Source organism: Pseudomonas sp. BB438 (assembly GCF_057180225.1).
Genome location: NZ_CM170001.1, coordinates 6,456,626 through 6,512,513, shown reverse-complemented (window position 1 = coordinate 6,512,513; position 55,888 = coordinate 6,456,626). Strand labels below are relative to the sequence as shown.

Annotated in this window: 50 protein-coding genes and 1 pseudogene (2 of these 51 cut by a window edge); 31 read left to right on the top strand and 20 right to left on the bottom strand. The window is 66.0% G+C overall.

All coding sequences use genetic code 11. The features are described from left to right. Together choW and choV are read left to right on the top strand one after the other, a co-directional pair. A protein-coding gene (choW, locus tag AC1ZV1_RS29910; protein ID WP_015479715.1) for a choline ABC transporter permease subunit crosses the window boundary here: on the top strand, positions 1 to 662 show its 3' portion. Its footprint begins 178 nt before the window's first position; only the last 662 of its 840 coding nucleotides appear in the window; its start codon lies beyond the left edge, outside the window; the stop codon is at positions 660 to 662. A 5-nt stretch (positions 663 to 667) separates the two neighbouring features. Further along, positions 668 to 1,846 (top strand): choline ABC transporter ATP-binding protein, encoded by a 1,179-nt coding sequence (gene choV, locus AC1ZV1_RS29905; protein ID WP_484294911.1) that lies wholly within the window; start codon positions 668 to 670, stop codon positions 1,844 to 1,846. Between the two features lie 127 nt (positions 1,847 to 1,973). On the opposite strand, the gene AC1ZV1_RS29900 is transcribed toward choV, so the two are convergent. From AC1ZV1_RS29900 to AC1ZV1_RS29885, 4 genes are all read right to left on the bottom strand, one after another. Next, complete coding sequence (locus AC1ZV1_RS29900; RefSeq protein WP_484294910.1) at positions 1,974 to 2,984, bottom strand: alpha/beta fold hydrolase; 1,011 nt, start codon at positions 2,982 to 2,984, stop codon at positions 1,974 to 1,976. Between the two features lie 134 nt (positions 2,985 to 3,118). Beyond that, positions 3,119 to 3,988: a helix-turn-helix transcriptional regulator gene (locus AC1ZV1_RS29895; protein WP_484294909.1), complete on the bottom strand. Its 870-nt coding sequence runs from the start codon at positions 3,986 to 3,988 to the stop codon at positions 3,119 to 3,121. A gap of 53 nt (positions 3,989 to 4,041) precedes the next feature. After that, positions 4,042 to 5,460 (bottom strand): aminotransferase, encoded by a 1,419-nt coding sequence (locus tag AC1ZV1_RS29890; protein ID WP_484294908.1) that lies wholly within the window; start codon positions 5,458 to 5,460, stop codon positions 4,042 to 4,044. A 236-nt stretch (positions 5,461 to 5,696) separates the two neighbouring features. Further along, on the bottom strand, positions 5,697 to 6,800 hold the full coding sequence (locus AC1ZV1_RS29885) for a polyamine ABC transporter substrate-binding protein (RefSeq protein WP_484294907.1): 1,104 nt from the start codon (positions 6,798 to 6,800) through the stop codon (positions 5,697 to 5,699). Between the two features lie 160 nt (positions 6,801 to 6,960). On the opposite strand from AC1ZV1_RS29885, the gene AC1ZV1_RS29880 reads away from it, so the two are divergent. The 16 genes and pseudogenes from AC1ZV1_RS29880 (at position 6,961) to AC1ZV1_RS29805 (ending at position 26,337) form a co-directional block, all read left to right on the top strand. Continuing rightward, positions 6,961 to 7,608: a TetR family transcriptional regulator C-terminal domain-containing protein gene (locus tag AC1ZV1_RS29880; RefSeq protein ID WP_484294906.1), complete on the top strand. Its 648-nt coding sequence runs from the start codon at positions 6,961 to 6,963 to the stop codon at positions 7,606 to 7,608. A 110-nt stretch (positions 7,609 to 7,718) separates the two neighbouring features. Continuing rightward, the gene (locus AC1ZV1_RS29875; protein ID WP_484297674.1) at positions 7,719 to 8,465 is read left to right on the top strand and encodes a response regulator; all 747 of its coding nucleotides are present in this window, start codon (positions 7,719 to 7,721) and stop codon (positions 8,463 to 8,465) included. 90 nt (positions 8,466 to 8,555) lie between these two features. Then, positions 8,556 to 9,329, top strand: coding sequence for a substrate-binding periplasmic protein (locus AC1ZV1_RS29870; RefSeq protein ID WP_484297673.1), 774 nt, complete (start codon positions 8,556 to 8,558; stop codon positions 9,327 to 9,329). Continuing rightward, positions 9,326 to 11,569 (top strand): ATP-binding protein, encoded by a 2,244-nt coding sequence (locus AC1ZV1_RS29865; RefSeq protein ID WP_484294905.1) that lies wholly within the window; start codon positions 9,326 to 9,328, stop codon positions 11,567 to 11,569. Before AC1ZV1_RS29870 ends, AC1ZV1_RS29865 begins: the two co-directional genes overlap by 4 nt. Before the next feature lie 287 nt (positions 11,570 to 11,856). Continuing rightward, on the top strand, positions 11,857 to 13,284 hold the full coding sequence (locus tag AC1ZV1_RS29860; RefSeq protein WP_484294904.1) for an amino acid permease: 1,428 nt from the start codon (positions 11,857 to 11,859) through the stop codon (positions 13,282 to 13,284). A 76-nt stretch (positions 13,285 to 13,360) separates the two neighbouring features. Continuing rightward, positions 13,361 to 13,567 carry a hypothetical protein gene (locus tag AC1ZV1_RS29855; protein ID WP_484294903.1) on the top strand — a complete coding sequence of 69 codons (207 nt, stop codon included), beginning with the start codon at positions 13,361 to 13,363 and terminating at the stop codon, positions 13,565 to 13,567. Between the two features lie 67 nt (positions 13,568 to 13,634). After that, positions 13,635 to 14,423 (top strand): enoyl-CoA hydratase/isomerase family protein, encoded by a 789-nt coding sequence (locus tag AC1ZV1_RS29850; RefSeq protein WP_484294902.1) that lies wholly within the window; start codon positions 13,635 to 13,637, stop codon positions 14,421 to 14,423. A 17-nt stretch (positions 14,424 to 14,440) separates the two neighbouring features. Continuing rightward, entirely contained in the window at positions 14,441 to 15,601 is a 1,161-nt protein-coding gene (locus AC1ZV1_RS29845) for an acyl-CoA dehydrogenase family protein (protein WP_484294901.1), read from the top strand. 10 nt (positions 15,602 to 15,611) lie between these two features. Next, positions 15,612 to 17,699 carry an acetate--CoA ligase family protein gene (locus AC1ZV1_RS29840; RefSeq protein ID WP_484294900.1) on the top strand — a complete coding sequence of 696 codons (2,088 nt, stop codon included), beginning with the start codon at positions 15,612 to 15,614 and terminating at the stop codon, positions 17,697 to 17,699. A gap of 242 nt (positions 17,700 to 17,941) precedes the next feature. Continuing rightward, positions 17,942 to 19,552, top strand: coding sequence for a 5-guanidino-2-oxopentanoate decarboxylase (locus tag AC1ZV1_RS29835; RefSeq protein WP_484294899.1), 1,611 nt, complete (start codon positions 17,942 to 17,944; stop codon positions 19,550 to 19,552). Between the two features lie 52 nt (positions 19,553 to 19,604). Next, positions 19,605 to 20,774 (top strand): annotated as a pseudogene (locus AC1ZV1_RS29830) (pyridoxal phosphate-dependent aminotransferase); the annotation flags it as partial. A gap of 156 nt (positions 20,775 to 20,930) precedes the next feature. Then, complete coding sequence (locus AC1ZV1_RS29825) at positions 20,931 to 22,349, top strand: aldehyde dehydrogenase family protein (RefSeq protein ID WP_484294898.1); 1,419 nt, start codon at positions 20,931 to 20,933, stop codon at positions 22,347 to 22,349. A gap of 196 nt (positions 22,350 to 22,545) precedes the next feature. Beyond that, positions 22,546 to 23,250 (top strand): NAD(P)H-dependent oxidoreductase, encoded by a 705-nt coding sequence (locus AC1ZV1_RS29820; RefSeq protein ID WP_484294897.1) that lies wholly within the window; start codon positions 22,546 to 22,548, stop codon positions 23,248 to 23,250. A 384-nt stretch (positions 23,251 to 23,634) separates the two neighbouring features. Continuing rightward, positions 23,635 to 24,570, top strand: coding sequence for a LysR family transcriptional regulator (locus AC1ZV1_RS29815; RefSeq protein ID WP_484294896.1), 936 nt, complete (start codon positions 23,635 to 23,637; stop codon positions 24,568 to 24,570). Positions 24,571 to 24,751: 181 nt separating this feature from the next. Next, entirely contained in the window at positions 24,752 to 24,946 is a 195-nt protein-coding gene (locus AC1ZV1_RS29810; protein ID WP_484294895.1) for a hypothetical protein, read from the top strand. Positions 24,947 to 25,332: 386 nt separating this feature from the next. Beyond that, positions 25,333 to 26,337 carry a hypothetical protein gene (locus tag AC1ZV1_RS29805; RefSeq protein ID WP_484294894.1) on the top strand — a complete coding sequence of 335 codons (1,005 nt, stop codon included), beginning with the start codon at positions 25,333 to 25,335 and terminating at the stop codon, positions 26,335 to 26,337. Here the strand turns inward: AC1ZV1_RS29805 and AC1ZV1_RS29800 are convergent. Beyond that, positions 26,319 to 27,653, bottom strand: coding sequence for a sigma-54-dependent transcriptional regulator (locus AC1ZV1_RS29800; protein ID WP_484294893.1), 1,335 nt, complete (start codon positions 27,651 to 27,653; stop codon positions 26,319 to 26,321). The two genes, AC1ZV1_RS29805 and AC1ZV1_RS29800, sit on opposite strands and share 19 nt — an antisense overlap. Then, positions 27,650 to 29,413 carry a sensor histidine kinase gene (locus AC1ZV1_RS29795; RefSeq protein WP_484294892.1) on the bottom strand — a complete coding sequence of 588 codons (1,764 nt, stop codon included), beginning with the start codon at positions 29,411 to 29,413 and terminating at the stop codon, positions 27,650 to 27,652. Before AC1ZV1_RS29795 ends, AC1ZV1_RS29800 begins: the two co-directional genes overlap by 4 nt. A gap of 103 nt (positions 29,414 to 29,516) precedes the next feature. Here AC1ZV1_RS29795 and AC1ZV1_RS29790 point away from each other — a divergent pair, with 103 nt between their 5' ends. Both AC1ZV1_RS29790 and AC1ZV1_RS29785 read left to right on the top strand, forming a co-directional pair. Beyond that, complete coding sequence (locus AC1ZV1_RS29790; protein ID WP_484294891.1) at positions 29,517 to 30,395, top strand: alpha/beta fold hydrolase; 879 nt, start codon at positions 29,517 to 29,519, stop codon at positions 30,393 to 30,395. Then, positions 30,392 to 30,784 (top strand): DUF7079 family protein, encoded by a 393-nt coding sequence (locus AC1ZV1_RS29785; protein WP_484294890.1) that lies wholly within the window; start codon positions 30,392 to 30,394, stop codon positions 30,782 to 30,784. The genes AC1ZV1_RS29790 and AC1ZV1_RS29785 overlap by 4 nt, the downstream gene beginning before the upstream one ends. Here AC1ZV1_RS29785 and AC1ZV1_RS29780 read toward each other — a convergent pair. Further along, entirely contained in the window at positions 30,781 to 31,245 is a 465-nt protein-coding gene (locus tag AC1ZV1_RS29780) for a DUF3301 domain-containing protein (protein WP_484297672.1), read from the bottom strand. The genes AC1ZV1_RS29785 and AC1ZV1_RS29780 overlap by 4 nt on opposite strands. Positions 31,246 to 31,392: 147 nt before the next feature. Between AC1ZV1_RS29780 and pdxY the strand changes: the two genes are divergently transcribed. Continuing rightward, complete coding sequence (pdxY, locus tag AC1ZV1_RS29775; protein WP_484294889.1) at positions 31,393 to 32,262, top strand: pyridoxal kinase PdxY; 870 nt, start codon at positions 31,393 to 31,395, stop codon at positions 32,260 to 32,262. Positions 32,263 to 32,301: 39 nt separating this feature from the next. On the opposite strand, the gene AC1ZV1_RS29770 is transcribed toward pdxY, so the two are convergent. The 6 genes from AC1ZV1_RS29770 to AC1ZV1_RS29745 all read right to left on the bottom strand — a co-directional run bounded on the left by AC1ZV1_RS29770 (position 32,302) and on the right by AC1ZV1_RS29745 (position 39,382). Beyond that, on the bottom strand, positions 32,302 to 32,886 hold the full coding sequence (locus AC1ZV1_RS29770; protein WP_484294888.1) for a YqaA family protein: 585 nt from the start codon (positions 32,884 to 32,886) through the stop codon (positions 32,302 to 32,304). Positions 32,887 to 32,890: 4 nt separating this feature from the next. Beyond that, on the bottom strand, positions 32,891 to 34,594 hold the full coding sequence (gene ybaL / locus AC1ZV1_RS29765) for a YbaL family putative K(+) efflux transporter (protein WP_484294887.1): 1,704 nt from the start codon (positions 34,592 to 34,594) through the stop codon (positions 32,891 to 32,893). A gap of 209 nt (positions 34,595 to 34,803) precedes the next feature. Beyond that, complete coding sequence (locus AC1ZV1_RS29760; RefSeq protein WP_484294886.1) at positions 34,804 to 35,283, bottom strand: acyl-CoA thioesterase; 480 nt, start codon at positions 35,281 to 35,283, stop codon at positions 34,804 to 34,806. Between the two features lie 204 nt (positions 35,284 to 35,487). Next, on the bottom strand, positions 35,488 to 36,246 hold the full coding sequence (locus AC1ZV1_RS29755; protein WP_484294885.1) for an SDR family NAD(P)-dependent oxidoreductase: 759 nt from the start codon (positions 36,244 to 36,246) through the stop codon (positions 35,488 to 35,490). Between the two features lie 241 nt (positions 36,247 to 36,487). Then, positions 36,488 to 37,855 carry a glutamine synthetase family protein gene (locus AC1ZV1_RS29750; RefSeq protein ID WP_484294884.1) on the bottom strand — a complete coding sequence of 456 codons (1,368 nt, stop codon included), beginning with the start codon at positions 37,853 to 37,855 and terminating at the stop codon, positions 36,488 to 36,490. A 132-nt stretch (positions 37,856 to 37,987) separates the two neighbouring features. Beyond that, complete coding sequence (locus AC1ZV1_RS29745; protein WP_484294883.1) at positions 37,988 to 39,382, bottom strand: aspartate aminotransferase family protein; 1,395 nt, start codon at positions 39,380 to 39,382, stop codon at positions 37,988 to 37,990. Between the two features lie 128 nt (positions 39,383 to 39,510). Here AC1ZV1_RS29745 and AC1ZV1_RS29740 point away from each other — a divergent pair, with 128 nt between their 5' ends. Further along, on the top strand, positions 39,511 to 40,299 hold the full coding sequence (locus tag AC1ZV1_RS29740; protein WP_484294882.1) for an SDR family NAD(P)-dependent oxidoreductase: 789 nt from the start codon (positions 39,511 to 39,513) through the stop codon (positions 40,297 to 40,299). A gap of 74 nt (positions 40,300 to 40,373) precedes the next feature. Beyond that, the gene (locus AC1ZV1_RS29735) at positions 40,374 to 41,039 is read left to right on the top strand and encodes a GntR family transcriptional regulator (RefSeq protein WP_484294881.1); all 666 of its coding nucleotides are present in this window, start codon (positions 40,374 to 40,376) and stop codon (positions 41,037 to 41,039) included. 8 nt (positions 41,040 to 41,047) lie between these two features. Here the strand turns inward: AC1ZV1_RS29735 and AC1ZV1_RS29730 are convergent, their stop codons facing one another. The 3 genes from AC1ZV1_RS29730 to AC1ZV1_RS29720 form a co-directional block, all read right to left on the bottom strand. Beyond that, a complete protein-coding gene (locus tag AC1ZV1_RS29730; protein ID WP_017521498.1) occupies positions 41,048 to 41,260 on the bottom strand; it encodes a YgdI/YgdR family lipoprotein in 213 nt (70 codons plus the stop codon). A 103-nt stretch (positions 41,261 to 41,363) separates the two neighbouring features. Continuing rightward, the gene (locus AC1ZV1_RS29725; protein WP_484294880.1) at positions 41,364 to 41,765 is read right to left on the bottom strand and encodes an SMI1/KNR4 family protein; all 402 of its coding nucleotides are present in this window, start codon (positions 41,763 to 41,765) and stop codon (positions 41,364 to 41,366) included. Between the two features lie 177 nt (positions 41,766 to 41,942). Continuing rightward, complete coding sequence (locus AC1ZV1_RS29720) at positions 41,943 to 42,827, bottom strand: Tim44 domain-containing protein (RefSeq protein ID WP_484294879.1); 885 nt, start codon at positions 42,825 to 42,827, stop codon at positions 41,943 to 41,945. Between the two features lie 259 nt (positions 42,828 to 43,086). Here AC1ZV1_RS29720 and AC1ZV1_RS29715 point away from each other — a divergent pair, with 259 nt between their 5' ends. Next, a complete protein-coding gene (locus AC1ZV1_RS29715) occupies positions 43,087 to 44,847 on the top strand; it encodes a cation:proton antiporter (protein WP_484294878.1) in 1,761 nt (586 codons plus the stop codon). 12 nt (positions 44,848 to 44,859) lie between these two features. Here the strand turns inward: AC1ZV1_RS29715 and AC1ZV1_RS29710 are convergent, their stop codons facing one another. Beyond that, the gene (locus AC1ZV1_RS29710; protein ID WP_484294877.1) at positions 44,860 to 45,630 is read right to left on the bottom strand and encodes an ABC transporter ATP-binding protein; all 771 of its coding nucleotides are present in this window, start codon (positions 45,628 to 45,630) and stop codon (positions 44,860 to 44,862) included. An 8-nt stretch (positions 45,631 to 45,638) separates the two neighbouring features. Next, complete coding sequence (locus AC1ZV1_RS29705) at positions 45,639 to 46,394, bottom strand: ABC transporter permease (protein ID WP_484294876.1); 756 nt, start codon at positions 46,392 to 46,394, stop codon at positions 45,639 to 45,641. Positions 46,395 to 46,596: 202 nt separating this feature from the next. Between AC1ZV1_RS29705 and AC1ZV1_RS29700 the strand changes: the two genes are divergently transcribed. From AC1ZV1_RS29700 to AC1ZV1_RS29675, 6 genes are read left to right on the top strand one after another with little or no spacing between them, the layout of a single operon-like run. Further along, positions 46,597 to 47,253: a sulfotransferase family protein gene (locus AC1ZV1_RS29700; RefSeq protein ID WP_484294875.1), complete on the top strand. Its 657-nt coding sequence runs from the start codon at positions 46,597 to 46,599 to the stop codon at positions 47,251 to 47,253. Between the two features lie 16 nt (positions 47,254 to 47,269). Continuing rightward, on the top strand, positions 47,270 to 48,193 hold the full coding sequence (locus tag AC1ZV1_RS29695; protein WP_484294874.1) for a glycosyltransferase family 2 protein: 924 nt from the start codon (positions 47,270 to 47,272) through the stop codon (positions 48,191 to 48,193). Continuing rightward, a complete protein-coding gene (locus AC1ZV1_RS29690; protein ID WP_484294873.1) occupies positions 48,190 to 49,185 on the top strand; it encodes a glycosyltransferase in 996 nt (331 codons plus the stop codon). The genes AC1ZV1_RS29695 and AC1ZV1_RS29690 overlap by 4 nt, the downstream gene beginning before the upstream one ends. Positions 49,186 to 49,190: 5 nt before the next feature. After that, positions 49,191 to 50,276 carry an acyltransferase family protein gene (locus AC1ZV1_RS29685; RefSeq protein WP_484294872.1) on the top strand — a complete coding sequence of 362 codons (1,086 nt, stop codon included), beginning with the start codon at positions 49,191 to 49,193 and terminating at the stop codon, positions 50,274 to 50,276. Then, positions 50,273 to 51,028, top strand: coding sequence for a class I SAM-dependent methyltransferase (locus AC1ZV1_RS29680; RefSeq protein WP_484294871.1), 756 nt, complete (start codon positions 50,273 to 50,275; stop codon positions 51,026 to 51,028). Before AC1ZV1_RS29685 ends, AC1ZV1_RS29680 begins: the two co-directional genes overlap by 4 nt. 3 nt (positions 51,029 to 51,031) lie before the next feature. Continuing rightward, positions 51,032 to 52,189 (top strand): acyltransferase family protein, encoded by a 1,158-nt coding sequence (locus AC1ZV1_RS29675; RefSeq protein ID WP_484294870.1) that lies wholly within the window; start codon positions 51,032 to 51,034, stop codon positions 52,187 to 52,189. Positions 52,190 to 52,195: 6 nt separating this feature from the next. On the opposite strand, the gene AC1ZV1_RS29670 is transcribed toward AC1ZV1_RS29675, so the two are convergent. Then, on the bottom strand, positions 52,196 to 52,987 hold the full coding sequence (locus AC1ZV1_RS29670) for a 2OG-Fe(II) oxygenase (protein WP_484294869.1): 792 nt from the start codon (positions 52,985 to 52,987) through the stop codon (positions 52,196 to 52,198). Positions 52,988 to 53,005: 18 nt separating this feature from the next. Here AC1ZV1_RS29670 and AC1ZV1_RS29665 point away from each other — a divergent pair, with 18 nt between their 5' ends. Next, positions 53,006 to 54,898, top strand: a complete 1,893-nt coding sequence (locus AC1ZV1_RS29665; RefSeq protein WP_484294868.1) for a sulfatase family protein — start codon at positions 53,006 to 53,008, stop codon at positions 54,896 to 54,898. Between the two features lie 113 nt (positions 54,899 to 55,011). Here the strand turns inward: AC1ZV1_RS29665 and uvrD are convergent, their stop codons facing one another. Then, on the bottom strand, positions 55,012 to 55,888 hold the 3' end of the coding sequence (gene uvrD, locus AC1ZV1_RS29660) for a DNA helicase II (RefSeq protein ID WP_484294867.1). The gene runs 1,304 nt beyond the window's last position; only the last 877 of its 2,181 coding nucleotides appear in the window; its start codon lies beyond the right edge, outside the window; it ends in the stop codon at positions 55,012 to 55,014.

The window sequence follows — 55,888 nt, the reverse complement described above, 5'->3', positions numbered from 1 at the left end:
TCTTCCTGGTGTTCTACATCCAGCGCAGCTGGGGACTTGCCGTATTCGCCCTGGCCTCGCTGCTGCTGATCCTGAACCTGGGGTACTGGCAGGAAACCATGGAGACCCTGGCGCAGGTGATCTTCGCCACGGTGGTGTGTATCGCCATCGGGGTGCCGCTGGGCATCCTGGCGGCGCACAAGCCCTGGTTCTACACCGCACTCCGGCCGCTATTGGACCTGATGCAGACGGTGCCCACCTTCGTCTACCTGATCCCCACCCTGACCCTGTTCGGCCTGGGTGTGGTGCCGGGTCTGATCTCCACGGTGATCTTCGCCATCGCCGCGCCCATCCGCCTGACCTGCCTGGGTATCCAGGACGTGCCGGCGGAACTGATGGACGCCGGCAAGGCCTTCGGCTGCTCGCGCTGGCAATTGCTGACGCGCATCGAGCTGCCGCACGCCATGCCGAGCATCGGCGCGGGGATCACCCAATGCATCATGTTGTCGCTGTCGATGGTGGTTATCGCCGCGCTGGTGGGTGCTGATGGCCTCGGCAAGCCGGTGGTCAACGCGCTCAACACGGCGGACATTTCCCTCGGCTTCGAGGCCGGTCTGGCCATCGTCCTGCTCGCCATCCTGCTCGACCGGGTGTGCAAGCAACGTTCGCTGCGGGGGAGGTAAGTACTATGTCGGCGATTCGATTCGAACATGTGGATGTGATTTTCGGCACCCACACCAAGGAAGCGCTCAAGCTGCTGGACCAGGGCCTGGGACGCGAGGAGATCCTCAAGCGCACCGGCCAGGTGCTGGGTGTCGAGGATGCCTGCCTGGACGTCAATCGCGGCGAGATCTGCGTGATGATGGGGCTGTCGGGCTCGGGCAAGTCCAGCCTGCTGCGCTGCATCAACGGCCTCAACCGGGTCAGCCGCGGCAAGCTGCTGATCGAGCACGAGGGCCAGCAGGTGGATATCGCCAGCTGCTCGCCGGCGACGCTCAAGACCATGCGCACCAAGCGCATCGCCATGGTGTTCCAGAAGTTCGCGCTGATGCCCTGGCTGACCGTCGCCGAGAACATCGGTTTCGGCCTGGAGATGCAGGGCCGCCCGGCGAACGAGCGGAAAAAGGTAATCGACGAGAAGCTCGAGCTGGTCGGCCTGTCGCAATGGCGCGACAAGCGCCCGGACTCACTCTCCGGCGGCATGCAGCAGCGCGTCGGCCTGGCCCGCGCGCTGGCCATGGATGGCGACATCCTGCTGATGGACGAACCCTTCTCCGCGCTGGACCCGCTGATCCGCCAGCAGCTGCAGGATGAACTGCTGGTGCTGCAGCGCCAGCTGCACAAGACCATCGTCTTCGTCAGCCACGACCTGGACGAGGCGCTGAAGATCGGTACGCGCATCGCGATCATGAAGGACGGCCGCATCATCCAGCACGGCAAGCCCGAGGAAATCGTGCTCAGCCCGGCGGACGACTACGTGCGCACCTTCGTCGCCCACACCAATCCGCTCAACGTGCTGTGTGGCTCCAGCCTGATGCGTGGGCTGGACCAGTGCCGCCGCCAGGCCGACGAGGTGTGCTTCGACCAGGGCCGCGACTGCTGGCTGGGCCTGACCGAGACCAATCAGATCAAGACCGCGCGCCAGGGCAGCAACATCATCGACCTGCAGCAATGGCGCCCGGGCGACCCGGTGGAGAAGCTCAAGCACGAGCCGACCCTGGTGGACGTCAGCATCCGTATGCGCGACGCGCTGCAGATCCGCTACCAGACCGGCCACAAGCTGGTCCTGCAGGAGCAGAGCCGCGTCGTCGGCGTGCTCGGCGACAGCGAGCTGTACCACGCGCTGCTGGGCAAGAACCTGGGCTGATTCTTCGCCCGAATGAAAAACGCCGGCTCCCTGCGAGGGGAGCCGGCGTTTTTGTTGGCGAGCGTCCTGTAGGAGCGGGCCATGCCCGCGATCGCGCCCTTGGGGCGCTTCTACAGGGCCATGCAGGTCAGTGCTTGAGATCCGCCAGCCCTTTGAGCAGCGCCTCATGGAAGCGCTTCGGGTCCTGGATCTGCGGCGCGTGGCCCATGTCGTCGAATTCCACCAGGGTCGCGTTGGGGATGGCCTTGGCGGTCGCCTTGCCCAGTTCGGCGTAGTTGCCCAGCTTGGGTTTCAGGTCGTCCGGGGCCAGGTCCTTGCCGATGGCGGTGTTGTCCCTGGTGCCGATCAGCAGCAGGGTCGGCATCTTCAGTTGGCCGAATTCATAGACCACCGGCTGGGTGAAGATCATGTCGTAGAGCAGCGCCGAGTTCCACGCCACGCGCTCGTGGCCGGCGCCGTTGAACAGGCCGGCAAGCATGTTCACCCACTTGTCGTATTCGGGCTTCCACTGGCCGGCGTAGTAGGTCGCCTGCTCGTACTGGCGGATGCTCTCGGCGCTGGTCTTCAGCTCGCGCTCGTACCACTGGTCCGGGGTGCGGTAGGGCACGCCCAACGCCTTCCAGTCTTCCAGGCCGATGGGGTTGACCATCGCCAGCTGCTCCACCTGCTGTGGGTACATCAGCGCGTAGCGGGTGGCGAGCATGCCGCCGGTGGAATGGCCCAGCAGGGTGATCTTGCCGATTTTCAGGTGATCGAGCAGGGCGTGGGTGTTGGTCGCCAACTGCTGGAAGCTGTACTGGTAGCGCTCGGGCTTGGTGGACTTGCAGAAGCCGATCTGGTCCGGCGCTACCACGCGGTAACCGGCATCGCTCAGGGCGGCAATGGTGGTTTCCCAGGTGCCCGCGCAGAAGTTCTTGCCGTGCAGCAGCACCACGGTGCGGCCGTTGGGCTGCTTCTTGGGCTTCACGTCAATGTAGGCCATGTGCATGTGATGGCCCTGGGACGCGAAACTGTAGTGACCGACCGGGTAGGCGTAATTGAAACGCTCCAGTTCCGGACCGTAGGTGGGTTTGGATTCGGCGGCGTGCAGCGGCAGGGCGGCGGCCAACAGCAAGGCGGGTAGCCAGCGGCGGGGCATCGGGTAGCTCTCCTGGTGGTGGGGCACGGGTCAGACAGCGGGAATTGCCATAGGTTGGCAGATTTCCGGGTGCTTCGCCGCATCGGTTGGTATCGAAAACCGTACCGTCGTGCGCGCCGCGGGAGCGGCGGGTGTCAGGCCGCGCTCACGCCTCCGGTCAGCCAGTCGATGAACAGCGAGAACAGCTCGGCCTGGGAATTGATCGCCAGCTTGGTGTAGAGGTGTTTGCGGTGCATGCGCACGGTTTCCGGCGAGATATCCAGCACCCGCGCACTGGATTTCACCGAGTGACCGCGCAGCAGCAGGTGGGCGATCTCCCGTTCGCGCTCGGTGAGCCGGTCGGCGCCGAAATTCATGAAGGCGGCGCGGATGTGCCGGTTCAGCGGGGCCTGGTCGTCCGGCGCACTGACTTTCACGCCACGTCCGGCCAGTAGCAGGTCCAGCCCGCCATTGCGTTCGAACTGGCGGAACAGCTCTCGCACCAGCGGCAGGGCGGTGGCCAGCAGGTCCAGCTGGGTTTCGCTGAAGCGCGCGCCGCTCTCGCCCTGGTACAGGCACAGCGAGACCTTGCGCGCCTCGCCCAGGTCGATGATGAAGTGACAGTCCTCGGTGCAGCCGAACTTGAGGTAGTAGGTCTTGTAGTACTCGCTGGCGAAGAAGTCGTCCGGCGCGATGTCGGCCAGCGGGTAGAAGCCTTCGGTGAGGCCGTCTTCCATGGCCAGGCAGAAGGGGTCGAGCAGGTAGCCGCGGGCGTAGTAGCGATCGACCAGCGCCTCGTGATGTTCCGGGTGGACGCCGCGATGGTAGAGCGGCTGCGGTGGCTGGCCGCGCTGTTCCAGGCCGAGCATCACCGATTCCACCGGCACCAGGCAGCCGAGGGCATCGGCCAGGCGTTCGACGAAGACGACTTCGCCCACGCTGGCCAGGGCGCGTGCCAGCCCCGCATGCCAGGCATGCAGGGCCGGTGCGTCGGAGGTTTCGCTCAGCGCCTGGGATTCGCTCATGTCCGGCAGTCTAAAGGGCTGCCGGGGTGTAGGCAAAATCCTCGGATCGATCATCAGTGCCCCGCGTAATCACCGCTGCGCTTGAGGTCTTCGGCGGCCTCGAGGATCGACTCACGCAGGGTGTCGACGATCTCGTCGACCTGCGCACGGGTGATGGTCAGCGGCGGCGACATCACGTTCAGGTGCACGATCGGCCGCACCAGCAGCCCCTTGGCCTGGGCGCGCAGGTGGATCTTCTCGCCGATGTTCAGCGCCTCGGGGAAGAGCACCTTGCTGCGCTTGTCGGCGACGAACTCGACGCAGGCCATCAGTTTCTGGCAACGCACGCTGCCCACCAGCGGCAGGTCGGCCAGCTCCTGCAGACGTTGCTCCAGATAGCCGCCGACGTCCTTCACGTGCTCCAGCAGGTTCTCACGCTCGATGATCTCGATGTTCTTCAGCGCCGAGACGCAGCTCACCGGGTGCCCGCTGTAGGTGAAGCCGTGGGCGAAGCAGCGGCCCTTGTCGGCTTCGCCGATCACCTTCCAGATACGGTCGGAGAAGATGCACGCGCCCAGCGGCAGGTAGCCGGAGGTCAGGCCCTTGGCGGTGGTGATGATGTCCGGCTGCATGCCGAACACGTCCTCGGAAGCGAAGAAGGCGCCGAGGCGGCCGAAGGAGGTCACCACCTCGTCGGCGACGTAGAGCACGTCGTACTTCTGGCACACCTGCCACATGCGCTGGTGGTAGCCCTTGGGCGGGATGATCACGCCGCCCGAGCCCATGATCGGCTCGGCGAAGAAGGCGGCGACCTTGTCCTGGCCCAGTTCGAGAATCTTGTCTTCGAATTCCTTCACCAGGAATTCGAGGAAGTCGCCTTCGGTCATCCCTTCCGGCGCGCGGTAGGGATTGGGGCAGGAGATGTGGTGGATGACGTCCTTGAGGAAGTCGAACTCCGCCGGGTGGTCGGCGACCTTGCCGCCCAGCGACATGGTGAGGAAGGTCGAGCCGTGATAGGCGTTGATCCGGCTGATGATGTGCTTCTTCTCATGCTTGCCGCGGCAGTTCTGGTAGTACTGGATCAGCCTGTAGGCGGTGTCCACGGCGGTGGAGCCGCCGGTGGTGAGGAACACGTGGTCCAGATCGCCCGGTGCGAGTTCGGCGAGCTTCTCGCAGAGCTGGATGGCGGTGACGTTGGCCATGTCGCAGAAGGGATTGGAGTAGGCCAGCTGGCGTACCTGGTCGGCGATGGCGTCGGCCATTTCCGCGCGGCCCAGGCCGATGTTGGTGCACCACATGCCGCCCACGGCATCCAGGTAGCGATTGCCCCTGGTGTCGTAGATGTAGGCGCCCTCGCCGGCAGCGATGTTCAGCGCACCGTTGACCCGGTGATCGTCGAACACGTGGTAGCCGTGCATGTAGTGGGCTTTGTCGGCGGCGACCAGCTGCTCGTCGTTGAACTGGGCGAAGAAGGCTGGGGTTGGGGTGGTCATCTGCTTTACCTCGGACTTTCGTTATTCGGCTGGGCGTTCTGCCCTCTCCCTAACTCTCCCTTCAGGGAGAGGGGACTGTTCGGAGTGCGTGGGGACTCCGAACCTCCTTGTGGATCGTGTTGCTCGTTACGTTCAGGATGCCGCCGTGATTTGCGGCGACTCCGCTTGGCCCCCTCTCCCTTCGGAGCGGGGCGCGCAGCCAGGGCTGGGGAGAGGGGGCTTTGGGTCTTGCGCCATCAGGTCCCGGTCTTCACCGCGTTCCAGGTACGGGTGATCAGGCGGGTGGCCTTGGGGTTCTGCACTTTCTGGGTGAACAGCCGGGCGCGGGTCTCGGCGTCGGGATAGATCGCCGGGTCGTTGCGCACTTCGGCGGCCAGCAGCGGAGTGGCGGCGGCGTTGCTGGAGGCGTAGCGGATGTAGTCGGCGACACCGGCGGCCACCTTGGGCTGCAGCATGTACTCGATGAACTTGTGGGCGTTTTCCACGTGCGGCGCGTCGGCCGGGATGTAGAAGTCGTCGAACCAGATCAGCGAGCCCTCCTTGGGCACGAAGTAGCCCAGCTTGACCTTGGCGCCGGCTTCGTCGGCGCGGGCCTGGGCGGTGGCGTAGTCGCCGGACCAGGTCATCGCCATGCACTGGTCGCCGTTGGCCAGGCCGTTCAGGTAGCTGGTGGAGTCGAACTTGCGGATGTACGGGCGGATCGCTTGCAGCAGGTCCTGGGCAGCCTTGAGGTCCTCGGGCAGCGCGCTGTTGGGGTCGCGCTTGAGGTAGGCCAGGGCCAGCGGAATCACGTCGGTGGGCGAATCGATGATGGTCACGCCGCAATCGGCGAATTTCGACACGATCTTCGGATCGAACAGCATCGCCAGCGAGCCGATGGGCGCGTCGGGCATGCGCTGCTTGATCTTGTCGATGTTGTAGGTGATGCCGTTGCTGCCCCAGGTGTAGGGCGCCGAGTACTTCACGCCCGGATCGTAGTGGTCCAGGTGCTTGAGCACGTCCGCATCGAGGTTGTTCCAGCTGGGCAGCCTGGACTTGTCCAGCGGCTGGAAGACACCCGCCTTGAGCAGCGGCGGTACCAGGGCGGCGTTGAGCACCACCAGGTCATAGCCCGAGCGGCCGGGCAGCAGTTTGCCCTGCACGGTCTCATACGAGTCGAAGGTGTCGTAGACCACCTTGATCCCGGTTTCCTTCTCGAAATCGGCGACGGTGTGTTCGCCGATGTAGTCGGTCCAGTTGTACAGCCGCAGCGTTTTCGCGCCGGCGGCATCCTCCCCGTGACCCAGTGCCGGCAAGGTCGCCAGCGCCGCGCTGAGTACTGCTGCGAGCGTTTTCTGCATGTCAGTCCCACCTTTGATTTTGTTATGGATTGGAGATGTCGCGGATGAAGCCACTCTCGGCCAGGGCCGGTTTGCCGGCCATTCCCCGAACGGGTAGGTAAGGCTGGCGTCCTGTCGAACAATCGTTCAGATTGGCCACCTGAAACCTGAGGAGCCAGGCATGAACGAGGAAGTCCGCTTTACCCGACTGGAGCCGGAGCAGCGCAAGGCGCTGCTGATCGAGGCCACCCTCGCGTGCCTGAAACGCCACGGCTTCCAGGGCGCGTCCATACGCAAGATCTGCGCCGAGGCCGGGGTCTCGGTGGGGCTGATCAACCACCACTATTCGGGCAAGGACGAACTGGTGGCCGAGGCCTACCTGACCGTCACCGGGCGGGTCATGCAGCTGCTGCGCGAAGCCATCGCCGAGGCGGCGCCGGATGCCCGGGCGCGGCTGTCGGCCTTCTTCCGCGCGTCGTTCTCCTCCGAGTTGCTCGACCCCCAGCTGCTGGATGCCTGGCTGGCGTTCTGGGGCGCGGTGAAGACTGCCGAGGAAATCAACAAGGCCCACGACCACTCCTACGGCGAGTACCGCGCGCTGCTGACGCAGGCATTGAACGAGCTGGCGACGGAGCAGGAATGGGCTGAATTCGATGCCGAACTGGCCGCCATTGCCCTCAGCGCCCTGCTCGATGGCCTGTGGCTGGAGTCTGGCCTGAATCCCAACACCTTCACCCCGGAGCAGGGCATGCAGATCTGCGAGGCCTGGGTGGATGGCCTCCAGTACGGCGGCCGACAGCGCTTCAGTCGGGCGTCGGGAGTCTGTTGATCGATTGTTCAGCGGACGGTAACCTGCCGCCATCTGCAGGACAGTTCCTACAGCTCTACCTCCACGCATAACAAGAATGGCCCCGTCACGAGCGGCGGCTTCAGCAGGGTATTGCGATGACTTCCCGTGTACTGATCGTCGACGACGATCCGGTGATTCGCGAGCTCCTCCAGGCCTACCTCGGTGAGGAAGGCTATGACGTGCTTTGCGCCGGCACCGCCGAACAGGCCGAGGCGACCCTCGTCGAAGCCGAGCAGGCCGACCAGCCCATCGACCTGGTGATGCTCGACATCCGCCTGCCCGGCAAGGACGGCCTGACCCTGACCCGCGAGCTGCGCGTGCGGTCGGAAGTCGGCATCATCCTGATCACCGGGCGCAACGACGACATCGACCGCATCGTCGGCCTCGAATGCGGCGCCGACGACTATGTGATCAAGCCGCTGAACCCCCGCGAGCTGGTGTCCCGCGCGAAGAACCTGATCCGCCGCGTACGCCATGCCCGCCAACCTGTCGCCGCGCCCGCCCACGGCAGCCGGCAGAACCACAAGCGCTTTTCCCACTGGACGCTGGACCCGGACCGCCGCCGCCTGGTCGACCGCGATGGCAGCGAAACCCCGCTGACCCACGGCGAGTTCCAGTTGCTCTGCGTGTTCCTGCGCAACACTGGTCACACTCTGAGCCGCGACCAGCTGATGGACCAGATCCGCAACCGCGAGTGGCTGCCCAACGACCGCTCCATCGACGTGCTGGTCGGCCGCCTGCGCCGCAAGCTGCGCGACGACCCGGCCGAGCCCGAGCTGATCATCACCATCCACGGCGCCGGCTACCTGTTCACCGCCACGCCCGCCGACGCCTGAGTCAGCACAGTGATTGCGGGGGGCGCAGGACAGTCCCCTCTCCCTTCAGGGAGAGGGCTAGGGAAAGGGCAGCTTCCGCTCCGATACCTTCTGCCTCTTTTTTTCGTCCTGCTGTCCCTGCTCTTCTGCACCGCCACCCAGGCCGCCCAATCCGTCCGCTACTGCGACTACCCCGTCTACCCACCCATTTCCTGGAGCGACGGCCATGAAGTGCGCGGGCTGGCGCCGCAGACCGTGCGCAGCGTGCTCGGCGAGCTGGGCTACGAGGTGAAGACCGTGGTGCTGGGCAACTGGAAGCGCTGCCTGCTGGACGCGGCCGAGGGGCGGGTCGACGTGGTACTCGCCTACCAGACGCCGCAGCGCGACGACGGCCTGCTGTTCTCCCGCGTGCCGGTGCTGCGCGAGGACGTGGCGATCTTCTACAACCGGCGCAAGCCGGTGCGTTTCGACCAGCTCGGCGACCTTGCCCATTACCGTGGCGGCCTGCTGTTCGGCGAGAGCTACGGGCCGGAGTTCGACCGCTTCATCGCCGAGCACGGCAACGTCGAATGGGTCTCCGACAGCCGCCAGAACTTCGGCAAGCTGATCCGCCAGCGCATCGACTTCATCGCCCACGAGCGGCGCACCGGCACCCTGTTCGCCGAGCAGTTGGCCGGTGGCCAGGACATCGTCGCGCTGCCCCGGCCACTGACCGTGGACTACCTGCGCATCGCCGTCTCGCGGCATTCACCGCTGGCCGCGCGGATGGACGAGATCGACGCCGTGCTGAAGAAGCGTGTGGAGGACGGCAGCGTCGCCCGCTGGCTGGAACAGAGCGAGCACGACTACCGCGCCACGCTCGCCGGCGACGGAGTACCGCGTTGAGGTTGCCCGGCGGCCTGGCCCGGCGCCTGCTGCTGCGGGTGCTGCTGTTCAGCCTGTGCTTCACCGTGCTGGCCAGCGCCGTGCAGTTGTACTTCGAATACCGCCGCGAGATGCGCGACATCGATGCGCGCCTGGAGCTGATCCGCGTCGGCTATCTGGCCAGCTTCGAGCGCAGCCTGTGGGACCTCAACCAGGAACAGCTCAACGTGCAGCTGCACGGCCTGGCCGACTTCCCGGACATCGCTCAGGTGCGCCTGCGCAGCGCCGATTTCAATCTGGTGCAGGATGCAGACGACAAGCGCGGACCGTTCCGGGTCGAGCGCTATGCCCTGGCCTTCCAGCCACCGGACGGCGAGCGCCGCGACCTGGGCGAGCTGGAGATCAGCATCGACCTGGGCGCCGTGTATTGGCGCCTGCTCCACGGCGGGCTCGCCAGCCTGCTGTGGATGAGCGTATTCCTCTGCGGCCTGGCGGTGGCGCTGAGCTGGATGTTCCACAGCCTGGTCACCCGCCACCTGCGCGCGATGGCTGACTTCGTCCGGGGGCTCACCGGCGGCGACCTGGGCACCGAGCTGGCGCTGGCTAAAAAACGCTCAGGCGAAGAGGACGAGATCGACACCGTTGCCGATGCCCTCGATGGTTTGCGCCGCGCCCTGCGTGCCGAACTGCGCCGGCGCGAAGCCGACCGCGAAGCCCTGCAGAGCAAGCGCGACGAGCTGCAGCGCCGGGTCGAGCGGCGCACCGCCAGCCTGCGTCGCGCCAAGGAGGAAGCCGAGGCCGCCAACCGCGCCAAGAGTCGCTTTCTCGCCACCATGAGCCACGAGATCCGTACCCCGCTCAACGGCATCCTCGGCATGGCCGAGCTGCTGCGCGCGGCGCCCTTGGGCGAGCAGGACCGCCGCCGCCTGCACGCGTTATCCACAGCCGGTGAAGGGCTGCTGGCGATCCTCAATGAAGTCCTGCACTTCGCCAAGCTGGAAGACGGCGCCAGCCAGCCGGAGCCGGTGGACTTCTCCCTGCGCCACCTGCTCGATGATGTGGTGACCCTGCTGGAGCCGCGTGCCGAGGACAACGGCACCTGCCTGCGCCTGCGCGTCGAGCCTCAGGTGCAGGACGGCTGCCGCGGCGCCGAGCAGTTCCTGCGCCAGGTGCTGAGCAACCTGCTGGCCAACGCGGTGAAGTTCACCGAGGAGGGCGAGGTGCTGCTCGCAGTCGTCGTGCTGCAGGACAGCGCCGCCGGCCAGCGCCTGCGTTTCAGCGTGACCGACGACGGCATCGGCATCTCCGCCGAGCAGCAGGAGAAGATCTTCCAGCGCTTCACCCAGGCCAGCGACGAAGTCGCGCGGCGCTACGGCGGCACCGGGCTGGGGCTGGCGATCAGCAAGCGGCTGGTGGAAGCCATGGGTGGCGAGATCGGCGTGGAGAGCCGGGAGGGCGAGGGCAGCACCTTCTGGTTCGAGGTCGAGCTGGCGCCGGGCGTGGTGCCGCGCGGCAGCGTGGCCGTCGAACAGGCGCCGGCATTGGACGTGCTGGTGGTGGAAGACGTTGCCCTCAACCGCGAGGTCGCCCAGGCATTGATCGAGCGCGACGGCCATCGCGTGCAACTCGCCGACGACGCCGAGCCGGCGCTGGTGCTCACCGCCGCGCGTCGCTTCGACCTGATCCTGCTGGACATGCACCTGCCGGGGATGACCGGCCTCGACCTGTGCCGGGCGATCCGCGCGCAGTCCGATGGTCTCAACGCGACCACGCCGATCCATGCCTTCACCGCCAGCGTGCAGCCGGGCATGGTCCGCCGCTATTTCGAGGCCGGCATGCAGGGCGTGCTGGGCAAGCCGCTGCGCCTGGACGACCTGCGCCGCGCGCTGTCCGGCGTGGCCTGGGAACTGCTGCCCGAGGCTGTGGATAACGGCCCGGTGGATCGCCAGGTGCTCGATACCCACCGTCGCCTGCTGGGCGAACACAAGCTGAACGAACTGCTTGCCAGCCTGTGGAAGCTGCTGGATGAGCAATGGCCGCTGTTGCTGGACGCGTTGCGCCAGGACGATGCGGTGGAGGCCGCGAGCCTTGCGCACCGGCTGGCGGGGAGTTGCCGGTCGATGGGCTTGCGTGGCCTGGGCGATTGCCTGGGCGCGCTGGAGGCGGCGGCGCTGGCGGGTTCGTTATCCAGCGATTGGGTTGAGCGGCTGGAGCGAGAGAGAGCGGTTGCTTCTGATCGTTTGACGAACGCCCGGACGTAGTTTCGGCAAGCCCACGCGCAACGCCCGCGTCGGCGGTTAGTCCTGTTCGCGAGCACGCTCGCTCCTACCAAATCAAAAGCCTTGAAATTCGCGCCCCACGCGGCCTGCACAAATTCCTTACATCTTTCTACAACTTCGATCCTGGCGAACAACCCCGCCTTACATCGTCTTCCAATAATCCGCTGGCATCCGTGCCCGAGCCACGGCCTCTGATTGATTGGAGATAACAATAATGATCCAACGTAGAGTTCAGCTCAGCCGCGCCCGCCGTTTCCCGGAGGTGCGCCATGTCTGAGTCCCGTCACGCCGGTAGCGGCGAGAAGATCCAGCTCACCCGCGCGCTCAAGAGCCGCCACATCTTCATGCTGTCCCTGGGCGGCGTCATCGGCACCGGCCTGTTCATGGGCTCGGGTGTCACCATCAGTTCCGGCGGCCCGATGGGCGCCATCCTCGCCTACCTGGTCGCGGGCCTGCTGATGTACCTGGTGATGGTCTGCCTGGGCGAACTGTCGGTGCAGATGCCCGTCTCCGGTTCCTTCCAGGCGCATGCCACGCGCTTCATCGGCCCGGCCACCGGGTTCATGATCGGCTGGGTCTACTGGATGAGCTGGGCCTCGACCGTCGGCCTGGAGTTCACCGCCGCCGGCATGCTGATGACCCGCTGGTTTCCCGAGGTGCCGATCTGGCTCTGGTCGGGTTTCTTCGTGGTCGTGCTGTTCTCCCTCAACGCCCTGGCCACCCGCGCCTTCGGCGAGGCCGAATACTGGTTCTCCGGGATCAAGGTCGCGGCCATCCTCGGCTTCATCGTGGTCGGCCTGCTGGTGATCTTCGGCGCCATCCCGCTGAACAGCGGCGCGACCGCGCCGGGACTGTCCAACCTGGTCGGCGACGGCCTGTTCCCCAACGGTCTGTCTGCGGTGTTCGCGGTGATGATGACGGTGGTCTACGCCTTCCAGGGCTGCGAGATCATGGGCGTCGCCGCCGGCGAAACCGACCAGCCGGAAAAGAGCATCCCGCGCGCCGTGCGCAACGTGGTGTTCCGCGTGCTGATCTTCTATGTGCTGGCGATTGCCGTGCTGTCCTGCATCGTGCCGTGGAAGCAGGCCGGGCTGATGGAAAGCCCCTTCGTGCAGGTGTTCGACATGGTCGGCATCCCCTACGCCGCCGACCTGATGAACTTCGTGATCCTGACCGCGATTCTCTCGGTGGGTAACTCCGGCCTGTACGCCTCCACGCGCATCCTCTGGGCCATGTCCAAGACCGGCATGGCGCCGCGCAAGCTGTCCAAGCTCAGCGCCCGCGGCGTGCCGCTCTACGCGCTGCTGATCAGCCTGGCCTTCGCCCTGCTGTCGTTGCTGACCAGCGTGGTCGCCGCCGACACCCTGTTCATGGTGCTGATGGCGGTGAGCGGCATGGCCGGCACCGTCACCTGGATCGTCATCGCCTACGCCCAGTACCGCTTCCGCCGCGAGCACATGGCCAAGGGTGGCACCGTGGCCGACCTGAAGTACGCAGCACCGTTGTTCCCGCTGATCCCGCTGGCGTGCATCGCGATCTGCTGCTCGCTGTTCGTGTTCCTCGCCATGGACCCGACCCAGCGTCCGTCGCTGTACTGGGGCTTCGGCTTCATGGCGGCGTGCTACCTCGCCTACTACCTGCTCAAGCGCAAGCGCGGGCGGGTGCTGGGTGAAGAGGTGGTGCCCAGCCTCGGTTGAGTCTTTCCGCACTGGAGAAGCCCCGCGTCGCGGGGCTTCTGTGCTTCTGGAGCCAGGGCATTTGCAGGAGCGGGCCATGCCCGCGAACCACATCGGCGCGGGCTGGGTCGTGGATATCCCCTCGCTCCTGCAGGGCGGCTTCGCTGCTGAACGATTGTTCGAAGTTGTAACAAACCTGCCCGCGATTCCCCTCAAAACCCCTCAGCCCCCGCGCCGCGCGGCCTTCCCGTCGATTGACCGGGCGTTACAAGCCACCCATTCGGGTGGATTGCCGGCTTGCTGAACAAGTGTTTAGTATTGGCTCCAACGCTTCATCCGCCTCAGCAAACGACTACAAGAACGAGGGCAGCATGACTCAGCCATCCCCGCTCAGCCGGGTCCAGGACGGTATCGCCTGGATCACCCTGAACCGCCCCGAGCAGCGCAACGCGCTCGACGTCCCCACGCTCAAGAACCTGCTGGCCCTGCTCGACGCCTACGAGGCCGACGAGGCCGTGCGCGTCATCGTGCTCAGCGGCGAAGGCCGCAGCTTCTGCGCTGGCGCCGACCTTGCCGAATGGGCCGAGGCCGAAGCCCGTGGCGAGCTGGAAACCTACGGCTGGACCGAAACCGCCCACGCCCTGATGCGCCGCCTGCACGGCCTGGACAAGCCGACCATCGCCGCCGTCAACGGCACCGCCGTCGGCGCCGGGATGGACCTGACCCTGTGCTGCGACTTCCGAGTCGCCGGCGCCTCCGCACGCTTCAAGGCTGGCTACACCGGCATGGCCTACTGCCCGGACGCCGGTGCCAGCTGGCACCTGCCGCGCCTGATCGGCAGCGAGGCGGCCAAGCGCCTGCTGTTCCTCGACGAACTGTGGAACGCCGAGCGCGCGCTGAAGGCCGGCCTGGTCGGCGACGTGGTCGCGGACGATCAGCTGCAGGCCCAGGTCGGCGAATTCGCCGCGCGCCTGGCCGCCGGCCCGACCTTCGCCTTCGCCCAGACCAAGCGTCTGATGCGCGACGGCGCCGCCCGCACCCTGGCCCAGCAACTGGAGGCCGAGCAGGCCGCCGGGCTGCTCTGCGGCCGCAGTGAAGATGCCGCCGAGGCGCTGCGCGCCGTGGCCGAGAAACGCTCCCCCCAATTCAAAGGCCGCTGACGGCTGCAGGTGATGTGATGGATTTCCAACTGACCCAGGAACAGGAAATGCTCGTCGAGGCGGTCAAGGCTTTCGTCGAGAAAGAGCTGCTGCCCTACGAAGAAGAAGTGGACCGCGCCGACGCGGTGTCCCCGGAGCTGGCGGCGAAGATTCGTGGCAAGGCCCTGGCGGCCGGCTTCTATGCCTTCAACATGCCCGAGGAAGTCGGCGGCGGCGGCCTGGACTACCTGTCCCAGGCGCTGGTCGAGCGCGAGCTGTCCAAGGTGTCCTGGGCGCTGCATGTGTTCGTCGCGCGTCCCTCGAAGATCCTCATGGCCTGCAAGGGCGAGCAGATCCAGGACTACCTGCTGCCGGTGGTGCAGGGCGAGAAGATCGACTGCTTCGCCCTCACCGAACCGGGCGCCGGTTCCGACGCCAACTCGATCAAGACCCGCGCCGTGCGTGACGGTGACGACTTCGTGATCAACGGCTCCAAGCACTTCATCAGCCACGCCGGCCACGCCGACTTCGCCATCGTCTTCGCGGTGACTGACACCTTCGAGCGCAATGGCAAGAAGCGCAACGCCGTCACCGCCTTCCTGGTGGACAAGGGCACCGCCGGCATGACCGTGCGCCGTGGCCCGAAATGTGTGAGCAACAAGGGCTACCACACCTACGAGATCTTCTTCGACGACTGCCGCGTACCGGCCTCCAAGGTCCTCGGTGAAGTCGACAAGGGTTGGGAAGTGGCCAACGCCTGGCTCACCGCTGGCCGCGTGATGGTGGCTGCCAACTGCGTCGGCCAGGCCCAGCGCGCGCTGGACCTGGCACTGCAGTGGTCGGCCGACCGCAAGCAGTTCGGCGCGGCCATCGGCAGCTACCAGGGCATCTCCTTCAAGCTCGCCGACATGGCCACGCAGATCCGTGCCGCCGAGCTGATGACCCTGCACACCGCCTGGAAGATGGATCGCGGCAGCATGACCGACGGCGAAGCCGGCATGGCCAAGCTGTTCGCCAGCGAAGTGCTGGGCAAGGTCGCCGACGAGACCGTGCAGATCTTCGGCGGCATGGGCCTGATGGACGAAGGTCCGGTTGAACGTATCTGGCGCAACGCGCGCATCGAGCGCATCTGGGAAGGTACCTCGGAAATCCAGCGCCACATCATTTCCCGCGAACTGCTGCGTCCGCTGCTGCGTTGAGGCCCGTGCGATGAAACGCGAAAACCTCCAGCGCCTGCTGGCGCCCCGGCACCTGGCCTTCATCGGCGGCCGCAGCATGGCGCGTGCGCTCAAGCGCTGCGCCGAAGGCGGCTTTGCCGGCCAGATGTGGCTCGTCAACCCGCAATACGACGAACTCGAAGGCGTGCCCTGCGTGCGCAGCATCGCCGATCTGCCCGAAGGGCCGGACGCGGTGTTCGTCGCCACCAACCGCGACCTGACCCTGCAGGCCGTTGCCGAACTGGCCGCCAAGGACGCCGGCGGTGCCATCTGCTACGCCTCCGGTTTCGCCGAGACCGGCGCCGAGGGCGAAGCCCTGCAGCGCCGTCTGCTCGCCAGCGCCGGCGACATGGCCCTGCTCGGCCCCAACTGCTACGGCCTGCTTGACTACCTGCACGGCTCCGCGCTGTGGCCAGTGGCCCACGGCGGGCACCTGGTGGAGAAGGGCGTGGCGGTGCTGACCCAGAGCGGCAACTTCGCCTACAACCTGTCCATGAGCGACCGCTCGCTGCCCATCGCCTACATGGCATCGGTGGGCAACCAGGCGCAGCTGGGCGTGGCCGAGCTGATGGACGTGCTGCTCGACGAACCGCGCGTCACCGCCATCGGCCTGCACCTGGAAGGCCTGAAGAACGTCCCCGGCTTCGCCCGTGCCGCCTTCAAGGCGCTGAACAAAGGCATCCCGGTGATTGCCCTGAAGACCGGTGTTTCCGAGATCGGCGCCGAGCTCGCGCTCAGCCACACCAGTTCCCTGGCCGGCTCCGACGCGCTGTATGACGCGCTGTTCGACCGTCTCGGGGTGATCCGCGTCAGCGGCCCCGTGAGCTTCATCGAAACCCTCAAGGCGGCCGCTTGCGGCAATCTGCCGGCCGGACCGAGCCTGGCCGCGCTGGCCTGCTCCGGTGGCGACGCCGGGCTGATCGCCGACTACGCCGAACGCAACGGCCTGAGCCTGCCCAAGCTGGTCGACGCGCAGCGCGTCGAACTGGCCCAGGTGCTGCCGGACTACGCCAACATCGCCAACCCGCTGGACTTCACCACCGCTATCTGGGGCGACGGCCCGGCGCTCGACCGCATGCTCGACAGCGCCCTGCAGACCGACGCCGATGCCGCCCTGCTGGTGCTCGACTACCCCGGCGAGGAAACCGGCGAGCGACCGCAATGCGACCTGCTGCTGGAGCTGTACTGCGCCGCGCTGAAGCGTCACGACAAGGTCGGCTTCATCGCCTCCGCGCTGCCGGAACTGCTGCCCAAACATGCTCGCGAGCTGCTGCATTCCCACGGCGTCGCCGCGCTGCAAGGCGTGGAAGACGGCCTTGCCGCCTGGGCCCGCATTGCCCACTACCGTCAGCACCGCGACGTGCTGCTGGCCCGTGGCGAAGCCGCACTGGTGCCGCTCTGCCCGCAGGCGCTGGACGGCGAAGGCCGGTTGCTGGACGAGTGGCAATCCAAGCAGGCACTTAAGCCCTTCGGCCTGCCGCTGCCGCGCGCCGCCCTGAGCACGCCGACCCAGGCCCGCGAAGCGGCCGCCGATGTCGGCTTCCCGCTGGCGCTGAAAGTGGTCAGCGCGCAGCTGCCGCACAAGACCGAAGCCGGCGGCGTGGCGCTCAACCTGCGCAACGAGGCAGCGCTGGAAGCCGCGCTGTTCGACATGCGCGAGAACATCGCCCGTCACGCACCGGGCGTGCCCTTCGACCAGGTGCTGCTGGAACGCATGGCGAACCCGCCGCTGGCCGAGCTGATCGTTGGCATCAAGCGCGAGAACGGCTTCGGCCTGGCGCTGGTGCTGGGCGCCGGCGGCATCCTCGTCGAGCTGCTCAAGGACAGCCGCAGCCTGCTGCTGCCGACCACCGACGCGGCGATCCGCGACGCTCTGCTGAGCCTGCGCAGTGCGCCGTTGCTCACTGGCTTCCGCGGTCGCCCGGCGGTGAACCTGGAGGCGCTGGTGGAGGCCATCCGCGCCGTCGCCGACTACGCCTGCGAGCACGTGGACAACCTGCTGGAACTGGACGTGAACCCGCTGCTGGCGGACGCCGAGGGCGCCGTGGCGGTGGATGCGCTTATCCGCACCGCTGAATGATCGGCAGCGGACCTGAGGCAATAGCACGAACGCTCCCCTCTCCCGCTTGCGGGCGAGGGGCTGGGGGAGAGGGTGGTAGGCCCGGAACTCGGTGTCACCGACAAGAGCCCCTCTCCCCAGCCCTCTCCCTGAAGGGAGAGGGAGCAAAAGTGGCGCACGCCGGACACTCGGCGTAGGCCCCAACGATTAGGACGAATAGCCGTTCGCGGTTATTCGCCGAAGAACAGTTCGGGAGATCGTTCATGCAAAACGACAAGAAACTCACCGGCGGCCAGGCCCTGGTACGCCTGCTGGCCAACTACGGCGTCGACACCGTGTTCGGCATTCCCGGTGTGCACACCCTGGAGCTGTACCGCGGTCTGCCTGGCAGCGGCATCCGCCACGTGCTGACCCGTCACGAACAGGGCGCCGGCTTCATGGCCGACGGCTATGCGCGCGTCAGCGGCAAGCCCGGCGTGGCCTTCATCATCACCGGGCCAGGGGTGACCAACGCCGCCACCGCCATTGGCCAGGCCTATGCCGATTCGATCCCGATGCTGGTGATCTCCAGCGTCAACCACACCGCCAGCCTGGGCAAGGGCTGGGGCTGCCTGCACGAGACCCAGGATCAGCGCGCGATGACCGCGCCGATCACCGCGTTTTCCGCCGTCGCCCTGAGCGCCGAAGACCTGCCCGAGCTGATCGCCCGCGCCTACGCCGTGTTCGACAGCGAGCGCCCGCGCCCGGTGCATATCTCCGTGCCGCTGGACGTGCTGGCCAATCCGGTCGCCCGCGACTGGACCCACGAAGTCGTGCGCCGCGCCGGCCGCGGCCAGCCGAGCGCCGACGCGCTCCAGCAGGCTGTGGATAAACTCCAGGCCGCCCAGCGCCCGATGATCATCGCCGGCGGTGGCGCGGTGCATGCCGCCGATGCCCTGGCTGCGCTGAGCGAGCGCCTGGCCGCACCGCTGTTCACCAGTGTCGCCGGCAAGGGCCTGCTGGCGCCGGAAGCGCCGCTGTCCGCCGGCGCCACCCTGTGCACCCAGGCCGGTTGGGACATGATCGCCGAGGCCGACGTGGTCCTGGCCATCGGCACCGAAATGGCCGACACCGACTTCTGGCGCGACCGCCTGCCGCTGACCGGCGAGGTGATCCGCGTCGACGTCGACTCGCGCAAGTTCAACGACTGCTACCCGAGCGCCGTGGCGCTGCTGGGCGACTCGAAGGCTACCGCCCAGGCGCTGCTCGCCGCGCTGCCGAGTGCGACCCGCGACGCCGGGAAAGCGCAGTCGCGCATTGCCGAACTGCGCGCGCAGATCGACGCCGGCCATGCGCCGCTGCAACGCATCCACCAGTCGATCCTGCAGCGCATCGCCAAGGTCCTGCCGGACAACGCCTTCATCGCGAGCGACATGACCCAGCTGGCCTACACCGCCAACTACCTCTACCCGAGCAAGGCCCCGCGCGGCTGGCTGCACCCCACCGGCTACGGCACCCTCGGCTACGGCGTGCCCGCCGGCATTGGCGCCAAGTTCGGTGCGCCGGAGCGTCCCGGCCTGGTGCTGGTCGGTGACGGCGGCTTCCTCTACACCGCGCAGGAGCTGGCCACCGCCACCGAGGAGCTGGACAGCCCGCTGGTGGTGCTGCTGTGGAACAACGATGCGCTGGGGCAGATCCGCGACGACATGATCGGCCTGGACATCGAGCCCATCGGCGTCCTGCCGCGCAACCCGGACTTCGCCCTGCTCGGCCGCGCCTACGGCTGCGAGATGCGCCAGCCGCAGAGCCTGGACGAACTGGAGCGCGACCTGCGCGAAGGTTTCGCCCACCCCGGCGTGACCCTGATCGAGCTGAAACACGCCTGCGCGAAGTAGGCCCGTCGCACTCGCCGGGCCGTACAGGCGCTGGCGCCGCAAGGAGATTCCCATGCGCTACTCGAACTTCACCCAACGCATCGCCGGCGACGGCGCTGCCGCCTGGGACATCCACTACCGCGCCCTGGCGCGCATGGAGCAGGGCGACGACATCCTGCTGCTGTCGGTGGGCGACCCGGACTTCGACACCCCGGTGCCCATCGTGCAGTCGGCCATCGACAGCCTGCTGGCCGGCAACACCCATTACGCCGACGTGCGCGGCAAGCGCTCGTTGCGCGATGCCATCGCTCGCCGTCATACCCAGCGCAGCGGCCAGGCCGTCAGCGCCGATGAAGTGGTGGTGCTGGCCGGCGCCCAGTGCGCGCTGTACGCCGTGGCGCAGTGCGTGCTCAACCCGGGCGACGAGGTGATCGTCGCCGAGCCGATGTACGTCACCTACGAAGCAGTGTTCGGTGCCTGCGGCGCCAAGGTCATCCCGGTATCGGTGCGTTCCGAGCACGGCTTCCGCGTGCAGGCCGAGGACGTCGCCGCGCTGATCACCCCGCGCACCCGCGCCCTGGCCATCAACAGCCCGCACAACCCCTCCGGCGCCAGCCTGCCGCGCGCCACCTGGGAGAAGTTGGCCGAGCTGTGCGTGAAAAATGACCTGTGGATGATCTCCGACGAGGTCTACAGCGAACTGCTGTTCGACGGCGAGCACATCAGCCCCGCCAGCCTGCCGGGCATGGCCGAGCGCACCGCGACCCTCAACAGCCTGTCGAAATCCCACGCCATGACCGGCTGGCGCGTGGGCTGGGTGGTTGGCCCACGCGAGCTCTGCGCGCACCTGGAAAATCTCGCCCTGTGCATGCTCTACGGCTCGCCCGACTTCATCCAGGACGCCGCCTGCACTGCGCTGGACGCCAAGCTGCCGGAACTGCAAGCCATGCGCGAGGCCTACCGCCAGCGTCGCGACCTGGTGCTCGACTGCCTCGCCGATTGCGTCGGCGTGCGCGCCCTGCGCCCGGACGGTGGCATGTTCGTGATGGTGGATATTCGCGCCACTGGATTGTCGGCCCAGGACTTCGCCGATGTGCTGCTGGACCGCCACGGCGTCTCCGTGCTCGCCGGCGAAGCCTTCGGCCCCAGCGCCGCCGGGCACATCCGCCTGGGCCTGGTGCTCGGCGCCGAACCGCTGCGCGAAGCCTGCCGTCGCATCGCCCTGTGCGCTGCCGAACTGCTGAGAGTCCCTTCGGAAGCTGGCGAGCTAGCGACACGCAAGGCGAAAGCGGCTGAGGCAGCGGAGTTTACGAGCTGTAAATGAGCATGCCGAAGGCGCTTTCAACGCTGCGTGGCCGACGCGCAGCCGATTCCGAACAGACTCTCAAGGAAAGACGCTATGCGTGACCGCACACAGCTCTACATCGACGGCGCCTGGGTGGCGCCGCAAGGGCAGGGCCTGGCCGAGGTGCAGAACCCGGCCACCGAGGAATGCGTCGGCCGCGTGCCGCTGGGCGGCGAGGGCGACGTGAACCGCGCGGTGGACGCCGCGCGCCGTGCCTTCCCGGCCTGGTCGCAGGCCCCGTCCCACGTGCGCGCCGGCTATATCCGCGCCCTCGCCGAACAACTGAAGACTCGTGCCGACGAGATGGCCGTGCTGATCACCGCCGAGTTGGGCATGCCCGTGCAGTGGTGCCGCATGGTGCAGGTCGACGGGCCGATCGAGGGACTGGAAAGCTACGCCGCGATGGCTGCGCACATGGACGAGGTGCGCGAGGTCGGCAACTCGCTGGTGGTGAAGGAAGCGGTGGGCGTCTGCGCCTTCATCAACCCCTGGAACTACCCGCTGCACCAGCTGATCGGCAAGCTCGCCCCGGCACTCGCCGCCGGTTGCACCGTGGTGGTCAAGCCAAGCCAGGACACCCCGCTGCACGCCTTCCTGCTCGCCGACATGGTCCACGCCATTGGCCTGCCGGCCGGCGTGTTCAACCTGGTCAGCGGCCCCGGCTCCAAGGTCGGCGAAGCCCTGGCGCGGCATCCGGACGTGGACATGGTGTCCTTCACCGGGTCCACTGGCGCGGGCGTCAAGGTCTCCGAAGCCGCGGCGCCGACGGTCAAGCGCGTGTGCCTGGAGCTGGGCGGCAAGTCGCCGTTCCTGATCACCGCCGATGCCGACCTGGCCGCCGCCGTGCGCCACGGCGTGCAGGACGTGATGATCAATTCCGGGCAGACCTGCACCGCACTGACCCGCATGCTGCTGCCGGCCCATCGCTATGCCGAGGCCGTGGAAATCGCCCGTGCAGAAACCCTCGCGCTGAAGATGGGCGATCCGCAGGATGCGGACAGCTTCCTCGGCCCGATGTGCTCGGGCGGCCAGTGCCGTACGGTGCTCGACTACATCCACGTCGGCCAGGAAGAGGGCGCGCAACTGGTCTGCGGTGGCGCCGAGCGCCCGGCGCATCTGGAACGCGGTCACTATGTGCAGCCGACGATCTTTGCCGGGGTGAACAACCAGATGCGCATCGCCCGCGAGGAAATCTTCGGCCCGGTGCTGTGCCTGATTCCCTACGCCGACGAGGCCGAGGCCATTGCCATCGCCAACGACTCGCCGTTCGGCCTGTCCAGCGCCGTCTGGGCGGGTGACCGCGAGGATGGCCTGCGCCTCGCCCGGCAGATGCGCGCCGGCCAATGCTTCGTCAACGGCGGTGCCTTCAACTACCGGGCGCCGTTCGGCGGCTACAAGCAGTCCGGCAACGGCCGCGAATGGGGCGAGCAGGGCCTGCACGAGTTCGTCGAACTCAAGGCCATTCAGCTCTGAGCGCCTGAAGAGCACCCTCTCCCCACCCCTCTCCCGCAAGCGGGAGGGGGGCAAAAGCGCTTCGGTGCTACCGGCGGGAGACGGTGCTGAAGGATGAACATGAATACGCCCTCTCCCTTCAGGGAGAGGGCTGGGGAAAGGGTGCCGAGCCAGCACGCCGATCCGCCAGGTACCGCCTTTCTGGCCAGGAATCCACATGAACGTACTGATCGTCCACGCCCACAACGAACCGCAATCCTTCAGCACTGCGCTGTACCAGCTCGCCGAGGAAACCCTGCGCGGCCAGGGCCATGACGTGCAGGTCTCCGACCTCTACGCGATGAACTGGAACCCGGTGGCCAGCGCCGCCGACTTCGGCGCCCGCGCCAACCCCGAGTATCTGGTCTATGCCCTGGAGCAACGTGAAGGCGCCAAGGCCAAGACCATCGCCGCCGACATCCAGGCTGAGCTGGACAAGCTACTCTGGGCGGACCTGGTGATCTTCAACTTCCCGATCTACTGGTTCTCCGCGCCGGCCATCCTCAAGGGCTGGTTCGACCGCGTGCTGGTCTCGGGCATCTGCTACGGCGGCAAGCGCTTCTACGACCAGGGCGGCCTCGCCGGCAAGAAGGCGTTGGTCAGCGTGACGCTTGGCGGGCGCGACCACATGTTCGGTGACGGCGCCATCCACGGCCCGCTGGAAGACATGCTGCGGCCGATCCTGCGCGGCACCCTGGCCTACACCGGCATGACCGTGCTGCCGCCCTTCGTGGCCTGGCACGTGCCTTACATCAGCAACGAGGCGCGCCAGGACTTCCTGCGCCAGTACCAGGACCGCCTGCAGCACCTGGAGAGCGACCAGCCACTGGAGTTCGTGCGCCTGGAGCAGTTCGACGAGCGCCTGTACCCGCTGCCGCGCTGAGTGCTTCCTCGGCTGGGCTGCGGACTCACCTTGCAGGAGCGCGCCATGCGCGCGATCGCGGGCATGGCCCGCTCCTGCAGGGATAACTCGGTGCTCAAACTGCGGACATGAAAAAGGGCGGTCATCCGCGAAGATGACCGCCCCTGGAGAAAGAATCAGTCGCTGCAGCGGATATGCGCGGGGGAGATAGCCGTCGATTGGTGTATCGGCGGCCGTACGATGAGCCTGGTATGCCCAACGTTGCTGCAGCGACCTGGCCAGCACTATACGTGGTAACAATCGGTAAAAAACGACCCTATACTGCGATTCAGTTTTGCGGCGCGGACAACAATGTTGTCGTCTCCTACAGGCGCCTCCGACAAGAATGAACAAGCAGGGGGAAGCATGGACGTACTTCACGCGATGCGGGCATTCGTCCGGGTGGTGGATGCCGGCAGTTTCACCGCCGCCGCCAACGCCCTGGGGTTATCCACAGCCCAGGTCTCGCGGGTGGTCTCCGACCTCGAATCCCAGCTCGAAGCCCGCCTGCTGCACCGCACGACACGACGCCTGGCGCTGACCGAGACCGGCGAACGCTACCTGCTGCGCTGCCGGGAAATCCTCGCCGACGTCGAGGAAGCCGAGGCCGAAGCCAGCGGCGCGCACCTGAAACCGCGTGGCCGCCTGCGCGTGCATTCGCTCACCGGCCTGGGTCAGCAGCACCTGATCCCGCTGATCTCGCGCTACTGCGAGTCCTTCCCCGAGGTCTACATCGAGCTGACCCTGGCCCAGCGCCATCCGGACATCCTCGAGGAAGGCCAGGATGTGGTGATCACCCGCGACCGCGAGCTACCCGACTCCGAGTTTGTCGCCCAGACGCTGGGCACCATCTACAGCGTGCTCTGCGCCAGCCCCGAGTACCTCAAGCGGCGCGGCACCCCGACCAGCGTCGCCGATCTGCACCAGCACCAGTGCCTGCGCCTGCAGGACCCGACCTTCCCCGAAGGCTGGGCGTTCGAGGAGGGCAACGAGGAAGGCGTGATCCGCCCGCGCGACACCTTCATGGTCAATGTCGCCGAGGCGCTGACCGGCGCGGCCGCCGCCGGCATGGGTATCTGTCTGCTGCCCAGCTATGTCGCCGCGCCCGCGCTGCGCCGTCGCTCGCTGGTGCGCGTGCTGCCCCGGCACAGCCTGCACGTGCGGCAGATCTATGCGCTGTATCCGTCGCGGCGCTTCCTCGACGCGAAGATCCGCACCTGGGTCGAGTTCCTCAAGGCGGAGTTGCCCAAGGTCTTCGAGGAAGACGAAGCAGCGCTCAACGATCCCGTCAACTGGGCATAAGGCAAAGGGCTAGCGTGGCGGATCGTCGCAGCCGCTCTATATCGGTGTTCCCGGACGATCGGTGCGGATTGTTGCTTTTTAGGCAATGCTTTGTTGGTTAGCTAGCTATTTTTCGAGGGACTGTTGCGCCGTAACCTTTCATCAACCCCGACCAATCGGGTGTTCAGAAAGGATCACCGCCATGTCCCGTTCGCTTTATGTTGCTGCCCTGCTGTCCGTCTGCTCGCTGTCCTTCACTCAGCTGAGCTTCGCCGAAGAATCGCGTCTGATGGCCGACAAGATGGTCAAGGCCAACGAAGCAGTGATTGCCCAGCAGCAGGCCCAGTCCGCCGAGCAGACTGCCAAGGCCGCCGCTGACAGCCGTTCCGATTCCTGATCGGCCGCTTCCCCCGGGAGGTCCGGAGCGTGAGCCGGGCTTCTCAACACCTTGCGCCGCATAAGACATGCGGCGTTTTTTTTGCCTGAAATTCAGTACCTCAACGGCGACTGTTACAGATGTGGTAACAGTCTTTCGCGGCAGCCAATCTGTATTCCTGTTCAATCGGTCAATATACTTGACCCAACGATGCAGTTTTCGAGCTGCGTCGTTACCGGCCTCACCGCCGGCAAGCTTCCCGACGCCGATTCTTGATTGCTCCAGATCGACGTCCGTCTCAAGGCCGCTGCTATCAGCGGCCTTTTTTTATGCCTGTGGAAAGCCGCGGCGGGCTGCTAGGCTGGGCGCACACTGTGCCACGGGCCGGATTCGACAAGGATGCCGAGATGACCACCGATAACCCTTTCGCGACACCCCATGCCCCCCTCACGGCGCCGGCCAGCGCTGCGCCGTCGACCGCCGGACAACCCCTGCAGTTCGTTGCCGCGATGATTGTCGCGGCGGCCGTGGTGTTCCTCGGCAGTAACGCCGTGCAGTGGATCGGCGACCTGGGCAACTACCGCGAGCGCCTGCCGCAGTACTTGCCGATGCTGCTGGGGAACTGGCTGGGCGGCCTGGTCTTCTATGCGGCGGCGGTCCTGCTGCTGGTGCATGACCAGCGCGAGCGCCACGGTATCGCGCGGTTCCAGCCGATGGCCGGGCTGCTGGTGGGCTTTGGTGTGGCCTATCTGGTCGCCACCGTGGTTGTCAGTACGGTGGTGTCCTACCTGAGCGTGTCGTTCTATCAGTGGGCGTTCGAGCAGGACGCCCGGACGTTATGGATGGCCCTGTACGGCCAGGCCACGTCGCTGATCAGCCTGGTCCTAGGTTGCCTGTTGCCGCTCTGGCTGGCCCTCCATCTGGCGCGCTCCCGCTCCGAGCGGCTGGCACCAGGGCAGGTTCTGGTTCTGCCGTCCTGGCATCTGTCGCTGGGCGTGGCGCTCTGTTTCAGCGCGCTGATCTACAAGGCGCTGGCTGTGCTCAGCTACGCGGCGCTCTATCTGTACAGCGGGGCGGACGGCTGGCAGTCGGTGCTGCTGTTGTCCGGCTGCCTGCTGCCCTTTGCCATCGTCATGACGGCGGTGCATACGCGCCTGCCGCCACAGGTCACGCGCTTCGCTGCCGGCCGGGTACTGGCCTGTGCGCTGGTGCTGCTGGTGATGTGGGCGGTGGCGATTGTGCTGGTGTCGGTCCTGGTGGCGTTCGCCGCCTACAGCTCGCTGAACGCCCGTAGCCTGCCGCTCTACCTGCTGCCGCCGGCAATCCTGCTGCTGGCGCTGCTCTGGCCGCTGGCACGCTGGTGCACCGGCTGGTGCTTCGCCGAGCAGCTGGCTCAGACCTCGCCCAGGTAATCCCCGCGGCTCAGCCCGTGGCGCTGCATCTTCTCGTTGAGGGTGCGGCGCGGCAGGCCGAGCAGCTCCATCACCGCCTTGATGTCGCCCTTGCACTGGCCCAGCGCCTGGCGGATGCACTCGGCCTCGTAGGCTTCCATGCGATCGAACAGGCCGTTGCCGGCCGGCTCGATCGGCAGCTCGGCGCGGTCCAGGCCGAGCACGTGGCGCTCGGCGGCGTTGGCCAGTTCGCGCACGTTGCCCGGCCAGTCGTGGGCGAGCAGGCGGGCCAGTTCGCTGGCGGACAGCGGCGTCGCTTCGCGGGCGAATTTCTCGCTGGCCAGCAGTGCGTAGTGCTCGAACAGCAGCGGGATGTCCTCGCGCCGTTCGCGCAGCGGCGGCAGGCGTAGCTCGGCGACGTTGAGACGGTACACGAGGTCCTCGCGGAAACGCCCGGCGCGAGCTTCTTCGAGCAGGTCCGGCTTGGTCGCGGCGATTACCCGCAGGTCCACCTTGATGCTCTGGTTCGAGCCCAGGCGCTCCAGTTGCTGTTCCTGCAGCACGCGCAGCAGCTTCACCTGCTGGGCCAGCGGCATGCTTTCGATCTCGTCGAGGAACAGACTGCCGCCGTTGGAGTGCTCCAGTTTGCCGATGCGCTTGCCCTGGGCGCCGGTGAAGGCGCCGCTTTCGTGGCCGAACAGTTCGGTCTCGAACAGCTGCTCGGGGATTGCTGCGCAGTTCAGCGCGACGAAGGGCTTGGCGGCGCGCGGGCCGAAATCATGCAGACAGCGCGCGACCAGCTCCTTGCCGCTGCCGGTCTCGCCGCGGATCAGCACGTTCACCGGCGTGCCGGCCAGCGCCATGATCTGGCGGCGCAGGGTTTCCATGGGCCGCGAGACGCCGAGCAGGCGCGATTCGATCTGGTCCTTGAGCGCCGCCTGTTCACGCAGCTGGCGGTTCTCCTGCACCAGCCGGCGTTTCTCCAGGGCGCGGCGCAGGCTGTCGAGCAGGCGCTCGGGGGTGAAGGGTTTCTCGATGAAGTCGTAGGCGCCCTGGCGCATCGCCTGCACCGCCATGGGCACGTCGCCGTGGCCGGTGACCATGATCACCGGCAGGTCGCGGTCGATCTGCTGCAGGCGTTCGAGCAGGGCCAGGCCATCGGTGCCGGGCATGCGCACATCGCTGATGACTACCCCGGGCAGCTCGCGGGAAACGCTTTTCAGGCACTCGTCGGCGCTGCTGCACAGGCGCACGTCGAAGCCGGAGAGCTGCAGCCACTGCTGCACGGCGTCGCGGATGGCGGCTTCGTCGTCGACGAAGAGGATGGTCTCGCTCATGGTCTTCTTTCTTCGCTGGCGGCCGGCAGGATGAGGCGGAACACCGCGCCACCGGTGGGCTGGTTGGCGGCGTCGAGGCGTCCGCCGAGTTCGTGGACGATGCCATAGGATACCGCCAGCCCCAGGCCCAGTCCTTCGCCCACCGGCTTGGTGGTGAAGAAGGGGTCGAAGACGCTGGCCAGGTGGGCCTCGTCGATGCCGGGACCGTTGTCGGCGACTTCCAGGCACCAGTGCGCGTCGTCGCGGCGCAGGGTCAGACGGATCTGCGGCGTGTCGATGTTGGCCACCGCATCGAGCGCATTGCGGATCAGATTGACCAGCACCTGCTCGAGGCGAATCGCATCGCCGAGCACCCAGGCCGGCAAGTCGAGGTCCGGGCTGATCGCCACGCCTTCGGTGCGGATGCGCACGGCCAGTAGCTGCAATGCCTGCTCGATCACGTGGCCCAGCTCGATGCGCTCGCGCAGGCCGCCCGGGGTCTTGCGGGCGAAGGTCTTCAGGTGGCCGGTGAGCGCTGCCATGCGTTCGAGCAGTTCATCGACCCGTGTCAGCGCGGCGCGGGCATCGTCCTGGCGGCCGGCATCGAGCAACAGGCGCACGCTGGCCAGTTGCATGCGCTGCGCGGTGAGCGGCTGGTTGATCTCATGGGCCAGTGCAGCGGACATCTGCCCCAGTGCAGCCAGCTTGGCGGCCTGTACCAAACCGTCCTGGGCAGTGCGCAGGGCGGCGGTACGCTGCTCGACCAGGCGCTCCAGCTCTTCCTGATTGCGCTGGCGCAGGCGGGCCAGACGACGGCGCTGCTGCAGCCAGAGCACGAGGAACACCAATGCCAGCCAGACGCCGGCGGCGGCCAGGCGCGCGCTGGTGACGTCGGATTGCACGCCGTGCGGGTTGCGCAGCAGGTGCAGGGTCCACTCGTCTTCTGGCAAGCCGACGGATTGCCAGAGGTAGTCGCCGCTGATGTCCTGGCCGTCGACACGGACCATGCGCGCGTGTTCGCCCAGGGATTCCAGCGTCCGGTGCGGCAGCGCGCTGAGCGGCTGCTTGTGGTACTGGCGGGTGTCGGCCATTTCGGCGCGGGCCACGGCGTCCAGCGGCAGCAGCTCGCGGTAGCGCCAGCGCGGGTGGTTGGCGAGGAATACCACGCCCTTGCTGTCACTCACCAGTACCACGTCCGGGGTCTGGCTCCACTGGCGCTCGAGGTCGGGGAATTCCAGCTTGACCACGATGGCGCCGAGGAAGCGGCCGTCGTCGTCGCGCAGGGCGTTGGACAGGAAGTAGCCGGGAATCCCGCTGGTCACGCCGACTGCGTAGAAGCGCCCGGCGCCCTGGGCGATGGTCTGGCGGAAGTAGGGGCGGAAGCCGTAGTTGTGGCCGACGTAGCTGACCGGCAGGTCCCAGTTGCTGGCGGCCACGGCGAGGCCGGTGTGGTCCAGCAGCTCCAGGGTCGACGAGCGTGCCGCGCCGTTGATTTCCTGCAGCTTGAGGTTGAGCCGGTGCTGCAGTTCACCGGTCACCGGGCCGCGCATGGCCGCGCGCAGTTCCGGGTCCAGCGCGAGCACGGCGGGGAGGCTGCGGAAGCGTTCGATCAGGGTGTGCAGGGAATTGGCGTAGAGGCCGAGCTGTTCGTGGGCGGCCTCCGCCTCGGCGAGCAGCGCACGATGCCGTGCCTTCTCGCCCGCCCAGAACACCGACAGCACCAGCCCGGCCAGCAGGAGCAAGCAGATCAGCAGCAGGCGAAGGGGGCGGGTAGGCGACATGTTCGACGGGGTTCGACCAACGGTCGGCGACAATAGCACGACCGCGCGCTGGTCCGGCGCCCCGTCGCTTCGCTACACTGCCGCATCCCGATGGAGAGCTTCGATGCAGTTGTCGACCTGGACCCACGAAGGGTCCGCCGGTTTCACCCTGCGCGGCTGGCGCAGCGAGCCCAGCGGCAAGCCGCTGTTGCACTTCCTGCATGGCAACGGTTTCTGCGGTCGTGCCTATGAGCCGATGCTGAAGGTACTGGCGCAGGATTTCGACCTCTGGCTGTGCGACGTACAGGGCCACGGCGACAGCGACCACGGCGGGCGCTTCCACGGCTGGAACCGCAATGCCGAGATGGCGGTGGAGGCCTTCCAGGCCGGCAACAGGGTATTTGGCGATGTACCGCATTACGCGGCCGGGCACAGTTTCGGTGGCGTGCTCACCAGCCTGATCCTGGGCCGTCATCCCGAGCTGTTCCGTCGCGCGGTGCTGCTCGACCCGGTGCTGTTCACCCCGGCGATGATCGGCGTGATGGCGCTCTCGGAAGTGCTCGGCCTGCACAAGCGCCGCACCATGGTGCAGAAGGCGCGCTCGCGGCGCAGCCAGTGGCCGGACCGCGAGGCGGCCTACGCCGGCCTGCACGGCCGCGGCATCTTCAAGGGCTGGACCGATGCGGCATTGTGGGCCTACGTCGAGAACGCAATGAAGCGCACCGAGGCGGGCGTCGAGCTGAAATGCCGGCCCAGCCGCGAGGCGGAAATCTTCAGCTCTTTCCCCAAGCGCCTGTGGCCGTCGCTGAACAAGGTGGCGACGCCGACCCAGGTGCTGTTCGGCGAGCGCACCTACCCGTTCGTGCCCAAGTCCGTGGCGCGCTGGTGTGCGTCGAATACGGTGGTGAGTGGCCAGTGCGTCGATGGCGGTCACTGCTTCATGCAGGAATTCCCCGAAGACAGCGCCGAGCGCGTGTCGCGCTTCCTGCTGGGCCACGAATGAACGACCCGGCTCGCGAGTCCGTCTGGCTGGCGCTGTCCGAGCTGTGGCTGGATACCGAATCTACCGATGCGGATCTGAATTACATCGCGCGGACCCTGGCCGAAAGTGACTATTGCGTCGAGGAGCTGGAGGCGATTTACCGCCGCGAGGTCGTGCCGGCGGTTTACCCCAATGCCTTGTCGGTCGCGGGTGAATGGACAGGCTTCGATGCGGACGGGTTGTTCGGCAAGTGCCGGCAGAATCACCTTCGAGCCGGCCATCTGCTGTTTCGCTGGCGCTGCTGGCTGTTGAATCGAACGGCGGGTCGCCTGATGGATGAAAACTGGCGACAGGTACAGAGCCGGGTATCGGAGTTCAGGAATTTGATGAAGGAAAACTCGTCGCTCTAGTCGCCGACTTTCTTGCCCTGATGCGCGCGGCGCCATTCATCCAGGCGCACGACCTCGGCTTTGGCGCGGGGCGGAGTCGGGGTGTCGTCGAACACCGCGTCGACGATTTCCTCATCCACCGGCATAGCGGCAGGGTGGAAGGTGGCAACCGGCGACACCGGCGTGCGCGGCTCGGGCTCCATGCGGAAGGGCGCGAGCTCGACGCGGCCCAGGTGCTGGCCGAACATGGCGATGCTGCCGGCGTAGCGTTCCTGCCCGGTGGCGGTGAATTCGAAGGCGTATTCGCGGGCCAGGCGCAGGTTGCCGCGGCCGTCGCGCTGGAAGCGAAAACGCTGCAGGGCCATGGCGTCATCGAGCAACTCCACGCCCTCGCGCGCGCAGTGCTGCTTGGCGAGAACCAGCGCACGCTCGCGGATGCCATGGGCACGCCACCACCAGGCGGCGCCCGCGACCACCAGCATGAAGATGAAAAGATTACCCAGGTCCACGTGAGCTTCCTCGGAATCGGCGCACCAGCTTACTCACTCCGCCATCGGGCGGCGAGGGGCGGATGTTCACAGCGTGTGAATTGCGCCCCATACTGCCCCATTCTGTAGCAGGACACCGTTATGCCGCGCACTCCCCACGTTCTCGCCATCCAGTCCCACGTCGTCTTCGGCCACGCCGGCAACAGCGCTGCCGAGTTCCCCATGCGACGCGTCGGGGTGAACGTCTGGCCGCTGAACACCGTGCAGTTCTCCAACCATACCCAGTATGGCCACTGGACGGGCCAGGTGCTGCCGCCGGAGCAGATTCCCGCGCTGGTGGACGGCATCGCCGCGATTGGCGAGCTGGGCAATTGCGACGCGGTGCTCTCGGGCTACCTGGGCAGCGCGGCGCAAGGCCGCTCGATCCTCGATGTGGTGCGTCGCATCCGCGAGGTGAACCCGCGCGCCGTGTACCTCTGCGACCCGGTGATGGGCCATCCGGAGAAAGGCTGCATCGTCGCCCCGGAAGTCAGCGAGTTCCTGCTCCACGAGGCCGCCGCCCTGGCCGACTACCTGTGCCCGAACCAGCTGGAGCTGGACAGCTTCTGCGACCGCCAGCCGACCTCGCTGGAAGACTGCGCCGAGATGGCCCGCGGCCTACTGGTGCGTGGTCCGAAGGCGATCCTGGTGAAGCACCTGAACTACCCGGGCAAGCCGGCGGACGCCTTCGAAATGCTGCTGGTGACCCTGGACGAGACCTGGCACCTGCGCCGCCCGCTGCTGGCCTTTCCGCGCCAGCCGGTGGGCGTGGGCGACCTGACCTCCGGGCTGTTCCTCGCCCGCCTGCTGCTGGGCGATGACCTGCGCACTGCCTTCGAGTTCTGCGCCGCCGCCGTGCATGAAGTGCTGCTGGAAACCCAGGCCTGCGGCAGCTACGAGCTGGAGCTGGTGCGCGCCCAGGACCGCATCGCCCATCCGCGGGTCAAGTTCGAGGCGGTGAAGCTGGGCTGATACAGAGTTCGCAGGCCGTCGCTCTTATGAAGAACGGGTTCAGAGCATGTACTTGCCCAGCAGCAACCCGCCCACCACCATCGCGGTGAGCACGCCGAACGCCAGACCCAGGCGTTTCTCGATGGCTTCGCGCAGGGCCGGGCCCGCCCAGAACAGCAGGGCGCAGGTGGCGGCGAAGCGCAGCGTACGCGCCACCACGCTCAAGCCGATGAACAGCCAGAGGTCCAGCTGGGTCACCCCGCTGGTCAAGGTGATCAGCTTGTAGGGCAACGGGGTGAAGCCGCCGCCCAGCAGCACCATCAGCCAGCCGAGCTCGTTGTAGCGCTCGGCGACCTCGGCGAAGTTCTCCTGCAGGCCGTAGAAGCCTAAGATCGCCTGCCCTACCGTTTCGAACAGCAGCAGGCCGATGAAATAGCCGGCGATGCCGCCCAGCACCGAGCTGATGATGCAGATGGCCGCATAGCGCCAGGCCTTGGCCCGGTTGGCCAGGACCATCGGCACCAGCAGCGCGTCCGGCGGGATGGGGAAGAACGAGCTCTCGGCGAAGGTCACCCCGCCCAGCGCCAGCTCTGCCCGCGGATGCCCCGCCAGGCGCATGGTCCAGTCGTAGAGCCGGCGCAGCATGGCGTCAGGCCGACTGCGGCAGGTGGTCGTCGCTCGGTGCCGTGGCGGCGCCCTCGCGTTCAACCCGCTCGACCATGCCGCGAGCGATTTCCCGCTCACCCATGATCACCAGGTTGGCGCCGTTCTGCTCCAGGTAGTCCACCTCGGCGTCGAAGTGGGCGCGGGCGATGATGTCCAGGTTCGGGTTGATCGCCCGCGCGTGACTGGCGATGGTCCCGGCCTCGAAACCGTTGGGAATGGCGATCAGCAGCCAGCGCGCCGAGGTGATGTTGGCCTGGTTCAGTACCTCGGGATTGGCGGCGTTGCCGACCACCACGCAGAGGCCGTGCTCACGCAGCTCCGCGGCCTTCTCGCGCTTGTCCTCGATCACCACCACCGGGACCTTGTCCTTGCGCAATCGCTCACTGACCAGCGCGCCGACGCGGCCATGGCCGATGAGGATGGCGTGGTTCTCCTCCAGCACCGGCGGCGGCAGGTCCGGCGCCTCCACCTGGATCACGCCGGGGTCGTTCTCGGCCTTCTGCTCCTGGCGTGCCTGCAGGCGGTCGATGGCGATGAACAGCAGCGGGTTGACCAGGATCGACAGGATCGCGCCGGCCAGCACCAGGTCACGACCGGCTTCGGGCAGCAGGTTCAGGGTCACGCCCAGGCCGACCAGGATGAAGGAGAACTCGCCGATCTGCGCCAGGCTTGCGGCGATGGTCAGCGCGGTGCTGTTGGGGTGGCCGAACATGCGCACGATGACGTAGGCCGCGACCGACTTGCCGAAGACGATCACCAGGAAGGTCGCCAGCACCGGCAGCGGCTCGTGGATCAGGATGGCCGGGTTGAACAGCATGCCGACGGAGACGAAGAACAGCACGGCGAAGGCGTCGCGCAGCGGCAGCGAATTCTCGGCGGCCTCGTGGCTGAGCTCGGACTCGTTGAGAATCATGCCGGCGAAGAAGGCGCCCAGGGCGAAGGACACGCCGAAGATCACCGCAGAGCCATAGGCGATGCCCAGGGCGATGGCCAGCACGGCCAGGGTGAACAGTTCGCGCGAGCCGGTCTTGGCCACGCGCTCCAGCACCCAGGGCACGAAGCGGCGGCCGCCCAGGATCATGACCGCGACGAACGCGGCGACCTTGCCCAGGGTCAGCAGGATCGGCATCAGCAGGCCGCCGTCGCCACCGTCGGAGGTGCCGCCCAGCGAGCCGGCCAGGGCTGGCAGCAGGACCAGGGTGAGGACCATCGCCAGGTCTTCGACGATCAGCCAGCCGATGGCAATGCGGCCGCGCTTGGTGTCGATCAGCTGGCGCTGCTCCAGGGCACGCAGCAGCACGACGGTACTGGCGACCGACAGGGCGAGGCCGAAGACCAGGCCGCCGCCGAAGTTCCAGCCCATCAGCCAGGCCAGGCCCAGGCCGAGCAGGGTGGCGACCCCGATCTGCACCACCGCGCCGGGAATGGCGATGGCTTTCACCGAGAGGAGGTCTTTGAGCGAGAAGTGCAGGCCGACGCCGAACATCAGCAGGATCACACCCAGCTCGGCGATTTCTGTGGACAGCGCCTGGTCGGCGACGTAACCGGGCGTGAAGGGGCCGGCCAGCACGCCGGCGAGCAGGTAGCCCACCAGCGGCGAGATGCGAAGGCGGTTGGCGAGGGCGCCGAGGACGAAGGCCAGTACAAAGCCTACGGCCAGGGTAGTCAGTAGCGGGGTGTGATGCATGGTCTGGGCTCCGGGCACTCAGGGAGCGACCGGACTGCGCATCAGCACCGGGTCGCTCGACGGTGGGTCACGGGGGCAAACCCGCGTGTGAAAAGTTTAGGCGTAGTAATGAATTCCTACCTTGCTTTTACGCAAGGGTAACCTGTTGACGCGTTAGGAAATTTCCGCGGCACGCGGGATTTCTTTTCAGGAAATGTCGTGAACGTCGCTTATTCGTCGCGAAGCTCCTGATAGCGCTGTTCCAGCTCCTGACGAATCTGCCGGCGCTGCTGGGCCTGGGCGAAGCGTCGTTTCTCTTCCTTGGTTTGCGGCACCAGTTGCGGCACCTCAATCGTCTTGCGGTCGTCGTCCAGCGCCACCATGGTGAAGAAGCAGCTGTTGGTGTGGCGCACGGATTTCTCGCGGATGTTCTCGGTGATCACTTTCACGCCAATCTCCATGGAGGTGCGGCCGGTGTAGTTCACCGAGGCGAGGAAAGTGACCAACTCGCCAACGTGAATCGGCTGGCGGAAGATCACCTGGTCCACCGACAGCGTCACCACGTAGTAGCCGGCATAGCGGCTGGCGCAGGCGTAGGCGACCTCGTCGAGGTACTTGAGCAGGGTGCCACCGTGAACATTGCCGGAGAAGTTGGCCATGTCGGGGGTCATCAGGACGGTCATGCTGAGCTGGTGGTTGCCAGGTTCCATGGAATTCTCTTCGGAATTGTCTGGGGAAAAGGAAAGTGCCTCACTCTGGACAACCGGAGCGCGGCAGGCGACACAGTTTTTTCTATACCGCCGATTGGCGCCCGGCACCAGTAGACCCTTCGCCAGTGGCGCAGCCGTCGTTCGATCAGCGCCCCGCAACGAAAAACGGGCGACTTCTGGTCGCCCGTTCGTTTGGTGGTTGGCTCAGCGCCCGGCGGAGAGACCGAAGTCGATCGCCAGGTCGGCGCCGGTGATGGCTTCGGACTCCGGCTTGCAGAGGTACCAGACCAGTTCGGCAACTTCCTCGGGGCGGATGAAGCGCGCCACCTTGCCCTGTGGATAATCCTTCAGCAGGGCGCGCTTGTAACCGTCGGGATTGCCCTGGCCATAGCGCTCGGCCTGGTAGTCGAGCATCGGCGTGGCGATGTCGGCCGGGGAGATGGCGTTGACCCGCACGCCCGACTCGGCCAGCTCCAGCGCCAGGGTGCGGGTGAGCATGGTCAGCGCCGCCTTGCTCGCGCAGTAGGCCGCGGAACCGCGATAGGCCTGGCGGCCGGAGTCGCTGGAGATGTTGACGATGCAGCCGTGGTTTTCCTTGAGGTACGGCGTCGCCGCCTGGCACATGTAGAAGGCGGCCTTGAGGTTCACGCCCATGACCAGGTCGAAGTCATCCTCGTTGAAGTTCTCCACCGGGCCTTCGCGCCAGACGCCGGCGGCGTTCACCAGGGCGTCGAGGCGGCCGGTGCGGGCGAGGATGTCGGAGACCAGGTTGTGACAGTTGTCGGCGCGGCGCAGATCGCCGACGGCGGTGGCGTCCAGCGGTACCTGGGCGTTCAGCGCATGCAGGCCGGCTTTGTCCACATCGGTGGCGGCGATGCGCCAGTGGCTTTGGGCGAAACGTTTGGCGATGGCTTTTCCGAGGCCACCGGCAGCGCCGGTGATCAGTACGACAGGAGTGCTCATTGTCTACGGGATCTCCCTGCCTGAGAGAGGACGGCGGTCGGCAGGCAGTACCGGCGGCGCCGCTTTGACCACGGGGCACTCAGCCGCGCCCCGTGGAACTACTGACCAAGAAAAGACCAGAATCTTCACTCTGGCAGGGTAAATTTTTCGTAAGTCTTTCGCGTGTCAGATCCCCCGCGCCGGGGCGCGGGAGTTATCCACAGCGAGGTCGGTCGCCTGGGCAGTTATCCACGCAGCCGCATCAGGCGTGATGCAGGTACCAGCGCCAGTCCTGCTCGCCGACCTCGCCCATGAACTGGCGGTACTCTTCCCACTTGATCGCCAGGAACACCTTGAGGAACTCTTCGCCCAGCGCCTCCCGGGCCCAGGTGGAGCCTTCCAGTGCGCGCAGCGCGGTGAGCCAGTCGGTGGGGAGGAATTCGGTGGCCTGCTCGTAGCCGTTGCCGACGATGGGCGCACCCGGATCGATCTGCTCGCGGATGCCTTCGTGGATGGCCGCGAGGATCGCCGCCGCGGCGAGGTACGGGTTGGCGTCGGCGCCGCAGATGCGGTGCTCGATGTGCCGGCTCTTCGCCGGGCCGCCGGGCACGCGGAAGGACACGGTGCGGTTGTTCACGCCCCAGCTCTTGGCCAACGGCGCGTAGCTGTTGGCCTGGAAGCGGCGGAAGGAATTGGCGTTGGGGCAGAAGATCGCCAGCGAATCCAGCAGGCGCGCCATCATGCCGCCGATCGAGTGGCGTAGCAGCGGCGTGCCGTGGATGTCGTCGCTGGCATAGAGGTTGTTGCCCTGTTCATCGGCCAGGCTGACGTGCAGGTGCATGCCGGAGCCGGCACGGTCGCCGAACGGCTTGGCCATGAAGCAGGCCTGCAGCCCGTGCTTGTTCGCCACGCCCTTCACCAGGCGCTTGTAGCGCACACCCTCGTCGATGGCCTGCATGACGTCGAAGCGGTGCTCCAGGGTCAGCTCGACCTGGCCGGGCGCGTATTCGGAGATCGCCGTGCGCACGGGCAAGCCCTGGACTTCGCAGGCGGTATACAGATCGTCGAGGAACGGCTGCAGTTGCTCCAGCTCATACACGCCATAGACCTGCGGTGCTTCCGGGCGGATGCCGTTCATCTGAAGCGCCGGCTGCGGACGGCCACTGGCGTCGCGCTGTTTGTCCAGCAGGTAGAACTCCAGCTCGACCGCCATCACCGGGTGCAAGCCATCGGCCTTGAGCCGGTCGATCACGCGGGACAGTGCCTGGCGCGGGTCGGCCGGGCTGGCCGGCAGGCCCTGGGTCGGGTGCATGCTCACTTGCAACTGGCCGGTAGGGCTGGCGCGCCAGGGTTGCAGGGTCAGGCTGCCGGGCAGCGGGTAGGTCCAGCAGTCGGCGTCGGCGACCTCCCAGACCAGCCCGGTGCCTTCGACGTCCTCGCCCTGCACGGTCAGCGCGAGGATCGAGCTGGGCAGCGGGCGGCCGTTGTCGTAGATCGCCAGCAGCTCGTCGCGGTGCAGCAGCTTGCCGCGCGGGATGCCGTTGGCGTCGATGATGAACAGTTCGATGCTGCGCACGTCCGGGTGGGCGGCGAGGAAGGCTTCGGCTTCCTGACGATCGGCGAATTGCATGGTGGTCCTCGGTGGCGCGGCGCGCCGGGAATTTGTTCTTTGTATGTTGTAGGAGCGAGCTTGCTCGCGAACCCGCCCCACGGCGGATTTGCAACGAGCGTTCGCGAGCCAGCTCGCTCCTGCAGGTGTCGATCAGGCCTCGCGCGCGCCGGGAATCGCCAGCAGCTCGGTGATGCCGGCATCGAGGGTCTCGATCAGGCGATCCACGTCGGCGGCGGTGGTGTCCGGGCAGCACAGGGTCATGTTGTGGAACGGCGTGATGAGGATGCCGCGGTTGATCAGGTACAGGTGCAGGGCCATCTGCAGCTCGTCGTGGAAGGCCGCTTCGGCCTCGGCGCCGGTACGCGGGGAGACGGGGCAGAACTGGAACTCGCTGCGCGCGCCCAGCTCGGTCACCGACCACTTCAGGTCGTGCTTGGCGATCAGCGTGCGGAAGCCGTCGGCCAGGCGCTTGGCCAGCGGCAGCATGTGGTCGTAGGCCGCCTGAGTCATCACCTGTTCCAGGTTGGCGCGCATGCAGTGCATGGCCAGGGCGTTGGCCGAGAGGGTGGTGCCCATGCCGCTGTGGCCATGGCCATGGCTGTCTTCCTGGGCGCTCTGGCGCGAGGCGGCCATGCGTTCGGCCATCTCCGCGCTGCAGCCGAAGATGCCGCAGGGCACCCCGCCAGCGATCGGCTTGCCGACCACGAAGAAGTCCGGGTCGAGGTTCCACAGCCGGGTGCAGCCGCCGATGTGGGTGGAGATGGTGTGGGTTTCGTCGATGATCAGCAGCGAACCGTACTTGCGCGTCAGCTCGCGGCACTTCTGCATGAAGCCCGGATCGGGCAGGACCATGCCGATGTTGGTCATCGCCGGTTCGCACAGCAGGGCGCAGACGTCGCCCTGTGCCAGCGCGGCTTCCAGCGCCTCGACGTCGTTGAAGGGGATGGAGCGGCTGTGCTGGGTCAGGTCATAGGCCTGGCCGACCAGGCCGGAGCGGTGCACGGTCTCGCCGTCGCGGTAGCGCACCATCACGTCGTCGACGGTGCCGTGGTAGCAGCCGTCGAACACCAGCAGCGTCTTGCGCTTGGTCACCGCGCGGGCCCAGCGCAGCACGTAGCGGTTGGAGTCGGTAGCGGTGGCGGTGACCTGCCAGTAGGGCAGGCCGAAGCGCGCGGCGAGCAGCTCGCCACAGACCACGGCGTCTTCGCCGGGAAGCATGGTGGTCAGGCCGCGTGCGCCTTGCTCGGCGAGGGCACGGGCGATCGGCGCCGGCGAGTGACCGAACATGCTGCCGGTGTCGCCCAGGCAGAAGTCCACGTAGTCATGGCCGTCCACGTCATAGAAACGGGCGCCCTGGGCGCGCTCGACGAACAGCGGGCAGGGTGTGGACCAGTCGGCCATCCAGTGCATCGGCACGCCGGCATACAGGGACTGGTGCGCGCGCTCGGCGAGGGCGACGGACGTGGGATTCTGTTCCAGGAAGCGCTGGCGCTCGCGGGCGGTGAAGAGATCCACGGCCTGTTGGGCGATTCCGCTGGCGGTCATGTTGCACACCTCGTTTGTTATTTCGCACATATTCCATTTGTGATCACAAAAATGTCAATACAGCGGATCGACTGCCTGATAATCTGCTCTGTAACGAATTCTGTGATCACAGATCGAGAAGAATGCCCATGAACGATGTCACGAATGAGTCTGCCTGGGCTGGCCAGGTCGCCCTGGTCAGCGGCGCCGGCAGCGAGTCCGGCATCGGCTTCGCCAGTGCCCGCCGGTTGGCCCGCAACGGTGTGAAGCTGCTGCTCACTGCCAGCAGCGAGCGCATCCTGAAACGGGCCGAGGAGCTGTGTGCCGAAGGTTTCGAGGCCCGCGCGCTGACCGCCGACCTCACCCGTGAGGACGACGTCCGCGCCCTGGCCGAATGGGCGCAGGCGCAATGGAGAAGGGTCGACGTGCTGGTGAACAACGCCGGCATGGCCATGCAGGGCAGCCCCGAGCCTTTCGCCGAACTGGCTGCGATGGACCTGGCGATCTGGAACCTGTCGCTGGCGCGCAATCTCACCAGCGCTTTCCTGCTCACCCGCGCGCTGCTGCCGGGGATGCTGGAGCGTGGCTACGGGCGCATCGTCAATGTCAGCTCCACCACCGGCGTGCGCGCCAGCAACCCCGGTGAATCCGCCTACAGCGCGGCCAAGGCCGGGATGCTCGGCATGAGTATGGGGCTGGCGCTGGAAGTGGCGCGCCGCGGGGTGACGGTGAACAGCGTGGCGCCGGGCTGGATCGCCACCGGCTCCAGCAGCGAGGACGAACTCCAGGCCGGACGGCGCACGCCGCTCGGCCGATCCGGGCGACCGGCGGAGGTGGCGGCCGCCATTGCCTTCCTGGCCTCGCCCGACGCCAGCTACATCACCGGCGAAGTGCTCGTGGTGGATGGCGGCAACTGTCTGATCGAGAACAAGGGATAAGCACGATGAAACACGACTGCAGCCTGACCTTCGCCCAACTGCCGGCGCCGCCGGCCGGCCGGGAGTAAATCACGATGGCCGACAACCTTCAGGAACAGCTGTACCAGAACCTGCGCCAGGCTCTGCTGAGCGGGCGCTTCCAGCCAGGCGAGCGGCTGAAGATCCGCGACTTGGCTGACGAATGGGGCACCAGCCCGATGCCCGTCCGCGCCGCCCTGCAACGGCTGGTGGCCGAAGGCGCCCTGGAAGGCGAGCCGCAGCGCTCGCTACGGGTGCCGGTGATGACCCGCGAGCGTTACCTGCAGATCCTGCAGGTGCGGCAATCCCTGGAGGGACTCGCGGTGGAAGACGCGGCCAGGCACCTGAAGTCCGCCGATATGGCGCTGCTGCGCGATTGCACCGAACGCATGGAGGCCGCGCTGAACGCCCGTGACGTCCATGGCTACCTGGAAGCCAATAGCCTGTTCCACCTGACGCTCTACCGCGGCTGCGGCAACCCCACGCTGCTGCGCATGATCGAGGCGCTGTGGCTGCAGGTCGGGCCGTTCTTCAATCGGCTGTTCACCGAGGCCGACCTGTCGCTGCGCCTGAATGACTTCCACGAAGACACCCTCCAGGCGCTGGAGCGTGGCGATGGCGCAGGCGCGCGCAAGGCCATCGAGCAGGACCTGGGCTACTGCGGACAGTACCTGCTCAACCTGCTGGAGCTGGAGAGTGGGGGAAGGCTCGGGGCGCGTTAGCGCGCCCTTCAAGGGGTCTTGATGAAGCGGACGTTGTCCTTCTTGATCAGGATCGTCTCGCCGTTGAGCTGCTCGAACTCGTAGTAGTCATTGTATTTGTCGTAGTCGGAGTGATCCTTCACCAGGATTTCGCTGCCATCCTGCAGCGTCACCACGGCCTTGTCGGCGCATCCGGCGAGGCCGAGCAGCAACAGGCAGGTGAACAAGGCTTTCAACTTCATAGTTTCTCCACGGGGCATCGTACCGACCCGGGCAGCAAGGGCTGGAGGTACGCTGGGTTGCCTGTGTGACCATGGAAGTTTCAGGAAATTCCGGACCCCACCTTCAAGTATCGAGCCATACGTCGCGCGCCCAGGTCCAGACGGAGTCCCAGGTTTCCTCAGTAAGCTCGCCGTCGGCCCACAGCACCACTTCGCCATCCTCGGCGACCGCGTAGTAGTCGTCGCCGTCGGAACAGAGCGGAATCAGCTCGCGCGGCAGCCCGTTGGCCCAGGCCACGGCGGCCACTTCCGGCAGGTAGGTATGGGACTGCGGATCGGCCACGGTGACCGGCTCCAATCGGCCGTAGATCACATCGCTGACCTGCAGGAGGAATTCGCGGAATTCCGACGGAATGCCGATCAGCAGCTCTTCCTCGATCTCCACCAGCAGTTCCTCGTCCGGCAACTCCAGCGGGACCGGTACCGGTTCGTTCACTTCACGCAGTTTCTCGATCACATCTTCCACAGGCGAGGCCTCTCTACATTCGCAAAATGGCGCGTTTTATACAGTAGTAGCCGCCCCTCCGTGCAAGACCAATGCACGCGCAATGTCCGGACGAGCGGCGGCGTGTCGGTACATCCGGGCGAGGTGCGCGGAAACGAAAAAGCCCGGCAATCGCCGGGCTTTTCGTCATACGCAAGATCAGTTCTGGCGGATGCCAGCGACCAGCCACGGCTGGTTCTCGCCCTGTGCACGTTCCATGCGCCAGCTTTCGCTGAACGGCTCGCCCTGGTCGAAGCGCGAGGACTTCGACACGCCGCTGAAGGTCAGGGTGGCGATGGTCTTCTCGGCCTGGTCGTCCACGCCCTCGAGCTGCACGTCGAGGTTGTCGATGTAGGTGGACTGGTAGCCGTCGCCCAGGTCAGCGCGTTCCTGCTTGAGGAACTGCAGCATCTGCGGGGTGACGAACTCGGCGATCTTGTCCATTTCGTTGGCGTCCCAGTGCTGCTGCAGGGACATGAAGTGCTCCCGGGCGGCGGCGACGAAACGGGTCTCGTCGAACCAGCTCGGTGCGTTGATGACCGGGCGGCTGTCCATCACCGGGCGCGAGGCACCCCCGAAGATCGACGGCGGGGCGGCCGGCATTTCACGTTGCATCGGCGCATGTCCACCGGCCATGGCGGGCTGATTGCCGTGCTGCTGGCGGCGACGGGAGGCGATGAATCGGAAGGCGATGAAGGCGATCAGCGCGATGATCAGGATGTCGAGGAACTGCATGCCCTGGAAGCCGTCGCCCATGAACATCGAGGCGAGCAGACCACCGGCGGCGAGACCGGCCAGCGGGCCAAGCCAGCGCGATGCGCCGCTCTTGGCAGCGGCACCGGCAGCGCCGGCGGCAGCACCGGTCGCGGCCGGGCCGGCGGCGGTCGGGGAGTTCGGGGCAGCGTTGGGTTGTGCCTGGCGGGTCTGGTGGCTCGGCGCCGAGCCCATGCTCTTGCCACCACCGAAACGCTTGGCGGCGTTGACGTCGAGGCTGAGCGTCACGGCGACACAGAAGGCCATGGCAAGGCTGAGAAAGCGCTTCATGGTTGTCATTCTCTTGGTTGGTATACGACGCACGTCATGTTGCCGGTGGGTGCCTGTGAGGGCCAGCCGGATTTTGTTTCGTGCTGTTGCCCTGTCGGGGCCTGCTCCCTGATATGGGGGCGTATGAATCCCTTTCCAAATCAGTCTGTTACTGATTCTTTCAGAACCGCCTGTCGGCGGACTCGGATGATAGGCTTCGCTGAGCGAGGCCGTCAGCCGCGCGATCCCCCTGACCACCCCGCCGCGAGGACCGCCGACCATGCATGCCATCGATTTCATCCAGGACCTCGCGGTGATCATGCTGATCGCCGGTTTCGTCACCATCCTCTGCCATCGCTTCAAACAGCCGGTGGTGCTGGGCTACATCATCGCCGGCGTGATCATCGGTCCGCATACCCCGCCCTTCGCCCTGGTGCACGACGAGGAGACGATCAAGACCCTGGCCGAGCTGGGGGTGATCTTCCTGATGTTCTGCCTGGGTCTGGAGTTTTCCCTGCGCAAGCTGTTCCAGGTCGGCGCCACGGCGTTCATCGCCGCGTTCCTGGAAATCACCCTGATGATCTGGGCCGGCTTCGAGATCGGCCGCCTGTTCGACTGGAGCACCATGGACTCGCTGTTCCTCGGCGCGATCCTGGCGATGTCCTCCACCACCATCATCATCAAGGTCCTGGGCGACCTGAAGATGAAGAACGAGCGCTTCGCCCAGCTGATCTTCGGCGTGTTGATCATCGAGGACATCCTCGGCATCGGCATCATCGCGCTGTTCTCCGGGATCGCCGTGAGCGGCACGGTGGAGGCCGATCAGGTGTTCTCCACGGTCGGCAAGCTCAGCCTGTTCATGGTCGTCGCGCTGGTCGTCGGCATCCTGCTGGTGCCGCGCCTGCTGGCCTACGTGGCGAAGTTCGAGAGCAACGAGATGCTGCTGGTGACGGTGCTGGGCCTGTGCTTCGGCTTCTGCCTGCTGGTGGTGAAGCTGGAATACAGCATGATCCTGGGCGCCTTCCTGATCGGCGCGATCATGGCCGAGTCGCGCCAGCTGATCCAGATCGAACGCCTGATGGAGCCGGTACGCGACATGTTCAGCGCGATCTTCTTCGTCGCCATCGGCCTGACCATCGACCCCAAGGTGCTGGTGGACTACGCCGCGCCGATCCTGGTGATCACCCTGGTGGTGGTGGCCGGCAAACTGGTGTCGTGCGGCGCCGGCGCCTTCATCGCCGGCAATGACGGGCGCACCTCGATGCGCGTGGGCATGGGGCTTTCGCAGATCGGCGAGTTCTCCTTCATCATCGCCGCGCTGGGCATGAGCCTGGGCGTGACCAGCGACTTCCTCTATCCGGTCGTGGTCGGCGTGTCGGCCATCACCACGCTGCTGACGCCTTACCTGATCCGCTCGGCCGACCCGCTGGCGCTGTACCTGGGCCGTAGCCTGCCCTCACCCATGGTGCGGGTGTTCAGCCTGTACGGTGAGTGGCTGCGCAGCATCAAGCCGCGCGGCGACAAGGCGATCCTCGCCGGGATGATCCGCCGCATCCTGCTGCAGGTCGGGGTGAATCTGACCCTGGTGATTGCGATCTTCTTCGGCCTGGCATTCTTCGCCGACCGCCTGTCGCAATGGCTAGCCGGCTTCGTCGAACACGAGGCGCTGCACAAGGCGTTGATCTGGGGCGCCGCGCTGCTGCTGTCGCTGCCGTTCCTGATCGCCGCTTACCGCAAGCTCAAGGCGCTGGCGATGTTGCTGGCGGAGATGGGCGTGAAGACGGAGAGCGCCGGGCGCCATACGGCTCGCGTGCGCCGGGTGATTTCCGAGCTGATCCCGCTGCTCTCGCTGGGCGGCATGATGCTGCTGCTGGCGGCGCTCAGTTCGAGCATCCTCCCGCCGGGCGAGCTGCTGGTGGTGGTGGCGCTGATCGCCGCGCTGGTGATCGCGGTGTTCTGGCGCTGGTTCATCCGTGTGCATTCGCGGATGCAGGTGGCGCTGATCGAGACCTTCGAGCAGAACGGCGGCGGGCATCACTGAGCCCGCCGGCTTTCACCGGGCGGGCTCCAGGGCCTGCTTTCTGGCCGACTGCTCTCGTTCGAGCTTCTGCATGTCGCGAACGGCGATCCGGACGGCCTCGTGGTATTGGCCCACGACTTCACTGGCCCCGCCGCACAGGACCGATCTTCCCCGTTCGATCCAGAGCGCCCGGTGACAGAGTTCCCTGATCGCCTCCATGCTGTGCGACACTAGGATCACTGTCTTGCCTTCCTTGATCTTGGCTTTCATGGCGGCGTGGGACTTCTCGCGGAAGGTCTGGTCGCCGACCCCCAGGACTTCATCGATCAGCAGGATATCCGGGTTGGCGTGGATCGCCACGGCGAAGCCCAGGCGGGCGCGCATGCCGGTCGAGTAGGTGCCCACCGGCCGCTCGAAGAAGTCGCCCAGCTCGCTGAACTCGCGGATGTCGTCCATCTGTCGGCGGATGTCGGCGAGCTTCATGCCCAGCAGCAGGCCGCTGATGATCACGTTGTCGCGCCCGGACAGTTCCGGCTTGAAGCCGACGTTCAGCGCCAGCAGGCTGGCCGTGAGGGGCTTGCTGCGCTGCAGCGTGCCGCGGTCGGGCTCGACGATGCCAGCGATCATGCGCAGCAGCGTGCTCTTGCCCGCGCCGTTGTTGCCAATCACCCCGAGCGTCTCTCCCTCGTAGAGCTGGAAGCTGACATCTTGCAAAGCCCAGAAGGACTCGTAGCGCAGCATGCCGACGCGCTGCCGGTAGGAGAGGCCGACGTGCTCGGCCTGGAGAATCAGGTCACCGGACATGCATCACCTCAGAACAGCAGCTTGGGGTACTTGCGCTCGTTGCGGTGCATGACCCACAGCGCCACGAGCAGGAACGGAACGGCGACCGCGAGCACATAGAACTGTTCGCCCCAGGCCGGCCACTGGTTATGCAGCAGCACGTCGCGGAACGCGGTGATCATCACCGCCATCGGATTGAGATTCAGCAGGGGCGCCATGGACGCGGGAATCTCGTGGATGCTGAAGAACACCCCCGACATGAACATCATCAGCATCAGGAAGTTGTCCACCACCTGGCGCAAGTCCGGCACGAACGGCAGCACAGAGGCCAGGAGGAAGCCGAATCCGATGATGAACAGCAGCTGGTTGAGGATCAGCATCGGCAACGCCAGCCACTCGAGGGAGGGGCGGTAGCCGGCGATCAGCAATGAAAGGATCAGCAGGCCGAGGATGATCAGGAACTTGAAGGTGTTGCTCAGGACCGGGATCAGCGCGAACACGTACTTGGGTACATGGATCTGCTGGATCAGGCCCGCGTTCGCCTGGATGGCGTTGCTGGCCTGACGCACCGAGCCGTCGAACCATTTCCAGGCGACCATGCCGCTGAGCAGCAGGGGGACATAGCCCGGGCGGCTGTGGCCCAGAGCCAGGCCGAAGACGATGTAGAAGGCGCCCATGTACATCACGGGCTCGAGGATCCACCAGAGGAATCCCAGGAAGCGCCGCGCCACTTCGGTGCGCAGGTCGCTGTAGACGCCGAACAGAATGATGTCCCTGTGCTTCATGTCTTTCTTGTTGGATTGAAAAGGGTGGGGTATTTAAACACAATGCGTCGCAGCAAACCTGCGTGCCGATTGCGGCGCAATCTGTGCGGATCATCGCCCAAACATAAGAAAAAGAGCTGGTATGCGCCTATTCGAAGTCTTGTTCGGTTCCTCTCGCAAAGCCACCCAGCCCCCTGAAGACCTTGTTCTCATGGTGGTCGGCATGCATCGCAGCGGTACCAGTTTCCTCACCGGCTCTCTGCAGGAAGCCGGCCTGGAGCTGGGCAAGCACAGCACCTGGAACCCCCACAATCTCAAGGGCAACCGCGAGAATGGCGATATCGTCGCCTTCCACGATGCGCTGCTCGCCGCCCGTGGCCATGCCTGGGACAACCCGCCCAGCGTCGCGCCGACCTGGACGCAGGCCGAGTACGATGCCGCCCGCGAGCTGATCAACGGCTATGACGGCGTGAAGCGCTGGGGATTCAAGGACCCGCGTGCGCTGCTGGCCGTCGAAGGTTGGCAGGAACTGATTCCCAACCTGCGCTTCGTCGGGATCTTCCGCCATCCTTCCGCGGTTGCCGATTCCCTCCAGGCCCGTGGCGGCATGCCTCGCGAGCAGGCTCTTGGCTTGTGGAAGGCCTACAACAGCCGTCTGCTCGAACTGCACGGCCGGGTGAAATTCCCGGTGCTGTGCTTCGACCAGGACGAGGACAGCCTGCACCGCCAGCTCGACGACGTGCTGCGTCGGTTCGGCCTGCAGCCGCCGGCGACCGAGCGCTTCTTCAGTTCCGAACTCAAACATCACCGGCACGGCGACGAGCAGCTCGCGCCCGAGCTGGATGCCCTGTACCAGGCTCTCAAAGCCATCGCTGACTGATCCCGGGGGTTGTGTCATGCCCATCTTTCGTCGCGCGCCTCGCCTGAGCGTCGTCGTCATCGTCTACAAGATGCCGGAGCAGGCCGACAAGACGTTGCAATCGCTCAGCCCTGGCTACCAGCACGGAGTGAACGAGCGCGACTATGAAGTCATAGTCGTTGAGAACCATTCCGAACGGCTGCTGGGCCGCGAGCGCGCCACCCGGCATGCCGGCAACGTGCGCTATTTCCACCGCAACGAAACCGAACGCACGCCCGTGCACGCCATCAATTTCGGCGCAGCCCAGGCTCGTGGCAGCCATGTCGCGATCATGATCGACGGCGCGCGCATGCTCTCTCCGGGCGTGCTTCGCCATGCACTGGACGCTTTTCGTCTCGATGCCGAGGCGGCGGTCTCGGTGCCCGGTTACCACATCGGCCACAAGCTGCAGCAGGTGGCGGTGAACGAGGGCTACAACGAAGACGCCGAGCAGGTGCTGCTGCAGAGCATCGAATGGCCGAGCAATGGTTATCGTCTGTTCGATATCGCGGTGCTCAGCGGGTCCTGCCAGGGCGGTTTCTTCCAGGCCAACTACGAAAGCAACTTCATTGGCATGTCGATGCGCAAATGGAAGGCGCTGGGCGGGGTTAATCCGCGCTACAACGACTTCGGCGGCGGCAACGCCAACCTGGACCTTTACAAGCGCCTGCTGGAATACCCCGACACGCCGTTCTACCTGCTCTACAGCGAAGGTTCTTTCCACCAGTTCCACGGCGGTGTCACCACCGGCACGCTGCGCGAGGAGCGCGAGCGGGTGTACAAGCTGCTGGATGAGCAGGACAAGCAGATCCGCGGCGACAACCGCACGCCGCCCAGCGTACGGCCGATCCTGCTGGGCTCGGCGCACCCGCACATCTTCCGTTTCCTCAACCATTCGCTGAACCGGGTGCAGGCCGTATGACTGCGTTCCACGAGAAGCGCCCGCTGCTGTCGATCATCGTCATCGCCTATGACATGCCGCGCCAGGCGCTCAATACCTTGCTCAGCCTGGCACCGGACTACCAGCTGGGGGTCGATGCCGACGACTACGAAGTGATTCTGGTGGAGAACCGCTCACAGCGGAACATGGATGCCGCGGCCATCGCGCGGCTGCCTGGCAACTTCCAGTACCACGTGCGCGACGAGCCGGGTGTTTCGCCCGCACCTGCGATCAATTTCGGCATCGCGCAGGCCCGGGGGCGCTTCATCGGACTGATGATCGATGGCGCGCGGATGGTAACGCCCGGCGTGCTCCAATATGCACTGATGGCGTTGCGCATGAACGAGGATGCCCTGGTTGTCGTGCCCGGCTACCACCTCGGCGAGGACGAACAGCAATTCCACCTCAGTCGTGGATACAGCGAGGAAGCCGAGCAGGCGCTGCTGGAGCAGATCGACTGGCGCAACCAGGGGTATCGGCTGTTCGAGATTTCCTGCTGGAGCGGTGCGAACCCCAACGGCTTCTTCCAGCCGTTCATGGAATGCAACTGCCTGTTCGTTTCCGCCCGCAGGCTGGCCGAGGTCGGCAACGCTGACGAGCGATTCGACATGCCCGGCGGTGGGGCCCTCAATCTGTTCATCTATCGTGCTCTGGCCGTTCATCCGCAAACCCAACTGTTCATGCTGGCGGGCGAAGGATCGTTCCATCAACTGCACGGTGGCGTGACCACCTCGGAAGTGGCCGGACGCGAGAGGATCTTGGAGCTGCAAAAGGAGCAGCTGTGCGAGCTGCTTGGTGAGCCGTTCCGCTCGCCGACGGTGGAGCCGATCCTGCTGGGCAAGGTGAAGGCGCCGGCACAGCGTTATCTGCAACGCTCGGCGGAGCGGGCACAAGACCGTTTCGGACGCTTTGCGGCACGCGGAGAGCATCCCTTCCAAGATGATCTGCAGAAGAACACCGGGGCCAGGCGCTGACTGCCATGACCCAAGCCAGGATCGCGGTACTCGACGACCTGCGTGGCGTCGCCATACTGCTGGTGGTGCTCTACCACGGGGCGACCGCGGCCTTCGGCTTTGTCCCGCCCGCGGGCGGCAACTACTGGCTGGCCTACGTCTACGCCGGCAACAGCGGTGTCAGCCTGTTCTTCCTGCTCAGTGGGATCCTCGTGTCGCGGCCATTTTCCCTGGCGTTGCGCGAACGCCGGGCAATCGACCTGAAGCGCTACGCCGTGCAGCGGGCCCTGAGGATCCTGCCGCCGTATTACCTGTCCGTGCTGGTGGCCGTGCTTGTCACCGGGCGCTACGAGCAGATGCCCGCTGCGATGGTGTTCCTCGCCTGGGGCTATGACGTTGGCGTCTTCAGCAATGTCTGGTGGAGCCTCGCCACGGAGGTTCAGTTCTACCTTTTCCTGCCGTTGTTCTTTCTGGTACTGGGACTTGATCGCCGACTGGCAGCGGGCATCCTGCTGGTCTGGCTCCTGCTGTTCATCGCGGTCAGCTTGCACTGGGTTTCCTTCGGACTGCTCGGCAACATCTACTGGGCCCTGTCTCTGGGCGGGAAGCTGCCCGTGTTCCTGCTGGGCATGGGGATCGGCTGGCTCCTGGCGGAACAGCGACTACCAACGCTGGGCAGCCTGTCAGGATCAATCGCCTTGCTCTTGTTGGTCGTCATGCTGGCGGTCTTCCTGCAGATCACCGTGGAGCACGGTGTGGTCGAGTTCTCCTGGCGGCAGCCCTGGATCGTGCTGCCGGAGGGCCTGCTGTGGGCCGCCGTGGCCTGGGTAATGCTAGCGACGCCCGGCCTTGGCGGCGGCCTGCCTGGCCGGCCCTTGCGCTATCTCGGCAGGGTTTCGTACTCCCTTTACCTGATTCACCAGCCGGTGCTGGTGGCTTGCCTGTCATACGGCAACCCTGCCGGCACGCAGATCTGGCCAAGGCTACTGCTGGGCCTGGCGCTGGCGCTGGCGCTGGCCCACCTGAGTTATGGCCTGATCGAAAAACCCTTCCTCTCACTGAAGAATCGGTACTCTTCTAAAACCAAAGATTCGGAGGCTTTGCCGGTATGACTTCTGTTTATATGCCGCCATCGGTGCGCCACTTCGAGCCGCTGCACATGGTCTTCAGCACCTGGGTCGACCATCTGCCGTTCGGCTACGACCTGGTGGCTGCGCTGCGACCCAAGCTGCTCGTGGAGCTGGGCACGCACAAGGGCCTGTCCTACTTCACCTTCTGTCAGGCGATGAAGGAAAACGAGATCGATGGCGTCTGCTATGCCGTCGACACCTTCGAGGGTGATGCCCACACCGACAAGTACGACGAGTCGGTGTTCAACGCGGTGAACAACCACAACCGCCAGAACTACCACGGCTTCTCCTACCTGATGCGGATGTTCTTCGAGGATGCCCTCAAGCACTTCGACGACGACAGCCTCGACCTGCTGCACATCGACGGTTTCCACACCTACGAGGCGGTCAGTGCCGATTTTGCCAACTGGTATCCCAAGGTGAAGCCGGGTGGCATCATCCTGTTCCACGACGTCATGGCGCGCGTGCAGGACTTCGGCGCCTGGAAGTTCTGGGACGAGACACGCGGCCAGCATGAGACCTTCACCTTCAACCACGGCTTCGGCCTGGGCGTGCTGCGCAAGCCCGGCGGCGATCGCAGCAATGACCACCCGCTGATCAAGCTGCTGTTCGAGGACGCCAAGGCCGATGATGGTGCCGGTCTGCGCGCCTTCTACGTGCATGCCAGCAAGCACCTGGAGAACACCCGCAAGCTCAAGCGCCTGACCCAGGGCCAGCAGCAACCGGCGAACTGAGGCATGAGCGAGCGCTCCGACTCTCCCGCCGGGCTGCGCCAGCCGGGCAGTTACCTGCCCGAGCTGGAGTCGCTGCGTGGCTGGGCAATCCTGCTGGTGGTGGGTTTCCACTACTTCGGCATCCTTGGCCTGGCGGCGCGCCCGGACAACCCTGCCTGGATCACCCTACTGGGTGGCGGCAATAGCGGCGTCACGCTGTTCTTCGTGCTCAGCGGGTTTCTGTTGGCGCGGCCGTTTCTGCAAGGGTTGCGCAGCGGTCAGCAGGTGAGCATCCGGCGCTTCTATTCGGCCCGCTTCTTCCGCATCGTGCCGCTGTATTACGCGGCGGTGCTGCTGGCCTGGTTCATGACGCAGAAGGCGGTCGCGCTCAAGGCCCTCTTGTTCATTCCCATCGGTTTCCAGGCCTTCCCCTTCAGCGTGCCCTGGTGGTCGCTGTGTACCGAGATTCAGTTCTACCTGCTGCTGCCCTGGGTCATGTGGCTATTGCGCTTTCGCGCCGGGCGCTGGCTGGTTGGAGGCGCCCTGCTGGCCTGGGCAACGGCGCACGTCTATCTATTCCACTCGCCGGGTTGGCTGTCGCCGACCAATCCCTGGGAGAACTCGTTGTTCGGTCGAGCGGGCGCTTTCCTGGTGGGGGCGCTCTGTGCCGGATTCAGCCTGAGCGCGGGATACGCCTGGTTGGCCCGTCGCTCCGTCGTGGCCTTCGGCCTGTTGGTGGCGTGTCTGCTGGGGCTGGTGCGCCTGTGGTGGTGGTTCTCCCTGATCGGGGAACGCAATGCCCTGCAGGCCCTGCCGATGTACCACAACATCGAGGCGATGCTCTGGGGAGGGACGATGATCGCCTTGCTGGTGCTGGGCTGGCGTATCAAGGCGATGCTGGTCAACCCGCTGGTCGATCACTTCGGCCGGATCTCCTACTCGCTCTACCTGATTCACGTCCCGGTACAGTTCTACTGCATCTATCCGTTGAAGGCGTCCGGCATGACGCTGGATACCAACCTCGAGGCCTACCTGCTGCGCATCGCCTTCAGTCTGGCGCTTTCCTGGACGCTGGCGTGGTTGAGCTATCGCCTGGTGGAGATACCCTTCCTGCGCCTGAAATCGCACCTGGCGACCTACTCCGGGCGCGCGCCCTGGGCGCGCCGTGCCGCCGACGCCTGAGCAGGATCAGGCCGGGACGTCGCGCCAGTGGGTGGCAAAGCCGGGTTGCGCCTCGCCTTCGGGACGGCCGTTGGTGTAGTAGTAAAGCGCCAGGGAGCGGCGGTAGACGCCGTCCGGGCAGGTGAGGGGATGCGGGTGTCCGTGGAACGAGCTGGCGGTGGTGCTGAACACCACGCAGCGGTTGGCGATCGGCAGCACACGACGGGGCGGCCCGGCCATTTCCGTGTCCCAGAGTTCGAGGTGGCCACCATAGCTGTCGGGCCACTCCTCGTTGAGGTAGATCAGCACATTGATGCGGCGATCCAGGCCGAAATCGCGGTGGGTGGCGAAGTCGGTGTGCACCTTGAGGAAACCGCCGCGGGCGATCTGGTGAATCCCGGCGCCTCGCAGGTTCGGGTCAGGGATCAGGTTGGCGATGCCGCTGAGCTGGGAAAGGTAGTCGAGAAAACCGTGGGAATTGAGCTCCCAGAACAGCTGGCGATAGGTCGGCGGCATGCGCAGGGGATCGCGGATATTGCGCTTGTCCTTCTGCACGTACTCGCCGCTGGCCTTGTCGGTGTGCGTCGCATTGTTCCACAGCGGGTCGGCCTGGTCGTGCGGGTACTCTTCGAGCAGCCTGGCGAAGGTGGCGGGCGGAAGAAAGTTGTCGATGACGATATGCGGGAAGGGCGCATTGCCGGCATAGTGCGGTGCCTGGTCGGCCACCCTGGCCATCAGGGCGGGATAGTCCAGCAGCAGTCCATGGGACGGCGCGCCGAGATCACCATTGCTCTTTGGGGCGAAAAGATTCTTAAGCATTTTTCGGGAATTCACTGAATGTTGTTCTTTTCCACGCGAGCGGCATCTGCGCTCACGACCCGACTAGCCATTGCCTGGCTGATTCTGCTTGCCATGGTCCCTGTGAGCAATGCTCAGGATCAAGCGACGAAGCCCAATATCCTGTTCATCCTCGCCGATGACCTGGGAAACAACGACGTTGCCTCCTGGGGCGACGGACAGGCGCCGACACCCACACTGGACCAGCTCAGTCGCCAGTCCCTGCGCTTCCGCCAGCACTATACCGACAGCACATGCTCGGTCAGCCGCGCAGCGCTGATGACCGGACGCGACCCGGTCGGTATCGGCTTCGAGCCCGATGGCCTGGGGCTCTCGCCGGATCTGGAAACCCTGCCGAAGTCCCTGCGGGAGCTGGGTTACAGCACGCACCACCTGGGCAAGTGGCATGTCGGTGAAGGGCTGGAGTATCTGCAGATCCGACCAAACCATCAGGGCTTTGACGACTGGTTCGGCATGCTCAACCATTTTGTCCTGCAGGGTCCGGATGCTCAGGGGCAACTGATCCGTCGCAAGCCAACCTTCAATGATCCCTGGCTCGAGCGCGACGACGGTCCACCGGTCCAGTACAAGGGACATCTGGATGACCTGCTGACCGACCGGGCCATTTCGCTGATCGAACGCGGTCGGGTAGCGGAAAAGCCCTGGTTCATCAATCTCTGGCTGCTATCGCCGCATCATCCCTACGAGCCTTCGCAAGTCTTTCGCCAGCAGTTCCCGGACACCGAGCAAGGGCGCTACCTTGCGGTACTCAAGCAACTTGACCACAACGTCGCCCGCTTGCTGGATGCGCTCAAGGCCAGTGGCCAGCTGGACAACACGCTGATCGTCTTCACCAGCGACAACGGCAGCCCGAACATTGCGCGCGACAGCAACTACCCGCTGACCGGCACCAAGGCCACCTATTTCGAGGGAGGCGTGCGGGCTCCCCTGATGATGATCTGGCCGGGGCACGCCAATGACCGGGACGTGATCGGCATTTCGCGGATCACCGATCTGTATCCGACGCTGATCGGGATGGTCGGCGGCAAGGCGCCTGCGGGACTGAGCGGGCGCGATCTTTCCCCGCAGCTGGCATCCGGCACGCCCTTGCCCCGGGTCGACGAGCTTTACTGGGCAGCGGATGTGATGCGCTGGGGCATGACTTACGGCGGGCATATCCCGGGGCGCGGGTTGTTCTACCGCAACCTGTTCTCGCAGATGGAGAGCCGTCCGGTATCCGGCCCTGTGGAGGGGGCGAAGACGGTCCTGTCGACGCTCAAGCCCTTCAGCCAGGACGAGGCATCCGACTTGATTCGCCGTTGGGAGCAGCACGCGCGCCCGGTTCCCCTGCAGTGGCACCCTGCCGCGGGCGCGGCGCCGGCTTATCTGAGCGGGCGCGACTACCAGCGATCGCCGGTCTTCGGTGGCTACAGTCTTGGCCTGGGGGCTATCCGCAGTGTTGGCATGGGGCGCCAGGTGCTGGTGGAGCAGCCTGACCTCTGGAGCCTGGCCCTGGAGCGTGGCCGCCTGGTAGTGACTCGTGGCGGCAGTCGCTTCGAGGGTGGCCCGGTGAACTGGCGGGAAGGCTGTAACGCCGTGGTGACCACCTTCAACATCAAGCCGGTCTCGACCTTCCCCTTCCCGGGCAACGAGGAAGGCAAGCTGGTGGTCTATGTCAACGGCAAGGCGGTTCTGACCGCGGACCAGCCGATGCCACGGGTGGCAACGGTCCAGGCGATGGCGCAGCCTACCTACGTCGGCGCATCGAGTACTGGAATGGATCGCTATGCCGGGCGCATCGGCCGGCCGCTGCTGGTCGGCAAGTTCCTGATGCCGCAGCAGGATGGCTATGCCCTTGGCGACATGGACCGGACCATCTGTCCAGGGCGCTGATCGCCGCTTAATGGTCCGGAGCCTGCCTCTGGGACACAGCAGCGGCGGGCTTCGCCGCGCCGCTGCTTCACCATGGGGGCGCGCCTGCTGGTTGAGTGCGAGCTAAAGAGGGATCAGATCGCTTCCAGCTTCGCATACCCCATCATCAGCCACTTGCTGCCCTCGCTGTCGAAGTTCACCTGCACCCGTGCCTGGGCGCCGGAGCCTTCGAAGTTGAGGATCACGCCGTCGCCGAACAGCGGGTGGCGCACGCTCTGGCCGAGGCTGAACGGGGTGTCCGGCACGCTGGCGCCGCTGAACAGGTTGCCGCTGCGCTGGTTGCCGGACAGCGGCCGGCTCACCGAGTTGGACAGGCGCACTTCCTGGATCAGGCTTGGCGGGATTTCGCGGACGAAGCGCGACACCTTGTTGTAGGTTTCGCTGCCGTACAGGCGGCGGGTTTCCGCGTAGGTCATGACCAGACGGTGCATGGCGCGGGTGATGCCGACGTAGGCCAGGCGGCGCTCTTCCTCGAGACGGCCGGGCTCTTCCAGGCTCATCTTGTGCGGGAACAGGCCTTCTTCCACGCCGGCCAGGAACACCAGCGGGAATTCCAGGCCCTTGGCGCTGTGCAGCGTCATCAACTGCACGCTGTCCTCGAAGGCGTCGGCCTGGGTGTCGCCGGATTCCAGCGCGGTATGGTCAAGGAAGGCCACCAGCGGCGGGGTGTCCTCGTCATCCGGGGTCTCGAAGGCGCGGGCGGCGCTGACCAGTTCTTCCAGGTTTTCCACCCGCGCCTGGCCTTTTTCGCCCTTCTCTTCCTTGTGGTAGGTGATCAGGCCGGACTGCTCGATGACGATCTGGGTCATCTGGTGCAGCGGCATGCCCTCGACCTTCACCGCGAGCAGGTCGACGGTTTCCAGGAAACCGTTGAGCGCGCTGGCGGCGCGGCCGGCCACGGCCTTGGCGGCGATCACGTCGTTGATTGCGCGCCACATCGAGGTGCCATTC

Bases quoted from the DNA above. Each gene is read 5' to 3' on its own strand.
- choV (WP_484294911.1), top strand. From the start codon at position 668: ATGTCGGCGATTCGATTCGAACATGTGGATGTGATTTTCGGCACCCAC.
- AC1ZV1_RS29900 (WP_484294910.1), bottom strand. From the start codon at position 2,984: ATGCCCCGCCGCTGGCTACCCGCCTTGCTGTTGGCCGCCGCCCTGCCG.
- AC1ZV1_RS29895 (WP_484294909.1), bottom strand. From the start codon at position 3,988: ATGAGCGAATCCCAGGCGCTGAGCGAAACCTCCGACGCACCGGCCCTG.
- AC1ZV1_RS29890 (WP_484294908.1), bottom strand. From the start codon at position 5,460: ATGACCACCCCAACCCCAGCCTTCTTCGCCCAGTTCAACGACGAGCAG.
- AC1ZV1_RS29885 (WP_484294907.1), bottom strand. From the start codon at position 6,800: ATGCAGAAAACGCTCGCAGCAGTACTCAGCGCGGCGCTGGCGACCTTG.
- AC1ZV1_RS29880 (WP_484294906.1), top strand. From the start codon at position 6,961: ATGAACGAGGAAGTCCGCTTTACCCGACTGGAGCCGGAGCAGCGCAAG.
- AC1ZV1_RS29860 (WP_484294904.1), top strand. From the start codon at position 11,857: ATGTCTGAGTCCCGTCACGCCGGTAGCGGCGAGAAGATCCAGCTCACC.
- AC1ZV1_RS29855 (WP_484294903.1), top strand. From the start codon at position 13,361: ATGCCCGCGAACCACATCGGCGCGGGCTGGGTCGTGGATATCCCCTCG.
- AC1ZV1_RS29850 (WP_484294902.1), top strand. From the start codon at position 13,635: ATGACTCAGCCATCCCCGCTCAGCCGGGTCCAGGACGGTATCGCCTGG.
- AC1ZV1_RS29845 (WP_484294901.1), top strand. From the start codon at position 14,441: ATGGATTTCCAACTGACCCAGGAACAGGAAATGCTCGTCGAGGCGGTC.
- AC1ZV1_RS29840 (WP_484294900.1), top strand. From the start codon at position 15,612: ATGAAACGCGAAAACCTCCAGCGCCTGCTGGCGCCCCGGCACCTGGCC.
- AC1ZV1_RS29835 (WP_484294899.1), top strand. From the start codon at position 17,942: ATGCAAAACGACAAGAAACTCACCGGCGGCCAGGCCCTGGTACGCCTG.
- AC1ZV1_RS29825 (WP_484294898.1), top strand. From the start codon at position 20,931: ATGCGTGACCGCACACAGCTCTACATCGACGGCGCCTGGGTGGCGCCG.
- AC1ZV1_RS29820 (WP_484294897.1), top strand. From the start codon at position 22,546: ATGAACGTACTGATCGTCCACGCCCACAACGAACCGCAATCCTTCAGC.
- AC1ZV1_RS29815 (WP_484294896.1), top strand. From the start codon at position 23,635: ATGGACGTACTTCACGCGATGCGGGCATTCGTCCGGGTGGTGGATGCC.
- AC1ZV1_RS29810 (WP_484294895.1), top strand. From the start codon at position 24,752: ATGTCCCGTTCGCTTTATGTTGCTGCCCTGCTGTCCGTCTGCTCGCTG.
- AC1ZV1_RS29805 (WP_484294894.1), top strand. From the start codon at position 25,333: ATGACCACCGATAACCCTTTCGCGACACCCCATGCCCCCCTCACGGCG.
- AC1ZV1_RS29800 (WP_484294893.1), bottom strand. From the start codon at position 27,653: ATGAGCGAGACCATCCTCTTCGTCGACGACGAAGCCGCCATCCGCGAC.
- AC1ZV1_RS29795 (WP_484294892.1), bottom strand. From the start codon at position 29,413: ATGTCGCCTACCCGCCCCCTTCGCCTGCTGCTGATCTGCTTGCTCCTG.
- AC1ZV1_RS29790 (WP_484294891.1), top strand. From the start codon at position 29,517: ATGCAGTTGTCGACCTGGACCCACGAAGGGTCCGCCGGTTTCACCCTG.
- AC1ZV1_RS29785 (WP_484294890.1), top strand. From the start codon at position 30,392: ATGAACGACCCGGCTCGCGAGTCCGTCTGGCTGGCGCTGTCCGAGCTG.
- AC1ZV1_RS29780 (WP_484297672.1), bottom strand. From the start codon at position 31,245: ATGCTGGTGGTCGCGGGCGCCGCCTGGTGGTGGCGTGCCCATGGCATC.
- pdxY (WP_484294889.1), top strand. From the start codon at position 31,393: ATGCCGCGCACTCCCCACGTTCTCGCCATCCAGTCCCACGTCGTCTTC.
- AC1ZV1_RS29770 (WP_484294888.1), bottom strand. From the start codon at position 32,886: ATGCTGCGCCGGCTCTACGACTGGACCATGCGCCTGGCGGGGCATCCG.
- ybaL (WP_484294887.1), bottom strand. From the start codon at position 34,594: ATGCATCACACCCCGCTACTGACTACCCTGGCCGTAGGCTTTGTACTG.
- AC1ZV1_RS29760 (WP_484294886.1), bottom strand. From the start codon at position 35,283: ATGGAACCTGGCAACCACCAGCTCAGCATGACCGTCCTGATGACCCCC.
- AC1ZV1_RS29755 (WP_484294885.1), bottom strand. From the start codon at position 36,246: ATGAGCACTCCTGTCGTACTGATCACCGGCGCTGCCGGTGGCCTCGGA.
- AC1ZV1_RS29750 (WP_484294884.1), bottom strand. From the start codon at position 37,855: ATGCAATTCGCCGATCGTCAGGAAGCCGAAGCCTTCCTCGCCGCCCAC.
- AC1ZV1_RS29745 (WP_484294883.1), bottom strand. From the start codon at position 39,382: ATGACCGCCAGCGGAATCGCCCAACAGGCCGTGGATCTCTTCACCGCC.
- AC1ZV1_RS29740 (WP_484294882.1), top strand. From the start codon at position 39,511: ATGAACGATGTCACGAATGAGTCTGCCTGGGCTGGCCAGGTCGCCCTG.
- AC1ZV1_RS29735 (WP_484294881.1), top strand. From the start codon at position 40,374: ATGGCCGACAACCTTCAGGAACAGCTGTACCAGAACCTGCGCCAGGCT.
- AC1ZV1_RS29730 (WP_017521498.1), bottom strand. From the start codon at position 41,260: ATGAAGTTGAAAGCCTTGTTCACCTGCCTGTTGCTGCTCGGCCTCGCC.
- AC1ZV1_RS29720 (WP_484294879.1), bottom strand. From the start codon at position 42,827: ATGAAGCGCTTTCTCAGCCTTGCCATGGCCTTCTGTGTCGCCGTGACG.
- AC1ZV1_RS29715 (WP_484294878.1), top strand. From the start codon at position 43,087: ATGCATGCCATCGATTTCATCCAGGACCTCGCGGTGATCATGCTGATC.
- AC1ZV1_RS29710 (WP_484294877.1), bottom strand. From the start codon at position 45,630: ATGTCCGGTGACCTGATTCTCCAGGCCGAGCACGTCGGCCTCTCCTAC.
- AC1ZV1_RS29705 (WP_484294876.1), bottom strand. From the start codon at position 46,394: ATGAAGCACAGGGACATCATTCTGTTCGGCGTCTACAGCGACCTGCGC.
- AC1ZV1_RS29700 (WP_484294875.1), top strand. From the start codon at position 46,597: ATGCATCGCAGCGGTACCAGTTTCCTCACCGGCTCTCTGCAGGAAGCC.
- AC1ZV1_RS29695 (WP_484294874.1), top strand. From the start codon at position 47,270: ATGCCCATCTTTCGTCGCGCGCCTCGCCTGAGCGTCGTCGTCATCGTC.
- AC1ZV1_RS29690 (WP_484294873.1), top strand. From the start codon at position 48,190: ATGACTGCGTTCCACGAGAAGCGCCCGCTGCTGTCGATCATCGTCATC.
- AC1ZV1_RS29685 (WP_484294872.1), top strand. From the start codon at position 49,191: ATGACCCAAGCCAGGATCGCGGTACTCGACGACCTGCGTGGCGTCGCC.
- AC1ZV1_RS29680 (WP_484294871.1), top strand. From the start codon at position 50,273: ATGACTTCTGTTTATATGCCGCCATCGGTGCGCCACTTCGAGCCGCTG.
- AC1ZV1_RS29675 (WP_484294870.1), top strand. From the start codon at position 51,032: ATGAGCGAGCGCTCCGACTCTCCCGCCGGGCTGCGCCAGCCGGGCAGT.
- AC1ZV1_RS29670 (WP_484294869.1), bottom strand. From the start codon at position 52,987: ATGCTTAAGAATCTTTTCGCCCCAAAGAGCAATGGTGATCTCGGCGCG.
- AC1ZV1_RS29665 (WP_484294868.1), top strand. From the start codon at position 53,006: ATGTTGTTCTTTTCCACGCGAGCGGCATCTGCGCTCACGACCCGACTA.